This is a genomic window from Anoxybacillus eryuanensis (assembly GCF_051200995.1).
Taxonomy (GTDB): Bacteria; Bacillota; Bacilli; order Bacillales; family Anoxybacillaceae; genus Anoxybacillus; species Anoxybacillus tengchongensis.
In genome coordinates, this window is record NZ_JBPODS010000006.1 from 56,649 (window position 1) to 113,558 (window position 56,910).

General features: G+C 43.9%; 65 protein-coding genes (2 of these 65 running past the window's edge). 64 read left to right on the plus strand and 1 reads right to left on the minus strand.

Annotation, left to right across the window (positions count from 1 at the left end; translation table 11 throughout):
* The 7 genes from HNQ84_RS08125 to pyrG form a co-directional block, all read left to right on the plus strand.
* A protein-coding gene (locus HNQ84_RS08125) for a 3-hydroxybutyryl-CoA dehydrogenase (protein WP_055440799.1) crosses the window boundary here: on the plus strand, positions 1-839 show its 3' portion. The gene continues 7 nt to the left of window position 1, outside the view; 839 of the gene's 846 nt are visible here — the last part of the coding sequence; its start codon lies off the left edge, out of view; its stop codon occupies positions 837-839.
* 13 nt (positions 840-852) lie between these two features.
* Positions 853-2,004: an acyl-CoA dehydrogenase gene (locus HNQ84_RS08130; protein WP_055440798.1), complete on the plus strand. Its 1,152-nt coding sequence runs from the start codon at positions 853-855 to the stop codon at positions 2,002-2,004.
* A complete protein-coding gene (locus HNQ84_RS08135; protein ID WP_183242520.1) occupies positions 2,001-3,140 on the plus strand; it encodes an acyl-CoA dehydrogenase in 1,140 nt (379 codons plus the stop codon). The genes HNQ84_RS08130 and HNQ84_RS08135 overlap by 4 nt, the downstream gene beginning before the upstream one ends.
* A gap of 10 nt (positions 3,141-3,150) precedes the next feature.
* Positions 3,151-3,774, plus strand: a complete 624-nt coding sequence (locus HNQ84_RS08140; RefSeq protein WP_435621780.1) for a TetR/AcrR family transcriptional regulator — start codon at positions 3,151-3,153, stop codon at positions 3,772-3,774.
* 20 nt (positions 3,775-3,794) lie between these two features.
* Positions 3,795-7,049, plus strand: a complete 3,255-nt coding sequence (icmF, locus tag HNQ84_RS08145) for a fused isobutyryl-CoA mutase/GTPase IcmF (protein ID WP_435621781.1) — start codon at positions 3,795-3,797, stop codon at positions 7,047-7,049.
* 71 nt (positions 7,050-7,120) lie between these two features.
* A complete protein-coding gene (rpoE, locus tag HNQ84_RS08150; protein WP_221248220.1) occupies positions 7,121-7,720 on the plus strand; it encodes a DNA-directed RNA polymerase subunit delta in 600 nt (199 codons plus the stop codon).
* A gap of 157 nt (positions 7,721-7,877) precedes the next feature.
* A complete protein-coding gene (gene pyrG, locus HNQ84_RS08155; RefSeq protein ID WP_183242512.1) occupies positions 7,878-9,473 on the plus strand; it encodes a CTP synthase in 1,596 nt (531 codons plus the stop codon).
* Positions 9,474-9,500: 27 nt separating this feature from the next.
* Here pyrG and HNQ84_RS08160 read toward each other — a convergent pair whose 3' ends face one another.
* Positions 9,501-10,019 carry a DUF2529 domain-containing protein gene (locus HNQ84_RS08160; RefSeq protein ID WP_435621782.1) on the minus strand — a complete coding sequence of 173 codons (519 nt, stop codon included), beginning with the start codon at positions 10,017-10,019 and terminating at the stop codon, positions 9,501-9,503.
* Between the two features lie 174 nt (positions 10,020-10,193).
* On the opposite strand from HNQ84_RS08160, the gene HNQ84_RS08165 reads away from it, so the two are divergent.
* From HNQ84_RS08165 to HNQ84_RS08445, 57 genes are all read left to right on the plus strand, one after another.
* Positions 10,194-10,553, plus strand: coding sequence for a response regulator (locus tag HNQ84_RS08165; protein WP_032101337.1), 360 nt, complete (start codon positions 10,194-10,196; stop codon positions 10,551-10,553).
* Positions 10,554-10,757: 204 nt separating this feature from the next.
* Positions 10,758-11,618 (plus strand): class II fructose-bisphosphate aldolase, encoded by an 861-nt coding sequence (locus HNQ84_RS08170; protein ID WP_009360981.1) that lies wholly within the window; start codon positions 10,758-10,760, stop codon positions 11,616-11,618.
* 82 nt (positions 11,619-11,700) lie between these two features.
* On the plus strand, positions 11,701-12,348 hold the full coding sequence (gene fsa, locus HNQ84_RS08175; protein WP_003397044.1) for a fructose-6-phosphate aldolase: 648 nt from the start codon (positions 11,701-11,703) through the stop codon (positions 12,346-12,348).
* A 57-nt stretch (positions 12,349-12,405) separates the two neighbouring features.
* Positions 12,406-13,692 (plus strand): UDP-N-acetylglucosamine 1-carboxyvinyltransferase, encoded by a 1,287-nt coding sequence (gene murA / locus HNQ84_RS08180; RefSeq protein WP_183242508.1) that lies wholly within the window; start codon positions 12,406-12,408, stop codon positions 13,690-13,692.
* A gap of 26 nt (positions 13,693-13,718) precedes the next feature.
* The gene (glpX, locus tag HNQ84_RS08185) at positions 13,719-14,681 is read left to right on the plus strand and encodes a class II fructose-bisphosphatase (protein WP_183247605.1); all 963 of its coding nucleotides are present in this window, start codon (positions 13,719-13,721) and stop codon (positions 14,679-14,681) included.
* 168 nt (positions 14,682-14,849) lie between these two features.
* Positions 14,850-16,136, plus strand: a complete 1,287-nt coding sequence (gene rho / locus HNQ84_RS08190; protein ID WP_183242505.1) for a transcription termination factor Rho — start codon at positions 14,850-14,852, stop codon at positions 16,134-16,136.
* Positions 16,137-16,246: 110 nt separating this feature from the next.
* Positions 16,247-16,447 (plus strand): 50S ribosomal protein L31, encoded by a 201-nt coding sequence (gene rpmE, locus HNQ84_RS08195; protein WP_003397039.1) that lies wholly within the window; start codon positions 16,247-16,249, stop codon positions 16,445-16,447.
* An 84-nt stretch (positions 16,448-16,531) separates the two neighbouring features.
* A complete protein-coding gene (locus HNQ84_RS08200) occupies positions 16,532-17,152 on the plus strand; it encodes a thymidine kinase (protein WP_435621783.1) in 621 nt (206 codons plus the stop codon).
* 56 nt (positions 17,153-17,208) lie between these two features.
* On the plus strand, positions 17,209-18,285 hold the full coding sequence (gene prfA / locus HNQ84_RS08205) for a peptide chain release factor 1 (RefSeq protein ID WP_435621784.1): 1,077 nt from the start codon (positions 17,209-17,211) through the stop codon (positions 18,283-18,285).
* The gene (gene prmC / locus HNQ84_RS08210) at positions 18,275-19,126 is read left to right on the plus strand and encodes a peptide chain release factor N(5)-glutamine methyltransferase (RefSeq protein WP_435621785.1); all 852 of its coding nucleotides are present in this window, start codon (positions 18,275-18,277) and stop codon (positions 19,124-19,126) included. The genes prfA and prmC overlap by 11 nt, the downstream gene beginning before the upstream one ends.
* A 90-nt stretch (positions 19,127-19,216) precedes the next feature.
* Positions 19,217-19,849 (plus strand): stage II sporulation protein R, encoded by a 633-nt coding sequence (spoIIR, locus tag HNQ84_RS08215; RefSeq protein ID WP_435621786.1) that lies wholly within the window; start codon positions 19,217-19,219, stop codon positions 19,847-19,849.
* Positions 19,850-19,998: 149 nt separating this feature from the next.
* The gene (locus tag HNQ84_RS08220; RefSeq protein WP_183242696.1) at positions 19,999-21,060 is read left to right on the plus strand and encodes an L-threonylcarbamoyladenylate synthase; all 1,062 of its coding nucleotides are present in this window, start codon (positions 19,999-20,001) and stop codon (positions 21,058-21,060) included.
* Between the two features lie 61 nt (positions 21,061-21,121).
* Positions 21,122-21,667 carry a manganese efflux pump MntP gene (locus HNQ84_RS08225; protein WP_183242494.1) on the plus strand — a complete coding sequence of 182 codons (546 nt, stop codon included), beginning with the start codon at positions 21,122-21,124 and terminating at the stop codon, positions 21,665-21,667.
* Between the two features lie 104 nt (positions 21,668-21,771).
* Complete coding sequence (locus HNQ84_RS08230) at positions 21,772-22,206, plus strand: low molecular weight protein arginine phosphatase (protein WP_435621787.1); 435 nt, start codon at positions 21,772-21,774, stop codon at positions 22,204-22,206.
* Positions 22,207-22,223: 17 nt separating this feature from the next.
* Complete coding sequence (locus HNQ84_RS08235) at positions 22,224-23,513, plus strand: methyl-accepting chemotaxis protein (protein ID WP_183242490.1); 1,290 nt, start codon at positions 22,224-22,226, stop codon at positions 23,511-23,513.
* 88 nt (positions 23,514-23,601) lie between these two features.
* Positions 23,602-24,045 (plus strand): ribose 5-phosphate isomerase B, encoded by a 444-nt coding sequence (gene rpiB, locus HNQ84_RS08240; RefSeq protein ID WP_435621788.1) that lies wholly within the window; start codon positions 23,602-23,604, stop codon positions 24,043-24,045.
* Positions 24,046-24,067: 22 nt separating this feature from the next.
* Complete coding sequence (locus HNQ84_RS08245) at positions 24,068-24,637, plus strand: TIGR01440 family protein (protein WP_435621812.1); 570 nt, start codon at positions 24,068-24,070, stop codon at positions 24,635-24,637.
* Between the two features lie 72 nt (positions 24,638-24,709).
* Positions 24,710-25,945, plus strand: a complete 1,236-nt coding sequence (gene glyA, locus HNQ84_RS08250; RefSeq protein WP_435621789.1) for a serine hydroxymethyltransferase — start codon at positions 24,710-24,712, stop codon at positions 25,943-25,945.
* A gap of 101 nt (positions 25,946-26,046) precedes the next feature.
* Positions 26,047-26,676 carry a uracil phosphoribosyltransferase gene (gene upp / locus HNQ84_RS08255; protein ID WP_009360966.1) on the plus strand — a complete coding sequence of 210 codons (630 nt, stop codon included), beginning with the start codon at positions 26,047-26,049 and terminating at the stop codon, positions 26,674-26,676.
* A gap of 10 nt (positions 26,677-26,686) precedes the next feature.
* Positions 26,687-27,841, plus strand: coding sequence for a non-hydrolyzing UDP-N-acetylglucosamine 2-epimerase (wecB, locus tag HNQ84_RS08260; RefSeq protein WP_435621790.1), 1,155 nt, complete (start codon positions 26,687-26,689; stop codon positions 27,839-27,841).
* Positions 27,842-27,989: 148 nt separating this feature from the next.
* Positions 27,990-28,217: an AtpZ/AtpI family protein gene (locus HNQ84_RS08265; RefSeq protein ID WP_435621791.1), complete on the plus strand. Its 228-nt coding sequence runs from the start codon at positions 27,990-27,992 to the stop codon at positions 28,215-28,217.
* Positions 28,214-28,591 carry an ATP synthase subunit I gene (locus HNQ84_RS08270; protein ID WP_435621792.1) on the plus strand — a complete coding sequence of 126 codons (378 nt, stop codon included), beginning with the start codon at positions 28,214-28,216 and terminating at the stop codon, positions 28,589-28,591. The genes HNQ84_RS08265 and HNQ84_RS08270 overlap by 4 nt, the downstream gene beginning before the upstream one ends.
* A 6-nt stretch (positions 28,592-28,597) precedes the next feature.
* The gene (gene atpB / locus HNQ84_RS08275) at positions 28,598-29,308 is read left to right on the plus strand and encodes a F0F1 ATP synthase subunit A (RefSeq protein WP_006319877.1); all 711 of its coding nucleotides are present in this window, start codon (positions 28,598-28,600) and stop codon (positions 29,306-29,308) included.
* A gap of 50 nt (positions 29,309-29,358) precedes the next feature.
* Positions 29,359-29,571, plus strand: a complete 213-nt coding sequence (gene atpE / locus HNQ84_RS08280) for a F0F1 ATP synthase subunit C (RefSeq protein WP_003253662.1) — start codon at positions 29,359-29,361, stop codon at positions 29,569-29,571.
* A 171-nt stretch (positions 29,572-29,742) separates the two neighbouring features.
* A complete protein-coding gene (gene atpF / locus HNQ84_RS08285; protein WP_055440889.1) occupies positions 29,743-30,252 on the plus strand; it encodes a F0F1 ATP synthase subunit B in 510 nt (169 codons plus the stop codon).
* Entirely contained in the window at positions 30,249-30,785 is a 537-nt protein-coding gene (locus HNQ84_RS08290; protein ID WP_435621793.1) for a F0F1 ATP synthase subunit delta, read from the plus strand. The genes atpF and HNQ84_RS08290 overlap by 4 nt, the downstream gene beginning before the upstream one ends.
* Positions 30,786-30,809: 24 nt before the next feature.
* Positions 30,810-32,324, plus strand: a complete 1,515-nt coding sequence (gene atpA, locus HNQ84_RS08295; RefSeq protein ID WP_009360961.1) for a F0F1 ATP synthase subunit alpha — start codon at positions 30,810-30,812, stop codon at positions 32,322-32,324.
* Between the two features lie 70 nt (positions 32,325-32,394).
* The gene (locus HNQ84_RS08300) at positions 32,395-33,255 is read left to right on the plus strand and encodes a F0F1 ATP synthase subunit gamma (protein WP_183242476.1); all 861 of its coding nucleotides are present in this window, start codon (positions 32,395-32,397) and stop codon (positions 33,253-33,255) included.
* Between the two features lie 28 nt (positions 33,256-33,283).
* Positions 33,284-34,705 (plus strand): F0F1 ATP synthase subunit beta, encoded by a 1,422-nt coding sequence (gene atpD / locus HNQ84_RS08305; RefSeq protein ID WP_183242474.1) that lies wholly within the window; start codon positions 33,284-33,286, stop codon positions 34,703-34,705.
* A gap of 24 nt (positions 34,706-34,729) precedes the next feature.
* Positions 34,730-35,134 carry a F0F1 ATP synthase subunit epsilon gene (locus tag HNQ84_RS08310; protein ID WP_032101314.1) on the plus strand — a complete coding sequence of 135 codons (405 nt, stop codon included), beginning with the start codon at positions 34,730-34,732 and terminating at the stop codon, positions 35,132-35,134.
* 122 nt (positions 35,135-35,256) lie between these two features.
* Positions 35,257-35,655, plus strand: a complete 399-nt coding sequence (locus HNQ84_RS08315; protein ID WP_012576182.1) for an NADH-quinone oxidoreductase subunit A — start codon at positions 35,257-35,259, stop codon at positions 35,653-35,655.
* Positions 35,646-36,158, plus strand: a complete 513-nt coding sequence (locus HNQ84_RS08320) for a NuoB/complex I 20 kDa subunit family protein (protein ID WP_006319894.1) — start codon at positions 35,646-35,648, stop codon at positions 36,156-36,158. Before HNQ84_RS08315 ends, HNQ84_RS08320 begins: the two co-directional genes overlap by 10 nt.
* Positions 36,159-37,163: an NADH-quinone oxidoreductase subunit C gene (locus tag HNQ84_RS08325; protein WP_435621794.1), complete on the plus strand. Its 1,005-nt coding sequence runs from the start codon at positions 36,159-36,161 to the stop codon at positions 37,161-37,163. It begins immediately after the preceding gene.
* Positions 37,164-37,167: 4 nt separating this feature from the next.
* Entirely contained in the window at positions 37,168-38,268 is a 1,101-nt protein-coding gene (locus HNQ84_RS08330; RefSeq protein ID WP_435621795.1) for an NADH-quinone oxidoreductase subunit D, read from the plus strand.
* Entirely contained in the window at positions 38,268-39,269 is a 1,002-nt protein-coding gene (gene nuoH, locus HNQ84_RS08335) for an NADH-quinone oxidoreductase subunit NuoH (protein WP_075039205.1), read from the plus strand. Before HNQ84_RS08330 ends, nuoH begins: the two co-directional genes overlap by 1 nt.
* 22 nt (positions 39,270-39,291) lie before the next feature.
* Positions 39,292-39,711 carry an NADH-quinone oxidoreductase subunit NuoI gene (gene nuoI, locus HNQ84_RS08340; protein ID WP_003396988.1) on the plus strand — a complete coding sequence of 140 codons (420 nt, stop codon included), beginning with the start codon at positions 39,292-39,294 and terminating at the stop codon, positions 39,709-39,711.
* Entirely contained in the window at positions 39,708-40,217 is a 510-nt protein-coding gene (locus HNQ84_RS08345) for an NADH-quinone oxidoreductase subunit J (RefSeq protein WP_055440770.1), read from the plus strand. The genes nuoI and HNQ84_RS08345 overlap by 4 nt, the downstream gene beginning before the upstream one ends.
* Positions 40,214-40,525: an NADH-quinone oxidoreductase subunit NuoK gene (gene nuoK / locus HNQ84_RS08350; RefSeq protein ID WP_004892986.1), complete on the plus strand. Its 312-nt coding sequence runs from the start codon at positions 40,214-40,216 to the stop codon at positions 40,523-40,525. The genes HNQ84_RS08345 and nuoK overlap by 4 nt, the downstream gene beginning before the upstream one ends.
* A 59-nt stretch (positions 40,526-40,584) precedes the next feature.
* Positions 40,585-42,441, plus strand: coding sequence for an NADH-quinone oxidoreductase subunit L (nuoL, locus tag HNQ84_RS08355; RefSeq protein ID WP_435621796.1), 1,857 nt, complete (start codon positions 40,585-40,587; stop codon positions 42,439-42,441).
* The gene (locus HNQ84_RS08360) at positions 42,441-43,952 is read left to right on the plus strand and encodes an NADH-quinone oxidoreductase subunit M (protein ID WP_435621797.1); all 1,512 of its coding nucleotides are present in this window, start codon (positions 42,441-42,443) and stop codon (positions 43,950-43,952) included. The genes nuoL and HNQ84_RS08360 overlap by 1 nt, the downstream gene beginning before the upstream one ends.
* A 4-nt stretch (positions 43,953-43,956) precedes the next feature.
* Positions 43,957-45,459, plus strand: a complete 1,503-nt coding sequence (nuoN, locus tag HNQ84_RS08365) for an NADH-quinone oxidoreductase subunit NuoN (RefSeq protein ID WP_435621798.1) — start codon at positions 43,957-43,959, stop codon at positions 45,457-45,459.
* Between the two features lie 56 nt (positions 45,460-45,515).
* Complete coding sequence (locus HNQ84_RS08370) at positions 45,516-45,746, plus strand: DUF1146 family protein (protein ID WP_183242461.1); 231 nt, start codon at positions 45,516-45,518, stop codon at positions 45,744-45,746.
* An 82-nt stretch (positions 45,747-45,828) separates the two neighbouring features.
* A complete protein-coding gene (locus tag HNQ84_RS08375) occupies positions 45,829-46,524 on the plus strand; it encodes a YwmB family TATA-box binding protein (RefSeq protein WP_435621799.1) in 696 nt (231 codons plus the stop codon).
* A 31-nt stretch (positions 46,525-46,555) separates the two neighbouring features.
* Positions 46,556-47,854: a UDP-N-acetylglucosamine 1-carboxyvinyltransferase gene (gene murA, locus HNQ84_RS08380; protein WP_032101304.1), complete on the plus strand. Its 1,299-nt coding sequence runs from the start codon at positions 46,556-46,558 to the stop codon at positions 47,852-47,854.
* A 98-nt stretch (positions 47,855-47,952) separates the two neighbouring features.
* A complete protein-coding gene (gene spoIID / locus HNQ84_RS08385; RefSeq protein WP_435621800.1) occupies positions 47,953-48,939 on the plus strand; it encodes a stage II sporulation protein D in 987 nt (328 codons plus the stop codon).
* A 74-nt stretch (positions 48,940-49,013) separates the two neighbouring features.
* Positions 49,014-49,790 (plus strand): stage II sporulation protein SpoIIQ, encoded by a 777-nt coding sequence (gene spoIIQ, locus HNQ84_RS08390; RefSeq protein WP_435621801.1) that lies wholly within the window; start codon positions 49,014-49,016, stop codon positions 49,788-49,790.
* Between the two features lie 222 nt (positions 49,791-50,012).
* The gene (gene spoIIID, locus HNQ84_RS08395; protein ID WP_003396966.1) at positions 50,013-50,276 is read left to right on the plus strand and encodes a sporulation transcriptional regulator SpoIIID; all 264 of its coding nucleotides are present in this window, start codon (positions 50,013-50,015) and stop codon (positions 50,274-50,276) included.
* Positions 50,277-50,356: 80 nt separating this feature from the next.
* Positions 50,357-51,361, plus strand: a complete 1,005-nt coding sequence (locus tag HNQ84_RS08400; RefSeq protein WP_183242450.1) for a rod shape-determining protein — start codon at positions 50,357-50,359, stop codon at positions 51,359-51,361.
* A gap of 88 nt (positions 51,362-51,449) precedes the next feature.
* A complete protein-coding gene (flgF, locus tag HNQ84_RS08405) occupies positions 51,450-52,238 on the plus strand; it encodes a flagellar basal-body rod protein FlgF (protein ID WP_183242448.1) in 789 nt (262 codons plus the stop codon).
* Between the two features lie 10 nt (positions 52,239-52,248).
* On the plus strand, positions 52,249-53,073 hold the full coding sequence (locus HNQ84_RS08410; protein WP_435621802.1) for a flagellar hook-basal body protein: 825 nt from the start codon (positions 52,249-52,251) through the stop codon (positions 53,071-53,073).
* A gap of 12 nt (positions 53,074-53,085) precedes the next feature.
* Positions 53,086-53,298, plus strand: coding sequence for a DNA-directed RNA polymerase subunit beta (locus HNQ84_RS08415; RefSeq protein WP_032101298.1), 213 nt, complete (start codon positions 53,086-53,088; stop codon positions 53,296-53,298).
* Positions 53,299-53,382: 84 nt separating this feature from the next.
* Positions 53,383-53,811, plus strand: a complete 429-nt coding sequence (fabZ, locus tag HNQ84_RS08420; protein ID WP_183247546.1) for a 3-hydroxyacyl-ACP dehydratase FabZ — start codon at positions 53,383-53,385, stop codon at positions 53,809-53,811.
* Between the two features lie 66 nt (positions 53,812-53,877).
* The gene (locus HNQ84_RS08425) at positions 53,878-54,108 is read left to right on the plus strand and encodes a hypothetical protein (protein WP_435621803.1); all 231 of its coding nucleotides are present in this window, start codon (positions 53,878-53,880) and stop codon (positions 54,106-54,108) included.
* Positions 54,109-54,246: 138 nt separating this feature from the next.
* Positions 54,247-54,645: a hypothetical protein gene (locus HNQ84_RS08430; RefSeq protein ID WP_435621804.1), complete on the plus strand. Its 399-nt coding sequence runs from the start codon at positions 54,247-54,249 to the stop codon at positions 54,643-54,645.
* A 310-nt stretch (positions 54,646-54,955) separates the two neighbouring features.
* Complete coding sequence (locus tag HNQ84_RS08435) at positions 54,956-55,696, plus strand: YveK family protein (RefSeq protein WP_435621805.1); 741 nt, start codon at positions 54,956-54,958, stop codon at positions 55,694-55,696.
* A gap of 28 nt (positions 55,697-55,724) precedes the next feature.
* On the plus strand, positions 55,725-56,387 hold the full coding sequence (locus HNQ84_RS08440) for a CpsD/CapB family tyrosine-protein kinase (RefSeq protein ID WP_435621813.1): 663 nt from the start codon (positions 55,725-55,727) through the stop codon (positions 56,385-56,387).
* Between the two features lie 134 nt (positions 56,388-56,521).
* On the plus strand, positions 56,522-56,910 hold the 5' portion of the coding sequence (locus tag HNQ84_RS08445; protein ID WP_435621806.1) for a tyrosine-protein phosphatase. Its footprint extends 376 nt past the window's final position; the window shows 389 of its 765 coding nt (coding positions 1-389); the start codon lies at positions 56,522-56,524; its stop codon lies off the right edge, out of view.

Below are 56,910 nucleotides of genomic sequence, written 5' to 3' on the forward strand. Positions count from 1 at the left end.
AAGTGATGGTTGTTGGTGCTGGTCAAATGGGATCAGGGATTGCTCAAGTGTGTGCCACAGCAGGATATGACGTCATTTTAAACGATGTCAATGAAGAGCGCGTACAATGGGGGCTGAACAATATTGCAAAAAGCATCAATAAGTTTGTTGAAAAAGGAACATTCAGCGCACAACAGCGCGATGAAGTGATCGGTCGCATTCGTCCATCGACAACTTTGCAAGATGGAAGCGATGTCGATGTCGTCATCGAAGCGGTTGTTGAAAATATGGATGTGAAAACAGCATTGTTTGCACAGCTAGATGAAATCACTCCTCCGCATGCCATTTTAGCGACAAATACGTCCTCACTACCGATTACAGAAATTGCCGCAGCAACGAAGCGACCAGAGAAAGTCATTGGCATGCATTTTATGAATCCAGTACCGATTATGAAACTTGTTGAAATTATTCGCGGTCTCGCGACGGCTGACGAAGTATATGAAGCGATCGAACAAATGACAAAAACGTTAGGAAAAGTACCGGTTGAAGTAAACGATTTCCCGGGATTTGTTTCCAATCGTGTATTAATGCCGATGATTAATGAAGCGATTTATTGTTTATACGAAGGTGTGGCGACGAAAGAAGCGATTGACGAAGTGATGAAACTTGGCATGAATCATCCAATGGGACCGCTCACCTTAGCGGATTTTATCGGCTTAGATACGTGTCTATACATTATGGAAGTGCTTCATGATGGACTTGGTGACGATAAATATCGTCCGTGTCCGCTTTTACGTAAATATGTGAAAGCGGGTTGGCTCGGACGAAAAACAGGGCGAGGATTTTACACGTACGAATAAAGGGGTTGTCAGCATGAATTTACATTTTACAGAAGAACAGCAAATGATGCGTCAAATGGTGCGCGAGTTTGCTGAAAATGAAATTGCACCGTTCGTTGAACGGATGGAGCGCGGAGAGTTTCCGCGCCCGATTCTTGAAAAAATGGCGGAGCTCGGCTTAATGGGTATTACTGTACCTGAGCAATATGGCGGTGCGGGGATGGATTTTACGTCATATATCATTGCGATACACGAAATTTCAAAAGTGAGCGCTGTCGTAGGGGTCATTTTATCTGTCCATACGTCTGTCGGCACAAATCCGATTTTATATTTCGGAACGGAGGAGCAAAAGCGAAAATATGTGCCGAAGCTCGCGCGCGGTGAATATTTAGGAGCGTTTTGCTTAACAGAACCAGGATCAGGATCGGATGCAGCAAGCTTAAAAACGACAGCCATTCGCGATGGTGACCATTATGTATTAAATGGCTCGAAAGTATTTATTACAAACGGTGGGGAAGCGGATACGTATATCGTATTTGCTCGTACAAATCCAGAAGAAAAAGGAAGTAAAGGAGTAAGCGCATTTATCGTTGAAAAACATACGCCAGGTCTTATCATCGGAAAAGACGAGAAAAAAATGGGGCTTCACGGGTCGCGAACCGTTCAATTATCGTTTGAAGATATGCGCGTGCCTGCGGAAAACTTACTCGGTCAAGAAGGGGACGGATTTAAAATCGCGATGGCTAACTTAGATAGCGGTCGCATCGGGATTGCGGCTCAATCGCTCGGTATTGCCGAAGCCGCGCTTGAACATGCAACGAATTATGCGAAAGAACGCATTCAATTCGGTAAGCCGATCGCCGAACAACAAGGCATTGCGTTTAAACTAGCCGATATGGCAACGAACGTCGAAGCGGCCAAACTGCTCGTTTATCATGCTGCTTTTTTACGTTCAAACGGCATGCCGTGTGGAAAAGAAGCGTCGATGGCGAAGCTGTTTGCATCAAAAACAGCGATGGAAAACGCCATTGAAGCGGTACAAATTTTCGGAGGCAACGGCTACACAGAAGACTATCCGGTTGAACGGCTATTCCGCGATGCGAAAGTGTGCGAAATTTATGAAGGAACGAGTGAAATTCAACGGCTTGTCATTAGTAAACATTTGTTGAGGGGGATGGGAAAATGAATTTTCAACTTAGTGAAGAGCATGAAATGATACGAAAAATGGTGCGCGATTTTGCGAAAAACGAAGTGGCACCGACAGCAGCAGAACGCGATGAAGAAGAACGTTTTGATCGCGACATTTTTAATAAAATGGCGGAGCTCGGTTTGACGGGCATCCCGTGGCCAGAGGAATACGGTGGTATCGGTAGCGATTATTTAGCATACGTCATCGCTGTGGAGGAGCTTTCAAAGGTGTGCGCATCGACAGGGGTGACGCTTTCCGCTCACATTTCGTTAGCAAGTTGGCCGATTTATAAATTTGGAACAGAACAACAAAAACAAACGTATTTACGAGCATTAGCGACAGGAGAAAAGCTTGGGGCGTACGGTTTGTCTGAACCAGGAGCAGGTTCTGACGTTTCAGCAATGAAAACGCGTGCTGTAAAGGATGGCGATCATTACGTATTAAACGGCTCAAAAGTATGGATTACAAACGGTGGGGAAGCAGACATTTATGTTGTTTTTGCGGTGACAGACCCAGAGAAAAAACATCGTGGCATTAGCGCATTTATTGTTGAAAAAGGAACGCCTGGATTTTCGATCGGGAAAAAAGAGAAAAAGCTTGGCATTCGTTCATCACCAACGACGGAGCTTATTTTTGAAGATTGTCGCATTCCGAAAGAAAATTTGCTCGGTGAAGAAGGAGAAGGATTTAAAATTGCGATGATGACGCTTGATGGTGGTCGAAATGGCATCGCTGCGCAAGCGGTCGGCATCGCTCAAGGGGCGTTAGATGCAGCGGTAGAATATGCGAAAGGACGTATTCAATTCGGTAAGCCAATTGCAGAACAACAAGGCATTGCCTTTAAGCTAGCCGATATGGCAACAGCAATCGAAGCTGCTCGTTTACTAACATATCAAGCGGCATGGCTTGAATCAAACGGTTTACCGTATGGAAAAGAATCAGCGATGGCGAAATTGTTTGCAGGGGACACGGCGATGAAAGTGACCGTTGAAGCGGTACAAATTTTTGGTGGCTACGGTTACACGAAAGACTATCCAGTGGAGCGGTTTATGCGCGATGCAAAAATTACGCAAATTTATGAAGGGACGCAAGAAATTCAACGCATCGTCATTTCAAGAATGTTAACGAAATAGGAGGGGTGTGATGAAAAAGCGTGAAGTACCAGCGTCTGTCAAAGATGAGCGGCTTGTGAAAAAAAGGCGCAACCAAATGATTAAAGGGGCGATTTCGCTATTTAAACAAAAAGGGTTCCATCAAACGACGACGCGCGAAATTGCCCGCGCTTCTGGCTTTAGCATCGGAACGCTATACGAATACATTCGCAAAAAAGAAGACGTCCTTTATTTAGTGTGCGATCGCATTTACGATGAAGTGCGCGACCGCATGGAACAAGCTATTGATACGACACAAGGGGATTTAGACGGGTTAAAATTAGCGATTGCTTACTATTTTCGTGTCGTTGATGAACTGCAAGATGAAGTGCTCGTCATGTATCAAGAGGCAAAGTCACTTGGTAAAGAATCGCTTCCGTATGTGCTTAATAAAGAATTACAAATGGTTGCAATGTTTGAACATATTTTACGACGCTGTGTAGACAATAGGGTATTTTCTTTAACGGAACAAGAAATTCAATTATTTGCACATAACATTTTCGTGCTCGGTCAAATGTGGGGGTTCCGTCGTTGGGCGTTGAAAAAAATGTATACGCTCGATGAATATATTCAATTGCAAACAAAGCTATTGCTTGAAGGGCTTATGAAGCGGTAGCGAAAGGGGATGGGAGAAACATGGCGCACATTTATCGTCCAAAACATCACGTTCGCTTTGTGACGGCGTCTAGTTTATTCGATGGACATGACGCGGCAATCAACATTATGCGTCGCATTTTGCAAGTGAGCGGAGCTGAGGTCATTCATCTTGGACATAACCGCTCGGTTGAAGAAATTGTGAACGCTGCGATTCAAGAAGATGTGCAGGGCATTGCGGTATCTTCGTATCAAGGCGGTCATATGGAGTTTTTTAAATATATGTACGACTTATTACAACAGCGTGGTGCGGGACACATTCGCATCTATGGTGGTGGTGGTGGTGTCATTATTCCAAGGGAAATAAAAGAATTGCACGAATATGGTATCGCGCGTATTTTCTCGCCAGAAGACGGTCGACGTTACGGATTGCAAGGAATGATTAACATCATGATGGAAGAATGTGATTTTCCGACTGTCAAAGAAATTACCGATGAAGTAGAGCGATTAGCAACCGGGGACGTTCAAGCCGTAGCTCGCTTAATTACAGTGTGTGAGAACGGCGTAAACGCTCATAGCGAAATCGCTGCCACAGCCGAAGCCGTTTTACGACAAGTGAAAGCGATGGCGAAACGCGTACCAGTTCTCGGCATTACCGGAACAGGTGGTGCGGGAAAAAGCTCGCTCACCGATGAACTTGTCCGCCGCTTTTTAAACGAAATTCCAGACAAAAAAGTGGCCATTTTATCGGTTGACCCGACAAAACAAAAAACGGGCGGTGCGTTGCTTGGGGATCGCATTCGTATGAATGCCATTTCTTCTCCGCGGGTGTATATGCGGAGCTTAGCGACACGTAGCTCGCGTTCGGAATTGTCACTTGCGATTCAAGATGCGATTGAAGTGGTGAAAGCAGCAGGTTTTGATTTAGTGATCGTAGAAACGAGCGGGATCGGGCAAGGCGATGCAGCTATTAAAGATATTTGTGATATTGCGATGTATGTGATGACGAGCGAGTTCGGTGCTCCGTCACAGCTTGAGAAAATTGATATGATCGACTATGCCGATCTCATCGTTATTAATAAATTTGAGCGACAAGGTTCAGAAGATGCAAAACGCCAAGTGCAAAAACAATACCAACGAAGCCATCAATTATTTGATCGAGATGTAAGCGAAATGCCTGTATTCGGCACGATCGCCAGCCAATTTAACGATCCAGGAACGAATACGCTGTTTGTTGCCTTAATCGACTTGATTAATGAACGAATGGGCACGAATTGGACGACGACGTTGCAAAAAGTCGATCATGTCGAAAAACAAAACGTCATCATCCCGAACGAACGTCGCCATTATTTGCGCGAAATTGCCGATACGATCCGTCAATATCATAAGCGCGTCAATGAACAATGTGACATTGCTCGCCGCGTATTTCAGCTTGAAGGCGCCATCGAAACGATGAATGAGTACCATCATGAACAAGCATTGGAAGCTTTACAAGATGCAAAACGATCATATGAGGAAAAATTAACACCGGAGTCAAGAAAACTATTAGCTTCATGGGAAGATGTCAAAAAGAAATATGCCGCTAAAGAGTTTGTGACGAAAGTGCGTGATAAAGAAATCGTTACACCGCTAACAACGAAAAGTTTAGCCGGTTTAGACATTCCGAAAGTCGCATTGCCGAAGTTTAAAGATTACGGAGAAATTTTACGATGGCTTTATAAAGAAAACGTTCCAGGTGTATTTCCATTTACTGCAGGTGTATTCCCGTTTAAACGGCAAGAAGAAGATCCGAAGCGACAATTTGCAGGAGAAGGTACGCCAGAGCGAACGAATCGGCGCTTCCATTACTTATGTAAAGACGATCCAGCGAAACGGTTAAGTACAGCGTTTGATTCCGTTACGTTATATGGGGAAGATCCGAATGAACGTCCAGACATTTTCGGAAAAATCGGTGAAAGCGGTGTAAGCGTTTGTACGTTAGATGATATGAAAAAGTTATACAAAGGTTTTGATTTATGCCATCCGCTTACATCTGTATCGATGACAATTAACGGCCCTGCGCCAATCATTTTAGCGATGTTTCTAAATACAGCGATTGATCAACAAGTAGAGAAGAAAGAAGCAGAGCTTGGACGAAAGTTAACGAAAGAAGAATACGAACAAGTCAAAGCATGGACTTTGCAAACGGTTCGGGGGACAGTCCAAGCGGACATTTTAAAAGAAGATCAAGGGCAAAATACGTGTATTTTTTCGACTGAGTTTGCTTTGCGCATGATGGGGGACATTCAACAATACTTTATCGACAATCGCGTTCGTAACTATTATTCTGTTTCCATCTCAGGCTATCATATTGCTGAAGCAGGGGCGAATCCGATTACGCAATTGGCGTTTACGCTAGCAAACGGTTTTACGTACGTGGAATATTATTTAAGCCGAGGCATGCACATTGATGATTTTGCGCCAAACTTATCGTTTTTCTTCAGCAACGGTCTCGATCCGGAATATACCGTTATCGGTCGGGTGGCCCGACGCATTTGGGCGGTTGCGATGCGCGAAAAATACGGAGCAAATGAGCGAAGCCAAAAGTTGAAATATCACGTACAAACATCAGGACGTTCGCTTCACGCTCAAGAAATTGACTTTAATGATATTCGAACAACACTACAGGCTCTCATGGCTCTTCATGATAACTGCAACTCGCTTCATACGAACGCCTATGATGAAGCGATCACTACGCCGACTGAAGAATCTGTTCGTCGCGCCATGGCCATTCAGCTTATCATTACAAAAGAGCATGGATTAACGAAAAATGAAAATCCGCTACAAGGATCATTCATTATTGAAGAACTAACGGACTTAGTTGAAGAAGCAGTATTAAAAGAATTTGAACGTCTTGATGAGCGTGGCGGTGTACTTGGTGCGATGGAAATGCAATATCAACGCGGTAAAATTCAAGATGAATCGATGTATTACGAAATGAAAAAACATAGTGGAGAACTGCCGATTATTGGAGTAAACACATATTTAAACCCGAACGCAGCGGTTGAGGAAGAAATTGAAAGCCTGCAGCTTGCACGTGCATCATATGAAGAAAAGCAATTACAACTTGAAAACTTGCGCAAATTCCACGAAGAACATAAAGACGAAGTGGAAGAAGCGCTGGCGCGGTTAAAACATGTCGCGGTAAGCGGAGGAAACATTTTCGCTGAGCTCATGGAAACGGTCAGAGTTGCAAGCTTAGGACAAATTACGAAAGCGTTGTATGAAGTCGGTGGGCAATATCGCCGCAATATGTAATGTCGGGGCATGTCCCGACATTTTTTTTGGGCAACCGTCTAGCATAAAGTAAATGAATTTGTTTATAATGAATGGTATGGATTTTTGTTGTTTTCATACGTTGGAGAAAGGGAGTGCGGAAAGTGAGTTTGGAGCAATACTCTCAAGAACAATTGCGAGAGATGTCTTTCGTCGAACTTGCGTATTTGCTATTGTCTGAGAAAAAGCAGACGGTGTCATTTCAAGAGATGGTCGAACAGCTAGTCGCGATGAAAGGGTTATCTGAAAGTGAAGTAAGCGCGCGATTAGCGCAATTTTATACAGATTTAAACGTCGACGGCCGATTTATTTGTGTTGGGGAAACGGCTTGGGGCTTGCGTTCGTGGTATCCGTATGATCAAACAGAAGATGAAGCAGTGCCTGTAGAACGCGTGAAGAAGAAGAAAAAAGTAGCCGATGACTTTGACGATTTCGATGAACTCATCGATGAAGACGAATTAGTATATGACGATTTAGATGAGGAATTATTAGATGATGAAGAGTTGTTAGACGATGATTTTGTATTAGATGAAGACGAAGAAGTCATTGATGATTTATTAGATGAAGAACTCGATTTAGACGACGCTCCAATTGATGAAGAGCTAGACGTCGTCGATGAGGAATTAGAGTTAGAAGAAGATGAGGAATTATAACCTTGACTTTTTACATCGATATATGTAGAATTCTGTTTGGGCTCTTTTCATAGAGATACGTTCGCTCCCTTACATATTTGTAAGCGGAGCGTTTTTATTTTTCCCCGAATTCGCACACACTGTAACTATTCTAAATGAGTTGAGGGGGAAGGTTTTCATGACAAAATATATTTTTGTAACAGGTGGCGTCGTATCATCGCTTGGAAAAGGAATTACGGCTGCGTCACTTGGCCGATTATTAAAAAATCGTGGCTTAAAAGTGACGATTCAAAAGTTTGATCCGTACATTAACGTTGACCCGGGAACGATGAGTCCGTATCAACATGGAGAAGTGTTCGTTACAGATGACGGAGCAGAAACGGACTTAGACTTAGGACATTATGAGCGCTTTATTGACATTAATTTAAACAAATACAGCAACGTAACAACAGGAAAAATATATTCGACCGTACTGAAAAAAGAACGTCGCGGTGATTACTTAGGCGGCACGGTACAAGTTATACCTCATATTACAAACGAAATTAAAGAGCGCGTGTTTCGTGCAGGACGTGAAACGAATGCGGACGTAGTTATTACTGAAATTGGAGGAACGGTTGGCGACATTGAATCTCTTCCTTTTTTGGAAGCGATTCGTCAAATTAAAAGCGATGTCGGCCGTGACAACGTCATGTACATTCATTGTACGCTTGTACCGTATATTAAAGCAGCAGGTGAAATGAAAACGAAACCGACGCAACATAGTGTCAAAGAGTTGCGCAGCTTGGGCATTCAGCCAAACGTCATCGTCGTGCGTACAGAAATGCCAATGTCTCAAGATATGAAAGATAAAATCGCTTTGTTCTGTGACATCGATCCGAAAGCGGTCATTGAAGCGCGCGATGCCGATACGTTATACGCTGTACCGCTTATGCTTCAAGAACAAAAGCTCGATCAAATCGTTTGCGAACATTTAAAACTAAATTGTAATGAAGCGGATATGACCGAATGGGTTGCGCTCGTCGAAAAAGTGCGCAACTTATCAAATAAAACAACGATTGCGCTCGTTGGAAAGTACGTTGAACTGCAAGATGCGTACATTTCTGTCGTCGAAGCGTTGCGTCATGCTGGATACGCATTTGATGCGGATATCGATATTCGTTGGATTAACTCTGAACATGTTGATCGAGACAACGTTGCCCAGTTGCTTCAAGGGGTAAATGGCATTCTCGTTCCGGGTGGATTTGGCGATCGTGGTATTGAAGGAAAAATTGAAGCGATCCGTTATGCCCGTGAACAACGTATCCCATTCCTCGGTATTTGTTTAGGTATGCAGTTAGCATCTGTCGAATTTGCTCGTCATGTCGTCGGATTAAAAGGCGCTCATTCGGCGGAAATCGATCCGAACACACCACATCCAATTATTGATTTATTGCCAGAACAAAAAGATATTGAAGATTTAGGAGGAACGCTTCGCCTTGGCTTGTATCCGTGCAAGCTCGTTGAAGGAACGAAAGCGTACGAAGCATATCAAGATGAAGTCATTTATGAACGCCATCGCCATCGTTATGAATTTAACAACGAGTATCGTACAATGATGGAGGAAAATGGTTTTGTCTTTTCCGGTACAAGCCCAGATGGTCGTCTTGTAGAAATTATTGAGTTGAAAGATCATCCTTGGTTCGTTGCGGCGCAGTTTCATCCGGAATTTACATCCCGCCCGACGCGTCCACAGCCACTTTTCCGCGAATTTATTCGCGCATCGTTAGAAAAATAAAAGAGGATGTCCGATATGGGCATCCTCTTACTCGTATTCGGCAACGATTTCTTGCGTCATGAACGCTAAGCTATGATAGGCGAATAAAGCGGCAATCGCAGAAGGAAAGCCAACACGCGTGCCATTTTCTGTTGGAACGAGCGGCTGTTTTAAACATAAATCAATATGTACATCGACATAGTCAACAAGCGACGGTTTCGTGCTCTCCACGATAGATGACATACCGATCGTCCATATGTTTTGTTCTTGAAGTTGTTTAGCGATGCGAATCGCTTCTTCATTTGCACAAAAGCGTGAAACGATGAGCACGCGGTCAGCAGTTGTTACTTCGGTTATGTTGAACCGTTTTACGTTTGGCAGCCTTTCAGCTCCATGTAGCGCTTCCGCAACAACCGCTTCCATTTCATCGATACCGTAAATAAAAATCGTACCGTTACCAATGACCGCCTGCGCAAGTAAACGGGCAGCATCTTCAAACTGCTCCTCTTCTTGTGCGCTTATTCGTTGAAACACTCCAGCAAGCTGTGTCGATAATATTTTTAACATGATAAATCTCCTTTTCATGCGACTTTATCTTTGTTGCTCATTATATTAAAAAATAAAAAAATGATCAAAATTAGAGCATGAAGCAGGATAAATGGTAAAAATTTCGAAATAATGATACGATAATAAAAATAGGAGCTTTACATATGAAAAAAAGGGAAAAATAGAGGTGTTTATATGGCGGGGAAGATTTTGATTGTGGACGATCAGTTTGGCATTCGTATTTTATTAAATGAAGTATTTCAAAAAGAAGGGTACGAAACGTATCAAGCGGCAAACGGTGTTCAAGCGCTTGATTTGTTTGCGAAGCACTCCCCAGATTTAGTGTTGTTAGATATGAAAATTCCGGGCATGGACGGAGTAGAAATTTTAAAGAAAATGAAAGAGATGAATGAAAATGTAAAAGTCATTGTAATGACGGCTTACGGAGAGCTTGATATGATTCATGAAACGAAGAAACTCGGTGCGCTGACACATTTTGCGAAACCTTTTGATATAGACGATATGCGTGATGCAGTGAAACAATATATCGGATAACCATTGACATCTTTTTGAACTTTTTTCACAAAGTTTTGTTCGTTTCGGTGAATAAGGTTGATGTGTGGAAACAAAGTTTGTTATTCTTATAATGTACATACTATTCGATGTCGTCTTGTATAAATTTGTCGTATTTTGGTCATTGTACATGTGAGAGGCGCTTTCGGATAGTGAATCATGGCTACATTTAAGGAGGATTTAACGATGCCTTTAGTTTCAATGACGGAAATGCTTAAACAAGCATTGGCAGGCAAGTATGCGGTCGGTCAATTCAATATTAACAACTTAGAATGGACGCAAGCGATTTTAGCAGCAGCGGAAGAAGAAAAGTCCCCTGTGATCCTCGGTGTGTCTGAAGGAGCAGCTCGCTATATGGGCGGCTTTAAAACAGTTGTGAATATGGTCAAAGGGTTAATGGAAGACATGAACATTACGGTTCCTGTTGCGATTCACCTTGACCACGGTTCAAGCTTTGAAAAGTGTAAAGCAGCAATTGACGCCGGATTTACATCTGTTATGATCGATGCATCACATCATCCGTTTGAAGAAAACGTCGAAATTACATCAAAAGTTGTAGAGTACGCTCATGCACGTGGCGTATCTGTTGAAGCCGAGCTCGGAACAGTCGGCGGACAAGAAGATGATGTTGTTGCAGAAGGAATCATTTATGCAAATCCAGATGAGTGCGAAGAGCTTGTCAAGCGTACAGGCATCGACTGTTTAGCACCAGCGCTTGGATCGGTACATGGTCCATACAAAGGTGAGCCAAAATTAGGCTTCAAAGAGATGGAAGAAATTCGTGATCGTACAGGTGTACCACTCGTATTACATGGTGGAACAGGTATTCCGACTGAACAAATTCAACGTGCCATTTCGCTCGGTACATCAAAAATTAATGTAAACACAGAAAATCAAATGGCGTTTACAAAAGTGGTGCGTGAAGTGTTAGCAAAAGATGAAAAAGTGTACGATCCACGCAAGTTCCTCGGCCCTGGCCGCGATGCGATTAAAGAAACAGTGATTGGCAAAATGCGTGAATTCGGTTCTTCCGGCAAAGCGTTGTAATAAAAGCCGCACCGTTTCAGCCTTGCTGAAGCGGGCGGTTTTGTTTCATTCCACTTTGAAAGCGTTTAGGAGGTTGAAAATTATGAAATTTTTTATTGACACAGCAAATATTGATGAAATTCGCCATGCGCATGAGCTTGGTATTTTAGCGGGAGTAACAACAAACCCAAGCCTCGTCGCAAAAGAAAACGTGTCGTTCCACGATCGTCTTCGTGAAATTACTTCTCTCGTTTCGGGCTCGGTTAGTGCGGAAGTTATCGCTACAGATGCAGAAGGAATGATTGCGGAAGGGGAAGAATTAGCGAAAATTGCCCCAAACATTACAATTAAAGTACCGATGACGCCAGAAGGACTAAAGGCAGTAAAAGTATTTAGCGAAAAAGGCATTAAAACAAACGTAACACTTATTTTCAGCGCAAATCAAGCATTGTTGGCGGCACGCGCTGGGGCAACATATGTATCGCCATTTTTAGGTCGCTTAGACGATATCGGTCATAACGGATTAGACTTAATTGAAACGATCGCAAACATTTTTGCCATTCATGACATTGAGACAGAAATTATCGCGGCATCCATTCGTCATCCACAACATGTGACAGAAGCGGCATTAAAAGGTGCGCATATTGCGACGGTTCCTTACAACGTGCTTATGCAACTATTTAAACATCCACTTACTGATCAAGGCATCGAAAAATTTTTAGCAGACTGGAATAAAGCAAACCAAAAATAACAATTAAGCAGTTTTCCGTCGCGTTCTAGTACTTGCTTTGCGAGAAGGGAGACACATATGGAAAAGTTAAAAATCGTTGGCGGTGACCTCCTTCAAGGCTCCGTGCGCGTTAGTGGCGCGAAAAATAGCGCAGTTGCCCTCATTCCAGCCGCTATTTTAGCCAACTCACCTGTAGTCATTGAAGGGTTGCCGAACATTTCAGACGTTCATGTGCTCGGACAATTAATTGAAGAAATTGGCGGTACCTTTCATTTCGATGAACACGAAGTCGTCATCGACCCGACACATATCGTTTCCATGCCTTTGCCAAACGGAAAAGTGAAAAAGTTGCGCGCTTCTTATTATTTGATGGGTGCGATGCTCGGACGATTTAAAAAAGCAGTTATTGGATTGCCGGGCGGTTGTCATTTAGGACCGCGTCCGATTGATCAGCATATTAAAGGATTTGAGGCGCTTGGTGCAAAAGTGACAAATGAACAAGGTGCCATTTATTTACGGGCTGAAGAACTTCACGGTGCGCGCATTTACTTGGACGTCGTCAGCGTAGGCGCAACGATCAACATTATGTTAGCTGCCGTCTTAGCGAAAGGACGAACCATTATTGAAAACGCGGCAAAAGAACCGGAAATTATTGATGTTGCGACGCTGTTGACAAATATGGGTGCGCGCATTAAAGGAGCAGGAACAGACGTCATTCGTATTGACGGGGTAGAGCAGTTGCACGGTTGCCGCCATTCCATTATTCCGGATCGCATTGAAGCAGGAACGTATATGATTATCGGTGCAGCCATGGGAAAAGGGGTGATCATCGACAACGTCATTCCACAACATTTAGAAGCGGTCATTGCGAAAATGCGAGAAATGGGCGTCATCGTAGAAACGAGCGATGACCAAATTTTTGTTGCGACGAAAGATCATCTTCGTGCTGTCGATATTAAAACGCTCGTTTACCCTGGTTTTCCGACCGATCTACAACAGCCATTCACTTCACTATTAACGAAAGCGTCTGGGACGAGCATTGTGACAGATACAATTTATAGCGCGCGATTTAAGCATATTGATGAATTGCGGCGCATGAACGCTAACGTAAAAGTTGAAGGGCGTTCAGCGATCATTACAGGTCCATCTCGACTACAAGGGGCAAAAGTACGTGCGACCGATTTGCGTGCAGGAGCTGCGCTTGTCGTTGCTGGATTGATGGCCGAAGGGGTTACAGAAATTACAGGATTGGAACATATTGATCGTGGCTATAGCAACTTAGTTGACAAACTTGCTAATCTCGGCGCAACGATTTGGCGCGAAAAAATGACAGAACAAGAAATCGAACAGCTGAAGAACACATAATGCAACAAAGGGGAGAGGGAGAAACGATGGAAAGAAGTTTATCGATGGAGCTTGTCCGTGTAACAGAAGCTGCTGCATTAGCTGCAGCACGCTGGATGGGGCGCGGTAAAAAAGATGAAGCAGATGAGGCGGCTACGTCCGCGATGCGTGATGTATTTGATACAGTTCCGATGAAAGGAACGGTTGTCATCGGTGAAGGGGAAATGGATGAAGCACCGATGTTGTACATTGGGGAAAAGCTTGGCAACGGTTACGGTCCGCGCGTTGATGTCGCAGTTGACCCACTTGAAGGAACAAATATTGTCGCTTCTGGCGGTTGGAACGCTTTAGCGGTTGTTGCTGTAGCGGATCATGGCAACTTGCTTCATGCGCCAGATATGTACATGGATAAAATTGCTGTTGGACCTGAAGCGGTCGGCATGATCGACATTAACGCACCGATTATTGATAATTTAAAAGCGGTAGCAAAAGCGAAAAACAAAGATATTGAAGACGTTGTGGCGATTATTTTAAATCGTCCACGCCACGAGCGCATCATTGCGGAGTTGCGTGAAGCGGGTGCGCGTATTAAGCTCATTAATGATGGTGACGTCGCTGCTGCAATTAATACAGCGTTTGATCATACAGGTGTAGATATTTTATTTGGTTCAGGAGGCGCACCAGAAGGGGTATTAGCGGCTGTTGCGCTGAAATGTCTCGGTGGAGAAATACAAGGAAAACTATTGCCACAAAACGATGCGGAATTAGATCGTTGTAAAAGAATGGGTATTGACGTAAACCGTGTGTTGCGTATGGAAGATCTCGTCAAAGGGGACGATGCCATTTTTGCAGCAACGGGTGTAACGGACGGAGAGTTGTTGCGGGGGGTACAATTTAAAGGTACATATGGCGAAACACACTCCGTTGTTATGCGTGCGAAATCTGGCACGGTTCGTTTTATCGAAGGACGCCACAGCTTAAAGAAAAAGCCGAACCTAGTCATCAAATAATTGCGGGATGCGCGAACTTTTCGCGCTCTCGCTCTTTTTCTATTGATTGACAATATAAAAAAAGGGTAAAATAGTCATGTTACGTCTCTTCTCGTAATCATCTTTTCATCTTCGCTGTTTCCAACCCAAAGAGCAATTCATGAAAATAAACAAAAGAGTGGTGTAAGTATGGAGTTAGGAGATTTAACGATTGCAACGCTAGAAAATATGACGATTAAAGAGCTATACGAATTAGCTCGTCAATACAAAATATCATATTACAGTAAACTGACAAAAAAAGAATTAATTTTTGCCATTTTAAAAGCGCGCGCGGAACAAGACGGTCTTTTCTTCATGGAAGGCGTGCTTGAAATTATTCAATCAGAAGGGTTTGGTTTTTTACGTCCAATTAACTATTCCCCTAGTTCAGAAGATATTTATATTTCCGCATCGCAAATTCGTCGCTTCGATCTGCGCAACGGTGATAAAGTATCAGGAAAAGTGCGTCCACCGAAAGAAAACGAGCGGTATTTTGGGTTGTTGCACGTCGAAGCTGTAAATGGTGAAGATCCAGAAATTGCAAAAGAGCGCGTACACTTCCCAGCGCTTACGCCGCTTTATCCAAACCGACAGATGAAGCTAGAAACGACACCGGAAAAACTATCTACTCGTCTCATCGATTTGATTGCTCCGATCGGATTCGGTCAGCGCGGTTTAATCGTCGCGCCCCCAAAAGCAGGGAAAACGATGTTGTTAAAAGAAATTGCCAACAGCATCACAACGAATCATCCCGATGTTGAGTTGATCGTTTTGCTTATTGACGAGCGTCCAGAGGAAGTGACCGACATTGAACGTTCCGTATCTGCCGATGTCGTGAGCTCGACGTTTGATGAAGTGCCAGAAAATCATATTAAAGTGGCGGAGCTTGTGCTTGAACGTGCGATGCGTCTTGTTGAACATAAACGTGACGTTGTCATTTTAATGGACAGTATTACTCGTTTAGCACGTGCATACAACCTCGTCATTCCTCCAAGCGGACGTACGCTTTCAGGAGGAATTGACCCGGCCGCATTCCACCGTCCAAAACGGTTTTTTGGAGCTGCGCGCAACATTGAAGAAGGCGGTAGTTTAACGATTTTAGCGACTGCTCTTGTTGATACAGGTTCGCGCATGGACGATGTCATTTATGAAGAATTTAAAGGAACAGGAAATATGGAGCTTCATCTTGACCGTTCATTAGCCGAAAAACGTATTTTCCCTGCGATTGACATTCGTCGCTCAGGTACACGAAAAGAAGAGTTATTAATCCCGAGAGAACATTTAGAAAAATTATGGGCGATTCGCAAAACGATGTCGGATACGCCAGACTTTATTGAACGATTTATTCACCGATTAAAACAGACAAAGACGAACGAAGAGTTTTTTGCGATGTTGGATGAAGAGTGGAAAACAGCCGGAAATTTAAAACGGTTATAAATGGATAGTTGCAAAACAGCGGGACGGTTGTTATAATTTTATCATGTGTGTTTTTGATTGCATATAAACTCTGTTTCGAAAAGATTCAGGGCGGAAGGAGATGAAATGGAATGAAAGCAGGAATCCATCCAAACTATAAAAAAGTGATGGTTAAATGCGCGTGTGGAAACGAGTTTGAGAGCGGTTCTGTTAAAGACGAAGTGCGCGTAGAAATTTGCTCAGCGTGCCATCCATTCTACACAGGACGTCAAAAATTCGCTTCTGCTGCAGGACGTGTTGATAAATTTAACAAAAAATACGGCCTTAAGTAATCCGTATGTCATGAAAACAGGCAAGCGAACATTTTTCACTTGCCTGTTTTTTTCGTGAAAGCTTGAAAGGAAGGGGACGCCCTGATGTATGTCATGAAGCAATCCGGCTGGCTCGAAGTCATTTGCGGTAGCATGTTTTCAGGAAAATCGGAAGAGCTCATTCGCCGCGTACGTCGCGCCCAATTTGCGAAACAAGAAGTGAAAGTGTTTAAGCCAGCGATCGATAATCGATATAGCGAAGAGGCAGTTGTTTCTCATAATGGAACATCTGTTATCGCCATCCCTGTTTCTTGTGCGCTAGACATTCGAAAGCACATCTCCGCAAATACGGACGTTGTGGCAATTGATGAAGTGCAATTTTTTGACGAACATGTCGTTGATGTTGTGCAACAGCTTGCTGATGAAGGGTATCGTGTCATTGTAGCTGGTTTAGACCAAGATTTTCGCGGTGAACCGTTCGGACCTGTTCCAACGTTAATGTCTATCGCTGAATCGGTGACAAAGCTACAAGCTGTTTGTACCGTCTGTGGCTCTCCCGCATCGCGCACGCAGCGGCTCATTAACGGTCGTCCTGCATCGTACAACGACCCTGTCATTTTAATCGGTGCCAGCGAATCGTACGAACCACGTTGTCGCCATCATCACGAAGTGCCTGATCACCCAGCGAAAAATAAAACAAGTACAGAAACAGCGACTCGTCCATAAGGGCGAGTTTTTCCGTATGATCGTTTATGATATAATGAAAAGTCGAGGTGAGAAAAATGTTCGATCGTTTACAGGCAGTAGAAGCCCGTTATGAAAAATTAAATGAACTATTAATGGATCCAGAAGTATTAAATGACCCGAAAAAGTTACGTGATTATTCGAAAGAGCAATCCGATTTAGCGGAAACGGTACAAACGTATCGCGAATATAAATCGGTGCGTGAGCAGTTAGTAGATGCGAAAGCGATGCTGGAAGAAAAGCTCGACCCAGATATGCGCGACATGGTGAAAGAAGAAATTAACGAGCTAGAAGAGCGTGAAGAACAGCTTGTGGAAAAGCTAAAAGTATTGTTGCTTCCGAAAGATCCGAACGACGATAAGAACGTCATTATGGAAATTCGTGGGGCAGCAGGTGGAGAGGAAGCCGCGCTTTTTGCAGGCGATTTATATCGCATGTATACGCGCTACGCGGAGTCGCAAGGATGGAAAACAGAAGTGATTGAGGCACATCCAACAGGACTTGGCGGCTACAAAGAAATCATCTTTATGATTCAAGGAAAAGGGGCATATTCAAAATTAAAATTTGAAAACGGTGCCCATCGCGTTCAGCGCGTACCAGAGACGGAATCGGGTGGACGCATTCATACGTCAACAGCGACAGTTGCGTGTTTGCCAGAGATGGAAGAAATCGAAATTGAAATTAACGAAAAAGATATTCGCGTTGATACGTTCGCATCGAGCGGTCCGGGAGGGCAAAGTGTCAATACGACGATGTCAGCTGTTCGTTTAACGCACATTCCAACAGGAATTGTCGTATCGTGCCAAGACGAAAAATCGCAAATTAAAAATAAAGAAAAAGCGATGAAAGTATTGCGCGCACGCATTTACGATAAATACCAACAAGAAGCGCGTGCCGAATATGACCAAACGCGCAAACAAGCGGTCGGAACAGGCGATCGTTCTGAACGTATTCGCACGTACAACTTCCCGCAAAATCGCGTGACAGATCATCGCATTGGATTGACGATCCAAAAACTTGATCAAGTGTTAGAAGGAAAGTTAGATGAAATTATTGATGCGCTCATTTTAGATGATCAATCCAAAAAATTGGAGCAAGCGAACAATGAGCAGTAAAATATATGAAGTCCTTCAATGGGCTTCTTCTTTTTTCCGAGAGCATGGAAAGGAAGAAACGGCTGCGGAATGGTTATTGCGTCATCATTTACAAATGACGCGTGCGCAACTATTTGCTAATTTGCGCGAGCCGATCGATGAAACGTGTAAACAAATATTTATGGCGGATGTAAAAAAACACGCGCTAGAGCATATCCCCATTCAATATTTGATCGGATATGAACAGTTTTACGGACGGACGTTTATCGTCAATGAGCATGTATTAATTCCACGTCCAGAAACTGAAGAGCTCGTTTCACATGTGCTGGCGCGCGCACAAAAACAGCCGCTTTCCGTCGTTGATGTCGGAACAGGAAGTGGAGCGATTGCGATTACGTTGTCGTTAGAACGACCAATGTGGCGTGTGTATGGCATTGATATTGCCGCTTCATCGCTTGAAGTCGCGAAAAAAAATGCCGCTCAGCTTGGCGCGAACGTGCATTGGTTGGAGGGGGATTTATTACAGCCGATGATCGAACGAGGCATACAAGTCGATGTCGTTGTTTCTAATCCGCCATACATTCCAGCCTGTGACATTCCGGCATTATCGCCTGTCGTGCAAAAAGAACCGCTTCGTGCGCTTGTCGGCGGTGAAGACGGCTTATTATTTTATCGTCGTCTCACCGAACAATTGCCACAAGTTGTCTCAGCAAAAGCACTAATTGCATTTGAAATCGGTCACGGACAAGGACAAGCGGTACAAACGATGTTACAACAAACATTTCCTTCCGCGTATGTCGACGTCCTTTTTGACATAAACAACAAAGAGCGCATCGTCATTGCCGATCTCGCTTCCGAGTAACATCGGAAGCTTTTTATATTTTTTTCATTTTCATAGTTTATCAAACTCCTTTTCTGGTTACACTGCATAACAAGAAAGGGGAGATAAACGATGAATAAATACGTGATTATTTTATATATAACAATGATTATGATCGGTGCGATTATTACAATATACGGTCAACAAACCGAAGCGCAAGGAGATGTCGTCATTCCAAATGAAGCGGTACGGTTGCGCATTTTAGCGAATAGCGATTCGCCAGATGACCAAGCGTTAAAGCGCGCCGTTCGCGATGCGGTCAATGAACAAATTACGACATGGGTAAGCGACCTAACATCATTTGAAGAAGCAAAGCAGGTTATTGCCCAACATGTGCCAGACATTGAACAAACGGTCGCTCGCGTTCTTCATGAGAAGAAGAGCGATCAGTCTTACAAAGTGACGTTTGGACGTGTATCATTTCCAACGAAAATATACGGCTCATACGTATATCCAGCAGGTGAGTACGATGCCGTATTAATTACGCTCGGCAAAGGTGAAGGAGCGAATTGGTGGTGCGTTTTATTCCCACCGCTCTGTTTTCTCGACTTTTCCACAGGTGAAGCCGTTCGTTCTGTAGAAAAACAAGTTGAACAAGGGAAACAAGTCGATCAAATAAGTGAACAACCGCTTGTTGTCGAGGATGAACAGCAAATAGAAGTGAAATTTTTCGTTGCGGAAGTATGGAAAAAGCTCATGCAATAAATATATCCACAAAATTATCAACAAAAAAGAAAAACATATCCACAATTTGTGGACAATTATTGAGTATTTTGTATGAATCTTTTATACTCATGGAAGAAATGGCTGTAAAATGCTTGTCAGATGTCGATAAACAAACAAGCAACTTGAATATGTATGAGGTGAAAACGTTGAAAACACATGTGTTTTTTGTGGATAAAAATGTGGATGACTTAAACAGTTGTCCACAAATTATACAGGCAGCGTCGTATTTACAGCGAGGTGAGCTTGTCGCATTTCCGACAGAAACGGTGTATGGTCTTGGTGCGAACGCGATGTCCACAGCAGCTGTGGAAAACATTTTTGTAGCGAAAGGAAGACCGAGTGATAATCCACTCATTGTCCACATTGCAACGACAGAACAATTGCACGATATTGCTTGCGACATTCCTCCTGTTGCATCCACATTGATAGAGCATTTTTGGCCTGGTCCGTTGACACTCGTCCTTCCAAAAAAAGAAGCGGTCTCCTCGCGCGTTACTGCAGGGTTAAATACGGTGGCGGTGCGCATGCCGAATCATCCGATCGCTCTTGCGCTCATTCAGGCAAGCGGCCTGCCTATTGCTGCACCAAGTGCGAATCGTTCCGGAAGACCAAGTCCGACAACGGCTAAACATGTGCTTGATGATTTAGATGGACGCATTGCGGCCATTGTCGATGGAGGGGCGACAGGAGTTGGGGTTGAATCGACGGTTATTGACTGCACGACAGCGATCCCAACGATTTTACGACCGGGTGGCGTAACAAAAGAGGACATTGAACAAGTGATCGGTGTTGTGGATATCGATCGTGCGCTTGTGGAAAAAGAAGCGGTGCCGAAATCTCCGGGGATGAAATATACGCATTATGCTCCGAAAGCGCCGTTAATTGTCGTGAACGGTTCTTCGGCCTTTTTGCAACAACTTGTGAATGAAAAGCGTGCCAACGGCTTAAGAGTAGGGGTGTTGACGACGGAAGAACGACGTCACACATATGAATCTGACGTTGTCATTCCTTGTGGACGACGGAACGATTTACGGACCGTTGCTCAACAACTATATGATGTACTGCGAGCGTTTGATGAAACAAATGTTGATATCATTTATAGCGAATCGTTTCCGTATGAAGGAATCGGTGTAGCCATTATGAATCGTTTATTAAAAGCGGCAGGTCATGAACAAATCATGGAAAAATGATGTCTAAACTCCTTAGGGTGTGCATATGTTAACGTGAAGGCACGTCCTAAGGAGGCTTTGTATGATTGGGGAAATGATCACATTAGCGATGATGGCATTTGCGTTGGGGATGGATGCATTTTCAGTCAGCCTTGGTATGGGTTTGCTTCAGCTTCGTTTGAAGCAAATTGCCTACATTGGATTAACGGTAGGTTTTTTTCATATTGTCATGCCTTTAGCTGGGATAGTGATCGGTCGATTGTTATCTGTTCAGCTTGGTCATATGGCGACATATATCGGGGGAGTATTATTGTTTATTCTTGGTGTGCAAATGGTTGTCGCTTCTTTTCGTCATGAACAAGAACGTTGGTTGAGGCCTGTTGGCATCGGTTTGTTTTTATTTGCATTTAGCGTTAGCCTCGACAGTTTTTCTGTTGGATTAAGTTTAGGCATTTACGGAGTAGAAGTCGTATTTGCGGTGATTGCATTCGGATTGACGAGCATGGTGTTAACATGGATGGGATTGCTTCTTGGACGCCGTTTTCAACGTTGGTTAGGTACATATAGCGAGGCGTTAGGTGGTACTATTTTACTTTTATTTGCATGTAAACTATTATTTCCTTTGTGAGCTGGGGGATTCCAGTTCTTTTTCTTTTGTTTAGTCTATATTTTGTCCTACGGTTTGCTTTATAATAATAGTAAACATGTGGGAAATGATGAGAGGTGTGAATAGTGAGTCAAACGAACGTTTTGTTTGTATGCACAGGAAATACGTGTCGAAGTCCGATGGCGGAGGCACTACTCAAGCATAAACAACTCCCGCACGTGCAAGTGAGGTCGGCTGGAGTTTTTGCGTTTGATGGGAGCGAAGCATCACAACATGCGAAAGCAGTGCTTGCTGAAAAAGGAATCGACATCGATCATCGCGCTTCGTTGTTAACGAAAGAACATATTGACTGGGCGACATACGTATTAACGATGACCGAAAGTCATAAGCAACATGTGTTAGCGCGTTTTCCAGAGGCAGAAGGAAAAACGTATACGTTAAACGAATTTCTTGGTGACGATAAAGATGTTATTGATCCATTTGGTGGCTCGATTGATGTGTATCGCCAAACGCGCGATGAGCTCGAACAAGCAATCGAAAAGCTACATGAAAAGCTATAAAGCAGGGGGGATATACGATGGGGGGAAAATATACATTTAGCTTACAAAAGAAGTTAGCCATTTTTACAACTGTATTAGCAATCATTACGTATTCAACAAGCGCCTTTTACATTTATGTGCTTTACGACTATGTCAAACCGTGGCTTCCGTTTAGTGAAAATACGTTTACCATTTTGACGCTGTTGCTCGGTATTTTTTGGTCTGGTGTATTGGCATATTATGCGGCACGTTTCATTACGAAACCGCTTTCTCAACTTGAACAAGCTGCATTAAAAGCAGCAAAAGGTGAAATCGGACAAGATGTACCTGTACCAAAGTCAGATGATGAAATTCGTTCGCTTGCGCTTGCGTTTAACGATATGTTGCGCAGTTTGCGGGAAATGGTACAAAGTATTCAACAAAATTTTGCACATACGAATGAAAAAGTAGTAGAGATGACAAATGTGTCCCGCATCGCTGCAGAACAAGCGGAAAACATTGCGCGCACGATTGATGAAATTTCAAAAGGGGCGGATAATTCCGCTGTTGCGATGCAAACGACAGCCGAAGCGGTAGAAGATGTATTAGCGATCGCAGGAAATGTACAACAAAAAGCGATGCAGTCTGAAAAGCTATCGACTGAGATGGTAGCGAAGCTCGAAGAAAGCCGTCGCGTCATCGGCTCGCTTATCGCTGGTATTCAACAATTAGCGAAAAACAACGAGGCATCGCTACATGTGGTGCGACGTTTAGAAGATCATGCGAAAGAAGTTGGACAAATTATTTCGCTTGTTGGGGATATTGCAGGGCAGACGAATTTATTAGCGTTAAATGCTTCAATCGAGGCAGCGCGTGCTGGTGAGCATGGCAAAGGTTTTGCTGTCGTTGCAGAAGAAGTAAGAAAGCTAGCGGATGAAAGTGCCAAGGCGGTACAAGGCATTTCAGAGCTCGTTCAAAACATTCAACATGAAGTAGCCAACGTCGTTAACCAAATTACAGAACAAGTGAACAAAGCAAATGACGAAGCGAAAAAAGGAAACGAAACAAATGAAGCCATTTCCCATATGAGCGCATCCATTCATGAAGTAGCAGATGCCGTGAAACAAATTGCTCAACTTGTTGATGAACAAACGAAATACATTCAACAAACATCTGTTCAATCGCAAGAGGTGGCTGCTATTGCCGAGCAAACATCCGCTGGGGCGGAAGAAGTGACAGCAGCGACACAAGAGCAAACAGCCGTTATCGAGAGCGTGCGTGAACTAGCAATGGAACTTGGAGAACAAGCAGAAAAATTAAAACAAACGATTGCTCGTTTTCGTTTATAAGCATAATAAATGATGAAAAGACCGTCTCGACCCGTTAAAATGAAAAGAGACGGTTTTTTCTTTACAACGATTGAGGAGGGGTTCAAACGTGAAAGTAGCAATTGCATCAGACCATGGTGGTATTCGTATTCGTGAGGAAATAAAACAGCTAATGGATGAAATGGGGATTGAATATACAGATTTTGGATGTGAATGTGAAGCGTCGGTCGATTATCCAGATTACGCGTTGCCGGTCGCAGAGAAAGTAGCGAGCGGTGAGTTTGACCGCGGCATTTTAATTTGTGGGACAGGCATTGGAATGAGCATTGCTGCAAATAAAGTGAAAGGTATTCGTTGTGCGCTCGTTCATGACGTATTTAGTGCGAAAGCAACGCGCGAGCATAACGACAGCAATATATTAGCAATGGGCGAGCGCGTCATCGGACCAGGACTGGCGCGCGAAATTGTAAAAGTATGGCTGACAACCTCATTTGAAGGAGGCCGTCACGAAAAACGCATTCAAAAAATTTCGGCTTATGAAAACGAGCAATAAAGGTGGGATTGTCGTGACGGACATGGAACAATGGCGTAGTCAATGGCAAAAGGCGCTTGCTGAGTTTCGTGCCCAAGTATTACTGACGGAAAAAGATGTTATCGTCGTTGGATGTAGTACAAGTGAAGTCATTGGGGAAAAAATTGGGACGGCAGGCACGATGGACGTGGCGGCGATGTTGTTTCAAGAGCTAAAACGGTGGCACGATGAGACGGGTGTGCAACTTGCATTTCAATGTTGTGAACATTTAAACCGAGCATTAGTTGTCGAGCGAAAAACAGCAATGACAAAGCAGCTTGAAATCGTGAGCGTTATTCCCGTTCGCAACGCAGGAGGAGCGATGGCAGCATATGCATATACGCAGCTAGATGACCCTGTCGTCGTTGAACATATTCGTGCAGATGCGGGGATTGATATTGGCGCTACATTAATCGGTATGCATTTGAAACATGTTGCGGTTCCTGTTCGCACATCGATTAAGCAAATTGGGCATGCGACCATTACATTTGCGAAAACGAGACCGAAACTGATCGGGGGCGAGCGTGCCGTCTATTCACAAGAAAAGGCGAACAAATCATGTTCACTCGGTTAATTTTGTTCACTTTTTCATTTGAAAATGTGTTAAGATAAAAAAGAATATTCACAATTTAGGGGAGGATTGTCAATGAGTCGCTTGTCACAGCAAGATCCACAAGTATTTCAAGCTATTCAAGATGAATTGAAACGACAACAAACGAAAATTGAGTTAATTGCATCGGAAAACTTCGTTAGTGAAGCCGTGATGGAAGCACAAGGATCCGTATTAACAAACAAGTATGCGGAAGGATACCCGGGACGTCGATATTACGGTGGTTGTGAACATGTTGACGTCGTTGAGGAGCTTGCGCGCGAACGTGCAAAACAATTGTTCGGAGCGGAGCATGTAAATGTTCAGCCGCATTCTGGGGCACAAGCGAACATGGCGGTATATTTTACGATTTTGGAGCATGGGGATACTGTACTTGGCATGAATTTATCACACGGGGGACATTTAACACATGGAAGCCCGGTGAACTTCAGTGGTATTCAATACAATTTCATCGAGTACGGCGTTGATCCAGAGACGCACCGCATCAATTACGACGATGTTCGCGAAAAAGCATTAAAACATAAACCGAAATTGATCGTTGCTGGGGCAAGTGCATATCCTCGCACGATTGACTTTGCGAAGTTTCGTGAAATCGCTGATGAAGTAGGCGCTTATTTCATGGTTGATATGGCGCATATCGCAGGGCTTGTGGCGGCAGGTTTGCATCCGAATCCTGTTCCGTATGCACATTTTGTCACGACAACGACGCATAAAACGCTGCGCGGTCCGCGCGGGGGCATGATTTTATGCCAAGAGCAGTTCGCCAAACAAATTGATAAAGCGATTTTCCCAGGTATTCAAGGCGGCCCGCTCATGCATGTCATCGCTGCAAAAGCCGTTGCGCTCGGTGAGGCGTTACAAGACGATTTCAAAACATATGCGCAAAACATTGTGAACAATGCGAAACGTCTAGCGGAAGCGCTAGTGGCAGAAGGTTTTACACTTATTTCAGGTGGAACAGACAATCATTTATTATTAATTGACCTTCGTTCAATCGGATTAACAGGAAAAGTGGCTGAAAAAGTGCTTGATGAAATCGGTATTACAGTCAATAAAAATACGATTCCATATGACCCGGAAAGCCCGTTTGTCACAAGCGGTATTCGCATCGGTACAGCAGCAGTAACGAGCCGTGGCTTTGGACTCGAAGAAATGGATGAAATTGCGCGCATCATTTCGCTTGCGCTCAAACATAAAGATGACGAGCAAAAATTAGACGAAGCGCGCCGTCGTGTGGCTGCGTTAACTGAAAAATTCCCATTGTATGCATAATGATAGGTGTCCCGGACTGGGGCACCTTTTCTTCAGTTGAATCATCCGTTGTTTTTATGTAAAATTTACAAGAATGCATATTACAAAAAGGGGCGACTGACATGAGTAAAGTGTACGTATTTGATCATCCGTTAATTCAACATAAGCTTACATACATTCGCGACAAACATACAGGAACAAAAGAGTTTCGCGAGCTTGTTGAAGAAGTGGCGACGCTCATGGCATTTGAAATTACACGCGACTTGCCACTTCAAGAAGTTGAAATTGAAACACCTGTCAGCAAAGCGAAAGCGAAAGTGATCGCAGGCAAAAAACTAGGGATCATCCCGATTTTACGAGCAGGGATCGGAATGGTGGACGGCATTTTAAAGCTCATTCCAGCGGCAAAGGTCGGACATATCGGTTTATATCGCGACCCAGAGACGTTAAAACCTGTTGAATATTATGTAAAGCTTCCGACTGATGTCGAAGAGCGCGACTTCATTGTCGTCGATCCGATGCTTGCGACAGGTGGTTCAGCTGTTGAGGCGATTCATGCGCTGAAAAAACGCGGCGCGAAAAACATTAAGTTTATGTGTTTAATCGCTGCACCAGAAGGGGTAGAGGCCGTGCAACAGGCCCATCCAGATGTTGATATTTACATTGCCGCATTAGACGAAAAATTGAACGATCACGGCTATATTGTACCGGGTCTTGGTGATGCTGGAGATCGTCTATTTGGAACGAAGTAAGGTGGGCACGATGAATAGACGAAAAGTCATGACCATTTTCGGTACGAGACCGGAAGCGATTAAAATGGCACCGCTCGTGTTAGAATTGCAAAAATATGAAGATATTGAGTCAATTGTGACTGTCACAGCACAACATCGTCAAATGCTTGATCAAGTACTTGATATTTTTGGTATTCAGCCACATTACGATTTAAACATTATGAAAGAGCGTCAAACGCTTGTTGATATTACGACAAGGGCGCTTGCTGGCTTAGACGAGGTCATGAAAAAAGTAAAACCAGACATCGTTCTTGTCCATGGCGACACAACAACGACATTTGTCGCTAGTCTGGCAGCGTTTTATAACCAAATTGCCGTCGGGCATGTGGAAGCAGGACTTCGAACGTGGAATAAGTACTCGCCGTTTCCAGAAGAAATGAATCGACAATTGACGGGGGTATTAGCTGACTTGCATTTTGCTCCAACCGCGAAAGCAGCGGAAAATTTACGTGCAGAAAATAAGCCAGAGCACGCCATTTTCATTACAGGTAACACGGCGATTGATGCGTTAAAAACGACGGTGCGTGAAGCGTATACGCATCCGATTTTAGAAAAGATAGCGGGAAGCCGTATGATTTTATTGACAGCACACCGCCGTGAAAACCTTGGCGATCCGATGCGAAATATGTTCCGTGCGGTCAAAAGGCTTGTGGAAGATTATGATGATGTGCAAGTCGTTTATCCTGTCCATTTAAATCCTGTCGTGCGCGAGTTAGCGAACGACATATTAGGAAATGATGGACGCATTCATTTAATTGAGCCGTTAGATGTTATTGATTTCCACAATTTCGCAGCGAGAGCGCACATCATTCTAACAGATTCAGGCGGTGTACAAGAGGAAGCCCCTTCACTTGGTGTGCCTGTTCTCGTATTGCGCGATACGACGGAGCGCCCTGAAGGCATCGAAGCAGGAACGCTCAAGTTAGCTGGAACGGATGAACAAACGATTTACACGCTAGCAAGTGAACTATTAACAGATGAAAAAGCATATGACCAAATGGCAAAAGCGTCAAATCCGTACGGTGATGGATGGGCATCGAAGCGGATTGTCGAAGCGATTCGCTACTATTTCAAACAAAGCGATGTTCCGCCAACGCCATTTCAACATGAAAAAGGGATGTCATGACGCATCCCTTTTCTTTGCCAAAAATTTTCCCACTTTTTGTGACCGAACGCATTGACATCACGTTTTCACTATTGTATGCTTACAAAGGGATAAGGATAACCTTTTTAAAAATACAGTAAATTCTGAAAATGAAAAGTGAGGCTTTCGTATGCGACAACATGAGCGCCATCCGTTTCGAGCGATCGGTTTGATGACGGCGATATCTTCCCAACTTGTCGGCTCTGTTTTAGTTGGGATTTTCGGAGGGCGTTTTGTCGATGAACGATTTGGCACCGAACCGCTTTTTTTAGTCATTGGTTTGCTTCTTGGCTTGTCGGCCGGTGTTTATGCAACGATTCGCCTCATTCGCTCATTTTTTTCAGGAGAGGAAAAATGAACGAGCTACAGCAACATTGGCGGCGTCACAAGTCATACATACTATATTTGCTGGCGGTTTACGTGCTTGGTTGGTCATTTACACCTTATTCGCAAGCGTTTTCAAGTTTGTTTCTCGGAACGGTCATCAGCCTATATAATGGTTGGACAATGGTGCGGAAAGTTGAACGATTTGGACAAGCGGTTGCGTCTGGCCAAAAAGCGCGCTCGCTTGGCATGATGTCACGTATGGCTGCGGCTGCCTTGGCTGTTTTCATTGCTTTTCGCTGGCCAGATCAATTTTCTGTTGGATGGATCGTATTGGGATTAATGACATCTTATATTGTCATTATAATAGATTTCTTTTTCCAAAAACCAAAAGGGGAAGAGAGGTGAGTACAGATGCATCACGAAGCTCCTTTATACACGTTGTTTGGCTTAACATTTAACTTGGCCAACGTATTAATGATTACGGTTACATCCGTCATTGTGTTTGTCATTGCCGTATTAGCAACACGCAACTTAGCGATGAAGCCAACGGGAATGCAAAACTTCCTTGAATGGGTCATGGATTTTGTCAAAGGCATTATTAAAAGCAATATGGATTGGAAAACAGGTGGACGCTTTCATATGCTTGGGATGACGCTCATCATGTACATTTTTGTAGCGAATATGCTCGGTCTACCATTTTCAGTCGTCATTGATAACAAGTTATGGTGGAAATCCCCAACAGCTGACCCGGTTGTGACGTTAACGTTGGCAACGATGGTTGTGGCGTTATCGCATTACTACGGCATCAAACTTAACGGTTTCAAAGAATATGCAAAAGGGTTCGTTAGCCCGATGCCAATTTTATTCCCGCTAAAAATTATTGAAGAGTTTGCAAACACATTAACGCTCGGTCTCCGTCTATACGGAAACATTTTTGCGGGTGAAATTTTGTTAGCGCTCTTGGCGGGAAGTTTAGCGACAGGAGTCGGCGGAACGATTGCGGCGATCATTCCAACGATCGCATGGCAAGGATTTAGTATTTTCGTCGGCGCGATCCAAGCGTTCATCTTCACGATGTTAACAATGGTTTATATGGCGCACAAAGTGAGTCATGACCATTAATTTTCATACACATTCATTTCAACATAAAAAATTGAAGGAGGACTTTTCAAATGGGTGTATTAGCAGCTGCAATTGCAATTGGTTTAGCGGCACTTGGTGCTGGTATTGGTAACGGTTTAATCGTATCTCGTACAGTGGAAGGAATTGCACGTCAACCAGAGGCGCGCGGTATGTTACAAACAACAATGTTCATCGGGGTAGCGTTAGTCGAAGCGATCCCAATCATCGCGGTCGTTATCGCGTTCATGGTTCAAGGTCGCTAGAACTGAGCGCTCGTTCGAAACGAGCTATAACTGCATACGGAAACGAAACTCGTTCAACAATGGCGAAGATCATTCCATGAGAACCTTCGCCATTCCTTTATGTTCGTACGCACACGTTCCGATCGATAATTCGGGCGATTTTTGAAGGGAGTGAAACGCGCGGTGGTAAACATGTTTGTATTAGGTGCTGGTGGACATGGGTTCAACGGCGGCGACATCTTATTTCAATTAATCATGTTCCTCTTGCTCATGTTCTTGCTTCGTAAATATGCGTTCGGTCCGTTAATGGGCGTCATGAAACAACGCGAAGAGCATATTGCGAACGAAATTGAGCAAGCAGAAAAGCATCATCAAGAAGCGAAAAAGCTTGCAGAAGAGCAACGCGAATTAATGAAAAAATCACGCCAAGAAGCGCAAGCACTGATTGAAGAAGCTCGCAAGCTTGGTGAAGAACAAAAAGAACAAATCATTCAAGCCGCTCGCCAGGAAGCAGAGCGCCTAAAAGAAGCAGCGAAAAAAGAAATCGCACAAGAAAAAGAACAAGCGATGGCAGCGTTGCGCCAACAAGTTGCTTCGTTATCCGTACTTATTGCATCAAAGGTTATTGAGAAAGAGTTGAGCGAACAAGATCAAGCGAAGCTGATTAACGAGTACATTCAAGAGGTAGGAGAAAGCCGATGAACAAACAAGTCGTAGCGAAACGATATGCGTCGGCACTTTTTGAAATTGCGAAAGAACAACAGCTTCTTGATCAGCTCGAACAAGAACTTCGCGTCGTCAAACAAGTGTTTGCACAAAATGAAGCGCTTCTTTCTGTGTTAAATCATCCGAAAATTGCACTAGCGAAAAAGAAAGCGCTCGTTCAAGAAGCATTTGCAAACATTTCGACGGTATTGCAACATACGCTCATGTTGCTTTTAGATCGCCATCGCATCGATATCGTCAACGATTTAGCTGATGCGTTTATTGCGCTAGCGAATGAGGCGCGCGGTGTAGCCGAGGCGATCGTTTATTCCGCTCGTCCGTTAACGGAACATGAAACGAATGCGCTTGCAGATGTGTTTGCGAAAAAAGTCGGCGTCGATACGCTTCGCATCACGAACATCATCGATAAAGATGTGATCGGTGGCGTCAAAGTGCGCATCGGAAACCGCATTTTCGACGGAAGCGTCAGCGGAAAATTAGCAAGATTACAGCGACAGTTAACTCGCTAACATTTATAGATAGGGGTGAAATGCATGAGCATCAAAGCGGAAGAAATTAGCGCGCTGATAAAAAAGCAAATTGAAAACTATCAGTCTGAAATCGAAGTGAGCGATGTCGGTACAGTCATTCAAGTCGGTGACGGAATCGCTCGTGCTCATGGCCTCGACAACGTTATGTCAGGAGAGCTTGTTGAGTTTGCCAACGGCGTCATGGGATTGGCGCTAAACTTAGAAGAAAACAACGTCGGTATCGTTATTTTAGGGCCGTACACAGGTATTAAAGAAGGCGATGAAGTACGTCGCACAGGTCGCATTATGGAAGTGCCAGTCGGTGAAGCGTTAATCGGTCGTGTCGTCAATCCACTAGGACAACCGGTAGACGGACTTGGTCCAATTGAAACGACAGAAACTCGTCCGATTGAAAGTCCAGCCCCTGGTGTTATGGATCGTAAATCTGTTCATGAGCCATTACAAACGGGAATTAAGGCGATTGACGCGCTTGTTCCAATCGGTCGCGGTCAACGTGAGTTAATTATCGGGGACCGTCAAACAGGTAAAACGTCCGTTGCGGTAGATACAATCATCAACCAAAAAGGTAAAAACATGATTTGTATTTATGTCGCAATCGGACAAAAAGAATCAACCGTTCGTAACGTCGTTGAAACGTTGCGTAAATATGGTGCATTAGATTACACAATCGTCGTTACAGCATCTGCGTCACAACCAGCTCCGCTTTTATTCCTAGCGCCATATGCGGGCGTAACGATGGGCGAATACTTCATGTACAAAGGACAACACGTCCTTGTTGTATACGATGATTTATCCAAACAAGCGGCAGCGTATCGTGAGCTTTCGTTATTATTACGCCGTCCACCAGGTCGTGAAGCGTATCCGGGTGACGTATTCTACTTGCATTCTCGCTTGCTTGAGCGCGCAGCAAAATTAAGCGATGCGAAAGGTGCAGGTTCATTAACAGCGTTGCCGTTCGTTGAAACACAAGCGGGCGACATTTCAGCATACATCCCAACAAACGTCATTTCTATTACGGACGGACAAATTTTCTTGCAGTCTGATTTGTTCTTCTCAGGCGTGCGTCCAGCGATTAACGCCGGTCTTTCTGTATCGCGCGTCGGTGGTGCAGCGCAAATTAAAGCGATGAAAAAAGTATCAGGTACGTTGCGTCTTGACTTAGCGGCATATCGCGAATTAGAGGCGTTTGCACAATTCGGTTCAGACCTTGACAAAGCGACACAAGCAAAACTTGCTCGCGGTGCGCGCACAGTTGAAGTATTGAAACAAGGTTTACATGAGCCGCTACCAGTTGAAAAACAAGTAGCGATTATTTACGCATTAACACGCGGCTTTTTAGACGACATTCCAGTAGAAGACATTCGCCGCTTTGAAAAAGAGTTCCATGCGTGGTTAGATAAAGACGAAAACGGTCAGAAACTAATGGAACATATTCGCACAACAGGCGATCTTCCAAACGAAGAAGACTTCAACAAAGCGATTGAAGCGTTCAAAAAGACGTTTGTTGTATCCGAGTAAGAAAAGTGAGCGGAACAGCATAGCTGTTCCGTCCCCTTTCAACAATTGAGCGAAAAAGGTGGTGAAACCTTTGGGAGCATCGTTACGCGATATAAAAGCACGCATTAACACGACAAAAAAGACGAGCCAAATTACAAAAGCGATGGAAATGGTCTCGGCATCGAAATTAAACCGTGCTGAGCATAACGCAAGATCGTTTACACCGTATATGGAAAAAATTCAAGAAGTTGTGGCGAGCGTTGCGCTCGGTAGCAATGACGCTTCTCATCCAATGCTCGTAAAGCGCCCGGTAAGAAAGACGGGATATTTAGTAATTACATCGGATCGTGGCTTAGCTGGCGCCTACAATAGCAACGTGCTTCGTACCGTTTTTCAAACAATTCAAGAGCGTCACCGTTCGGCAGAAGAGTATGCGATTATTGCAATCGGTCGCGTCGGTTTAAATTTCTTTAAACGCCGCAATATCCCGGTAGCTCTACATATTACCGGTTTGCCGGACCAGCCGACATTTGCGGACATTAAAGAAATTGCGAACAAAACAGTAAACATGTTTGCAGATGGTACGTTCGACGAGCTGTACATGTTTTACAACCATTTCGTAAGCGCCATTCAACAAGATGTGACGGAGAAAAAGCTATTGCCTTTAACGGATTTAGCTTCTGATAAAAAGTTGACAACTTACGAATTTGAACCGTCACAAGAAGAAATTTTAGAAGTATTGTTGCCACAATACGCTGAAAGCTTAATTTATGGTGCGTTGCTTGATGCGAAAGCGAGCGAGCATGCGGCGCGGATGACAGCGATGAAAAACGCAACAGACAACGCAAAAGAATTGATTCGGACACTTACGCTTTCTTACAACCGTGCCCGCCAAGCAGCGATTACGCAAGAAATTACAGAGATTGTGGCCGGAGCGAACGCATTGCAATAAGGTTGATTAGCAGTTAGGAGGGAAAACGATGGCAAAAGGACGCGTTATTCAAGTTATGGGTCCTGTTGTAGACGTCAAGTTCGAAGACGGACACTTACCTGCGATTTACAACGCCCTAAAAATTAAACATAAAGCGCGTAGCGAAAAAGAAGTCGACATCGACTTAACGTTAGAAGTAGCCCTTCACCTTGGGGACGACACAGTGCGCACAATTGCGATGTCAACGACAGACGGATTAGTGCGTGGTATGGAGGTCATCGATACAGGAGCACCGATTTCAGTTCCTGTTGGTGAAGTTACACTCGGACGCGTATTTAACGTATTAGGAGAACCAATTGACTTAGGCGAAGACATTCCAGAAGATGCTCGTCGCGACTCCATTCACCGTCCAGCACCAAAATTTGAACAACTTTCAACACAAGTTGAAATTCTTGAAACAGGAATTAAAGTTGTTGACCTTCTTGCCCCTTATATTAAAGGTGGAAAAATTGGTTTGTTCGGTGGTGCAGGTGTAGGGAAAACGGTTTTAATCCAAGAATTAATTAACAACATCGCGCAAGAGCACGGTGGTATTTCTGTATTCGCTGGCGTTGGTGAGCGCACGCGTGAAGGAAACGACTTGTATCATGAAATGAAAGACTCTGGCGTTATTAACAAAACAGCGATGGTATTCGGTCAGATGAACGAGCCACCTGGAGCACGTATGCGCGTAGCATTAACAGGATTAACAATGGCGGAATATTTCCGTGATGAGCAAGGACAAGACGTATTGTTCTTCATCGATAACATTTTCCGTTTCACGCAAGCCGGTTCAGAGGTGTCTGCGTTATTAGGACGCATGCCTTCGGCGGTAGGTTACCAACCGACACTTGCGACAGAAATGGGTCAATTACAAGAGCGGATTACATCAACAGCTGTCGGTTCGGTTACGTCGATCCAAGCGATTTACGTACCAGCGGACGACTACACAGACCCAGCACCAGCGACGACGTTCGCACACTTAGACGCAACAACAAACTTAGAGCGTAAATTATCAGAGATGGGTATTTACCCAGCGGTAGACCCGCTCGCATCGACATCTCGTGCGCTTTCACCTGACATCGTTGGGGAAGAGCATTACCAAGTTGCACGTAAAGTACAACAAACGTTGCAACGCTATAAAGAATTGCAAGATATTATTGCCATCCTTGGTATGGATGAGCTTTCTGAAGAAGATAAACTTGTCGTTCATCGCGCTCGTCGCATTCAGTTCTTCTTATCACAAAACTTCCACGTCGCTGAACAGTTTACAGGACAACCAGGTTCATATGTTCCTGTAAAAGAAACAGTTCGTGGCTTTAAAGAAATTTTGGAAGGAAAATATGACCATCTTCCAGAAGATGCGTTCCGCTTAGTCGGCCGTATTGAAGAAGTTGTTGAAAAAGCGAGAAAAATGGGCGTAGAAGTTTAATAAGGGACCGAGGAGGATTTTTTCATGAAGACGATTAAAGTCAGTGTCGTAACTCCGGACGGCCCAGTATATGAAGCGGATGTGGAAATGGTGAGCGCTAAAGCGCAAAGCGGCGAACTCGGCGTGTTGCCAGGGCACATTCCGATGGTCGCACCGCTAGAGATTGGCGCAGTTCGCTTAAAAAAGGGAAATGCGACTGAACTTGTAGCGGTGAGCGGTGGCTTTTTAGAAGTTCGCCCTGATCGTGTAACGATTTTGGCGCAAGCTGCAGAACGAGCAGAAGATATTGACGTTGCGCGGGCAAAAGCGGCGAAAGAACGGGCTGAACGCCGTTTGCAAGCGAAACAAGATGAAATTGATCATAAACGGGCAGAATTAGCTTTACGTCGTGCAATTAACCGTTTAAATGTGGCAAATCGTCACTTTTAACCCTAAGAGCATCGTCTCTTAGGGTTTTTTGTTTATTTTTGGAACAAGTTTTATCGACACATATGTGAAGAAGTGATATAATGTTATCGGTTACAGTCGTAATAGTGTGATGTTTTTGAAAAATGTGTATAAAGTCACAAAGGGGTGGGACATCGTTGAACGTTTATGTAAACAGTTATGTAGTCGTCTTTGTGTTTCTTTGTTTAGGTATTTTACTTCCAATCGTTGCGCTTACAGCGGGACGTTTTCTTCGCCCACATGCGCCAAATGCAGCGAAACAAACGACATACGAAAGCGGATTAGATCCGTTTCACGATTCGCGAGTGCAATTTAATGTGCGGTATTACATTTTTGCATTACTGTTCGTTATTTTTGATGTAGAGACTGTATTTTTATATCCGTGGGCGGTCGCGTTTGAAAAACTCGGTGCATTTGCGCTCATTGAAATGCTTATTTTCGTCGTCATGTTGTTAATTGGACTTGTGTATGCTTGGAAGAAGAAGGTGTTAAAATGGATGTAAAATTATTGAACGTATCAGATCAAGAAATGGAAGAAATGCGTCGCAACGTTTTTTTAACGACATTAGAACAGTTAAAAGCATGGGCGCGTAGCAATTCCTTATGGCCGCTCACGTTTGGTCTTGCCTGTTGTGCCATTGAAATGATGGGAGTCGGTTCTTCGCATTACGATTTAGACCGCTTCGGCTCTTTCTTTCGTACATCGCCTCGTCAATCAGACGTCATGATCGTTTCAGGAACGGTGACGAAAAAAATGGCTCCCATTGTTCGCCGTTTATATGATCAAATGCCTGAGCCGAAATGGGTCATTGCGATGGGTTCATGTGCGACAGCAGGTGGGCCATATGTGAAATCGTATTGCGTCGTGAAGGGTGTCGATCAAATTGTACCTGTTGACGTATACATTCCAGGCTGTCCACCAAATCCAGCTGCATTAATTTATGGCATTAACAAACTAAAAGAGAAAATTCGCTACGAAGCGAAAACAGGAAAGAAGGTGCTGTAAATGAGCGAGGAAAAAGATTTACAGCAACTAAAAAAAGAAGCAGCGGAACGCGCAAAACAATTAGCGAAAGAGCGACTGGCAGCGAAGCAAGCAGCGGAACAAACTGAGCCTCCGCTCGAAAGCGAAGATGACCTTGCGCTTGCGAAGAAAAAAGCGGCCGCAGCGGCGAAAGCGAAAGCCGCGGCGTTAGCAAAACAAAAAGCCGCAGAGTCTGGAGAATTAAGCGAAGAAGAACTAGCGAAGAAAAAAGCAGCGGCAGCAGCGAAAGCAAAAGCCGCAGCGTTAGCGAAACAAAAAGCGGCAGAGGCCGGAGAATTAAGCGAAGAAGAACTAGCGAAGAAAAAAGCGGCCGCGGCAGCGAAAGCAAAAGCCGCAGCGTTAGCGAAACAAAAAGCAGCGGAGATAGGAGACTTAAGCGAAGAAGAATTGGCGAAGAAAAAAGCGGCCGCAGCAGCGAAAGCGAAAGCCGCGGCGTTAGCAAAAGCCAAAAGTGCAGATGGCGGCGAAGAAAAAGAGGAAAAGCCGTCACTAAATCAGCCATATCTCGACAAATACGTCAAAGTCATTGAAGAGCATCTCGGAAAAGATGTGTTAGAAAACGCTTACATTAATCGTTTGTCGAAAGATGTACCAACGCTTGTTGCTAAAAAAGATACATATTATAAAGTGGCTGAGTTTTTAAAATATAATGAGCAACTAAGTTTTGATTATTTATCTGAGTTGCACGGAACAGATTTTCAAACGCATATGGAAGTGTACGTCCACTTGTATTCTTATAAAAATCGTCAGTCCGTTGCGCTAAAAGTAAAAATTGATCGTGACCATCCGGTTATTGACTCGCTTGTTCCGCTTTGGCCAGGGGCGAATTGGCCGGAGTGCGAAGCGTACGATTTACTTGGCATTCGTTTTGAAGGCCATCCACAACTCATTCGCATTTTCTTAGGGGAAAACTGGGTCGGCTATCCGCTCCGGAAAGATTACGAGCCATACGATATGGAGGGGTAAGGACGTGCTGAGAACAGAAGAGATGCTTTTAAACGTCGGACCACAACATCCGAGCACGCATGGGGTATTTCGCCTCGTGTTAAAAATTGACGGGGAAATTATTAAAGAAGCGACTCCCGTCATCGGTTATCTTCATCGCGGGACAGAAAAAATCGCAGAAAATTTGCAGTATACACAAATCATCCCGTATACAGACCGAATGGACTATTTATCCGCGATGACGAACAACTACGTCATTTGTCATGCAGTAGAAACGATGATGGGCATTGAAGTGCCAGAGCGGGCGGAATATTTGCGTGTGCTTGCGATGGAACTCGGTCGCATTGCGAGCCACCTCGTTTGGTGGGGTACGTATTTGCTTGATATTGGCGCAGTCAGTCCGTTTTTATATGCGTTTCGTGAACGAGAGATGATTATTAATCTATTAAACGAACTATCAGGCGCGCGGCTCACATTTAACTACATGCGTGTTGGTGGGGTAAAATGGGATGCCCCGGATGGATGGATCGAAAAAGTCAAACAGTTCGTTCCATATATGCGTAAGCAGCTCGAAGGCTATCATGAACTTGTGACAGGAAACGAAATTTTCCGCAATCGCGTCATCGGGGTCGGCAAATACACGAAAGAAGAAGCGTTAGCCTATTCGTTAAGCGGCGTTAATTTACGTTGTACAGGGGTGAAATGGGATTTAAGAAAAGACGAACCGTATTCGATTTATGATCGGTTTGACTTTGATGTACCTGTACGCACAGAAGGTGACTGTTTCGCCCGTTATGAATGCCGTCTCGCTGAAATTGAGCAATCGCTTCGCATTATCGAGCAAGCGTGCGAACAGTTTCCGGATGGCGGCGAAATTATGGCGAAAGTGCCAAAAATCATTAAAGCGCCACCGGGTGAAGCGTATGTACGCATCGAATCGCCGCGGGGAGAAATTGGTTGTTATATTGCGAGCGACGGGAAAAAAGAGCCGTATCGCTTAAAATTCCGTCGACCGTCATTTTATAATTTGCAAATCCTTCCGAAACTACTAAAAGGGGAAAATATCGCGAATTTAATTGCGATACTTGGTGCGATTGATATCGTGCTTGGGGAGGTCGATGGATGATGATGGAACAACTTTTGCAGTCGACGCCGAGCTGGACGAATGTCGCCATTTTCTTTGCGATTGGCGTAGGGCTGTTGCTCGTTGTGTTAGGGTTTGTCACGTACGGCATTTTAGCCGAACGAAAAGTGATGGGATTTATGCAAGGACGCATCGGGCCGAACCAAGTTGGAGGTCGCTGGGGATTACTCCAAACAGTTGCTGACGTGTTAAAGCTACTGTTGAAAGAAGATACGATTCCAAAAGCTGCAGATCGTCCGTTGTTCATTTTAGCACCGGTCATTGCGTTTGCTCCTGCTTTTATGGTACTTGCAGCGTTGCCGTTTACGGATGCATTGCAATTTGCTGATATTGGTGTAGGGTTGTTGTATTACATTGCCGTTTCTGGATTAACGACCATCGGGGTTGTGACAGGTGCATGGGCGTCAAACAACAAATATGCATTGCTGGGAGGCATGCGTGCAGCTGCACAAATGATTTCATACGAAGTGCCGCTTGTCATGTCTGTCATTGGTGTCATTTTGTTATCAGGAAGCTTAAACTTAAACGACATTGTTGAAGCGCAAAAAGATGTTTGGTTTATCGTTGTACAGCCGATTGGGTTTCTCGTTTTTCTTGTCGCAGCTGTGGCAGAGTTAAATCGGACGCCGTTTGACTTACCAGAAGCTGAATCGGAACTTGTCGCGGGATTCCATGTTGAATATTCTGGCTTCCGCTGGGCGTTTTTCATGCTTGCAGAGTACGTGTACTTTTTTGCGATGGCGGCATTAACGACCGTGCTCTTTTTAGGGGGATGGCATCCGCTTCCGTTTCTCGGTTTTATTCCAGGAGCTGTTTGGTTTGCATTAAAATTTAGCGTTGTCGTCTTTTTATTCATTTGGTTTCGCATTACGTTTCCGCGTGTGCGTGCCGATCAATTGATGGAATTTGGTTGGAAAGTGTTATTGCCTGTGGCGCTCGTGAATATTTTTGTGACAGCTCTTGTAAAACAACTATTTTTTTAAATAAAAAGGTGGGTGGGCAGAAATGCTCGGTTTAATGAAAGGATTAGCGTATACGCTGAAAAACTTAACAAAAGAAAAAGTGACGTACGATTATCCGAATGAACCGCTTCCGCTGCCGGATCGCTTTCGCGGCATTCAAAAGTTTTATCCGGAAAAATGCATCGTTTGTAATCAGTGCGCAAATATTTGCCCGACCGACTGTATTCAGTTAACGGGTAAAAAACATCCGGATCCGACGAAAAAAGGAAAAATTATTGATACGTACGACATTAACTTTGAAATTTGTATTTTATGCGATTTGTGCACCGAAGTATGTCCGACAGAGGCGATTGTCATGACGAACAACTTTGAATTAGCGGAATATAGTCGCGACGAGTTATTTAAAGATTTAACGTGGCTTGATGAAAACGATACGAACGTGCGGAAGGTGAATAAGCCATGAGTGGACAATATATTGCTTTTTTCGTTCTTGCGCTCATTGCGCTTGGCGGCGGCATCTTTATGTTAAATTTAAACAAAGTCGTCCATATGGTCGTGGCACTCGTCTTTACGTTCGTCAGCATCGCCGGCATTTATGTGCTTTTATCGGCTGAATTTGTCGCGGCTGTTCAAGTGCTTATTTATTCGGGGGCGATTACGATCATTATGTTGTTTGGCATTATGCTTACGCGTCATCAAGATGACGGGCAATCGACAGGTAGTCCGCTTCGAAAAGCGTTCGCTTTGCTCGGTACAGTTGCTTTTGGCGCCGTGATGTATATTGGCATTCGTACGCTCGACTTTGGCAGTGAAGCAGTTGGGCTTCATGATAAAAATACGGAACAAATCGGAATTGCAATATATTCGAAGTACGTCATTCCGTTTGAACTTGCGTCTGTTTTGTTGCTTGTCGCATTAATTGGCGCGGTCATTTTAGCGAAAAAAGATGATAAGGAGGCGGGAGAATGAGCGTACCGTTATCCGCCTATCTCGTATTTGCGCTTCTGTTATTTTGCATCGGATTGTACGGGGCGTTAACAAAACGGAATACAGTAATCGTACTTATTTGTATTGAACTGATGTTAAATGCTGTAAACGTTAATTTAGTCGCATTTAGCAAGTACGGGGTTAATCCAGGCATTACAGGGCAAGTATTTTCGCTCTTTACGATTACTGTTGCCGCAGCAGAAGCAGCGGTTGGATTAGCCATTTTAATTGCACTATACCGCAATCGCAAAACGATTCATATTGATGAAGTTGATTCGATGAAACGATAAAGGATGGGAAACAAAGGGGTTATATATAAAATGCACCTGAAAAAGGGGATGATTGAACGATGATGGAAAACGCATGGCTCATACCGCTTTTTCCGTTCGTATCGTTTGTTGTGCTGCTTGTCGTTGGCAAGCAGTTAAAAGAACGAAGCGCGTATGTCGGAATGTTGTTGACCCTTCTTTCGCTCGTCTTCGCCCTCGGAGCGTTGTATGAGCGATGGACGTCACCAACATATAAACAAGCATATACATGGCTAACAATCGGGGATGTGGATATAACGGTCGGCTTTGAAGTCAATGCATTAAATGCATTGATGCTCGTTGTCGTATCGCTTGTTAGTTTTCTCGTACATACGTATGCGAAAGGATATATGCACGGTGATGAGCGTTTCCCGATATTTTACGCATATTTAGGCTTGTTTACATTTGCGATGCTTGGGCTTGTCGTATCACCAAACTTGCTGCAAACGTATATCTTTTGGGAACTTGTCGGCCTCGGCTCGTTCTTATTGATCGGGTTTTATTTTTACAAAGAAGAAGCAAAAGCTGCAGCGAAAAAAGCGTTCATTATGACGCGCATCGGGGATGTCGGCTTGCTGATCGGTATGATTTTATTGTTCTTAGAAGTGAAAAGTTTCGAATATGAAGCCATTTTTGCAGCGTTACAACAAGGGGATGTTTCAACGACAATCATGACGTTAAGCGCCATTCTCATTTTTATCGGTGCGATCGGGAAATCAGGTCAATTTCCGCTTCATACGTGGCTTCCAGATGCGATGGAAGGACCGACACCTGTATCAGCATTAATTCATGCCGCAACGATGGTCGCTGCTGGAGTATATTTAGTGGCAACATTGTTCCCGCTTTACGAAGCGAGTGAAACAGCGATGATGACTGTCGCTTATGTTGGAGGATTTACTGCTATTTTTGCCGCATCAATCGGTCTTGTGCAAACGGACATTAAACGTGTGCTTGCATATTCTACCGTCAGCCAGCTTGGCTACATGATGTTAGCGCTCGGCTCTGCTGGGTACGTGGCAGGCGTCTTTCACTTAATGACACACGCCTTTTTTAAAGCGCTTCTTTTCTTAGCGGCAGGTAGTGTCATTCATGCGGTGCATACGCAAAATATTGAACAAATGGGCGGATTATGGAAAAAAATGAAATGGACCGCTCCACTCTTTTTAATCGGAACGTTAGCAATTAGCGGATTCCCATTTTTCTCAGGATTTTTCAGCAAAGATGAGATTTTAATTGCCGCGTGGACGCACGGGCATGTCGGTTTATTTGTTGTCGCTATTATTGCTGCCTTTTTCACAGCGTTTTATATGTTCCGCTTATTTTTCCTTGTGTTTACAGGTGAAGCGCGGACAAATGCTCAAGATGTGCATGAGTCACCAACGGTTATGGTGTTGCCGATGATCGTGCTCGGTGTGCTCGCAGTCGTTTCTGGTTACGTGCAAACACCATGGGGAGCGTTTTTAGGTGAGTGGTTGACAGAAGGAACGAACTGGCACGCCCATACAGAAGGTCCAAGCTGGATTATGATTGTGGCGACAATTGTTTCATTATGCGGAATCGCATTAGCATGGCTTATATATGGAAAACGTGCGATTGCGCGCGACTGGTTATCGTCACGCTTCCCACTCACGTACAACGTGCTTATGAACAAATATTACATCGACGAGTTTTACGGACTTACCGTCATTCGAGCTGCATCGTTTATTAGCTTGTTGTTTGAGTATATCGATCGGTTCCTTGTGGAGGGATTGGCACAATTATTTGCAGCAACAGCGCGCGGTGTTGGGCGAATCGGCTCACGTTTACAAAACGGGCAAGTGCAAATGTACAGTACGGTAACGATTGTCGCTTTAGCGATTCTCGTCGTTATTTTTGCGGTGACAGGGGGGTATTTATAATGCAGCCATACTTTTTATCGCTCTTAATTTTCTCCCCGCTTTTAGGTATACTCGTTCTTTCGCTTCTTTCGAAAGAGCAAGAAAAAGCGATTAAATGGCTTGGTGTGTTGGCAACGTTGCCATCGTTATGCTTATCGTTGTTTGCGTTTTGGCAATATCAAAACGGTTATGATATAAGCAAGTTAACGGAAAAACGATCATGGATTCAATTTGGTGAGTTCCCGTTTTTAAAGGAGACGGATTTTACTGTCGCATATGAACTTCATGTGGACGGTTTCGCGCTTGTCATGATCGTTTTAACGACCATTTTAGCAACGCTTGCGGCGATCGCTTCTACATCCATCCAAAAAGAGTGGAAAGGGTATTTTCAACTGTTTTTATTGCTTGAAATCGGTATGCTTGGCGTATTTGCTGCTAGCAACCTTGTACTCTTTTTTATCTTTTTTGAGTTGACGCTCATCCCGATGTTTTTCTTAATTGGAAAATGGGGATATTTCGAAAAAGAAAAAGCAGCCTACAGTTATTTAATTTATAACGGTCTCGGTTCCGCTGTCTTATTGATCGTTATTGCGGTATTGTTTGCGCGCACCGGCACATCAAACATTGCGGAGTTACGCTACATATTAACTAACCCAGCGGCACAAACCATTTCGCCAATTTCCGACGATCTTCGTTACGGTTTATTTATTGCATTGCTTGTTGCATTTGGAGTAAAATTGCCGATCGTGCCGCTTCATCGTTGGATGTTGCGCGTGCACGTTCAAGCGCCACCATCAGTCGTCATGCTGCATGCAGGGGTTTTGTTAAAAATTGGTGCTTTTGGTCTTGTTCGATTCGCATTTGGATTATTTCCCGGGCAATTCCAACAATTTTCGACATCGCTTATTGTTTTCGGTATTGTCAATTTGTTGTACGGTGCGTTTTTAGCGCTTAGACAAACCGACTTTAAAATGGTGCTCGCTTATTCGAGTGTATCGCATATGGGCATTGTATTAATTGGGCTCGGCTCGCTCAACGAGGCAGGAATACAAGGGGCAATCTTTCAAGCAGTGTCACACGGATTTATCGCAGCGTTTTTATTCTTCTTCGTTGGCGTCATGTACGAAAGAACGCGTACAACGACGCTTGCTCGTTTAGGTGGTTTGGCGAAGACGATGCCGTACGTTTCAGGTTTTGTTCTCGCCGGTGCGATGGCTTCACTCGGTTTGCCAGGAACGTCCGGATTTATTAGCGAGTTTATGGCGTTCGTTGGTGCATTTCAGGCGGCACCTTGGTTAGCTGCCATCGGTACGCTCGGTATTATTATGACCGCTGTGTATTTATTACGCGCTGTACTTGGCATGACGTTCGGACAAACAACGGTGTCAAACGTGTCCGATTTACGGGGCATCGAATGGGTGCCGGCAATTAGTTTACTGCTTCTTATTGTCATCATCGGGGTATATCCGAACGTATTGGCGATGCCACTACAAACGACGATTGAAACGATGATGAACGGGTTAGGGGGTTGATGAGATGGATTTCGAAACATTACTTAGCTATGAATGGGGCGTCATGATGCCGGAATTTATCATTCTTGGTGTGGCGGTTGCGCTCTCACTCATCGACCTATTTATGCCGGAAAATCGTAGTCGGCGTCTCCTTGGTTTATTCGCTTTCGTTGGCGTCGCCGTTTCATTCGTATCGCTCCTCGGTTTGTGGACGAGTGATGTCACGTCCATTTTAGGTGATACGTTCCGTCTCGATTCGTTCGCCAAATCATTTAAAGCGTTATTGCTCATTGGTAGTGCGCTCGTTTTGTTGCTTGCTCTTCATTATGAACCGAAAGAGCGCATTGCGTATCGCGGCGAGTTTTACTACTTGTTCCTAACTGCGCTTCTTGGTGCAATGATGATGACATCAAGCGGTGATCTCATTACGTTGTTTATCGGCCTTGAATTATTGTCGCTTTCTTCCTATATTCTCGTCGCGATTCGGAAAAAACATACATTAGCCAATGAAGCAGCATTAAAATATGTCATTACTGGAAGCGTCGCAACAGCTATCACGTTGTTCGGGATGAGCTACATATTTGGCTTCACCGGATCGACGAATATAAAAGAAATTGCTGGGCAACTTGCAAGCACGTATGATGAAAATCATCAATACATTTTATCGCTCGCCTTTTTGCTTACGTTTGTTGGGCTATCGTTTAAATTAGCAGCTGCTCCGTTTCATATGTGGGCGCCAGATGTGTATCAAGGCGCGACAACTCCAGTCGTTTCTTTCTTAAGCGTTGTCTCTAAAACAGCTGGATTTGTTATCGTGTTGCGTGTCATCGTTTCCGTATTTGCTCAAACGCCATCAGGAAGTTCGGCTTCGATGCTTATGACGCTTGCGCCATACATTGCTTTTTTGGCAGGCGCAACGATGATTATTGGCAATACAATTGCGCTTCGGCAACGGAACGTAAAGCGTATGCTCGCATATTCAAGCGTGGCACATGCAGGTTATGTACTAGTCGCTTTGGCGAGCTTATCGATGTTTATGTTTGAAGCGATTTGGTTCTACTTGTTGGCGTACTTGTTTATGACTATTGGGGCGTTTGCGATTTTACAAGTCCTCTCTCAGCATCACGATGATGAAGACGTGAGCATATTTGCGGGCTTGTACCGTCGCTCACCGCTCATGGCGATAGCGATGACAATCTTTTTACTATCGCTTGCGGGCATTCCGGGGACGGCTGGATTTATCGGGAAAATGAACATTTTCCTCGGTGCATTCGTCGTTGAGCCAGCCCATTACGTGCTCGCATCCATTATGGTGATCACGACAGTTGTATCGTACGTATATTATTTCGGTATTTTCGTTCAAATGTTTTTCCGACCGGTCGAACATACCCATCGATTAGAGTGGCCACCTGGGGTCATTGCCGTTGTCGTTATTTGTGTCATCGGCACTGTTTTATTAGGGGTGTTTCCAAACATCGCCTACGATTTCCTTGCACCGTTTGAACATTTTAGCGATTTTCTTCAATAAGACGTATAATGGGAGGGGTGTACCCTTCCATTTTTTATGTTAAAGGAGGAGTGAACATGGAAACGTTTGGACAAGAAGCGTTAATTAGTTTATTGTCGCACGTATTTTTCATTACAGTGACGTGGTGGACGTTACAAGCGGTGCGACTTGAAGTTATTTTTAAACCGAATCGCATCATTCAAGCGCGTGTATTTTATATTCTTTTGACGATTGCGATCGGCTCATTAGTAAGCAACTTCTTTTTAGATTATTTACGTTGGTCGCGCCAGTTGCCATTTTTACTTTAGACGCGAGCATTGTCGATTTTTTTTACGTATCTTCCCTTCCGATCTGGCAACAATAAAAGCTAAGGAGAGGAAGGGAAAAGAGATGAAAAAAAGATGGTTGGCCCTCGTTATTTTTTGTTTGTTATTAAGTGGTTATCGGATGTATGATGGTAAACGTGTCAATGAAGAAATAACGAAAATGAACGACATGCTTGGCGTATTTGAATCCCATCATATTCACCTCAAACGATGGAACGTCTATGCCAAAGAGCAAGTGCTTACGAATGATCCTCACAACTGGATCCAACAATACGTGAGAACATGGTCCTCTTTTCGTTGGACGGCTGAACCGCACAAGATGATTGGCAAACGTGAAACCTCCGCTTACGTTGAAACAATTCAACTCATCACGGTCGCTCATCATCAAACGATTGTTGTTTTATATGAAGCAACCGGTTCAACGTGGAATAAACAACTCGAACGCACACTCGTCCGACAAACGACGAAATTATTCGTAAAACCTACATTTTTCACTTGTATTACAGGGGAATTCGATGGTAAGATGAAAGGTGTTTTGTTTGACAAGGCGGTTCGCTTGCTTGCTTCGTTTCAAGCGCAACCGATTGAATCATTGCGTGAAGAGGCATTTGTCTCTGTCTCAGCATATACTGAGCAGTGGAAGACATCACTTTCTGTCGGACAACAACAAATGAATCTTCAACTGGCGTTACGACAAGACGGATTGGGCGCGCGAACGACCGTTGTCATTGGCACCCCAATCATAACAGCTGAATATTAATATAGAGACTTTGGACGCGGAGGGGAATGCCTTGGAAAAAATCATCGTCCGCGGCGGGAAGCGGTTAAGTGGCACAGTGAAAGTGGAAGGTGCGAAAAACGCTGTGTTACCTGTCATCGCCGCAACATTATTAGCAAGTGAAGGAAAAAGCGTCATTTACGATGTACCCGAACTCTCCGATGTATATACGATTGGCGAAGTGTTACGTCACTTACAAGCGGACGTAACGGTTGGCAACAACAAAATTGTCGTTGATGCATCTGGAGAGCTGAGTGTTGAAGCTCCATTTGAATATGTACGAAAAATGCGAGCATCTGTATTAGTGATGGGTCCATTGCTTGCGCGCAAAGGTCGCGCACGCGTCGCATTACCAGGTGGTTGTGCGATCGGGTCAAGACCAATTGATCAACATTTAAAAGGATTTGAAGCGATGGGTGCGACGGTGAAAATCGGTAACGGTTTCATCGACGCCGAAGTAAATGGAAAATTGCGCGGTGCAAAAATTTATTTAGACTTCCCGAGTGTCGGTGCGACTGAAAACATTATGATGGCTGCTGTATTAGCAGAAGGGACGACCGTCATTGAAAACTGCGCAAAAGAGCCGGAAATCGTCGACTTAGCTAATTTTTTAAACGCGATGGGTGCGAAAGTGCGCGGTGCAGGAACAGGCACGATTCGCATTGACGGGGTTACTACATTATATGGTGCCGAACATACAGTTATTCCTGATCGTATTGAAGCTGGAACATTTATGATTGCAGCTGCCATTACAGGCGGAAACGTTCTTGTGCAAGGTGCGGTGCCAGAACATTTAACATCGTTAATCGCAAAGCTGGAAGAAATGGGTGTCACCATTATAGAAGAAGACAGCGGCTTGCGCGTCATTGCTCCCGACAAATTGAAAGCCGTTGACGTAAAAACGATGCCACATCCGGGCTTTCCGACTGATATGCAGTCGCAAATGATGGCGCTTCTTATGAAAGCAGAAGGCACAAGCATGGTGACAGAAACGGTATTTGAAAATCGCTTTATGCACGTCGAAGAATTTCGGCGTATGAATGCTGATATGAAAATTGAAGGGCGTTCCGTCATTATTAACGGCCCGTGCCAACTGCAAGGGGCAGAAGTGGCTGCGACGGATTTACGTGCGGCTGCAGCACTTATTTTAGCCGGGCTCGCTGCAGAAGGATATACGCGCGTGACCGAACTGAAACATTTAGATCGCGGTTACGTTCGCTTCCATGAAAAATTAGCTGCGTTAGGTGCTGATATTGAACGTGTACGTGAAGATATCGATACAGTACAAAGACAAATGACAGATGTTGGATGAATGTAAGAAACGACCGTTTGCAGAAGGCGAATGGTCGTTTTTTGCATATATGCTTGTCCCCGGGCATAAAGTGTAACAATGACAAAGGGGGGATTCGATTGCGACAATGGATGATCGCGACAATTGCGTTATTTACACTTATTTTACTCATTCCTGCATTAGTTGTTTTAGCATTTGGGGAAAAGCAAGAGGCACCCCTTCCTGCCCAACCGATGCAAATTCAAGCGCGCGATGAGCCGACAGTAGAAGTAGCTGTATATCGAAGCAAGGAAAAAAAAGTGGAGCGACTTCCGCTAGAACAATATGTCATTGGTGTGGTAGCGGCGGAAATGCCAGCGGAATTTGAAATGGAAGCATTAAAGGCGCAAGCATTGACCGCAAGAACGTACATCGTCAAACAGCTTATATATAATCAGCCCATTCAACTGCCGGAAGGGGCAAACGTCACTGATACGGTCATGCATCAAGTGTATTATAATGACGAACAATTAAAAGACATGTGGGGCATCAGTTACGAATGGAAAATAAAAAAAATTAAAGAAGCGGTCGAGGCGACGCGTGGACAAATTTTAACGTACAACAATGAGCCAATTGAAGCAGCCTTTTTCTCAACAAGCAACGGCTATACGGAAAATTCAGAAGCGTACTGGCAAAACGCGTTCCCTTATTTAACGAGCGTTGAGAGCCCATGGGATACACAGTCACCAAAGTTTTACGAACAAGTCACGTTCCCTGTTCGCGAATTTGAACAACGGCTCGGTGTGAAATTACCGAAAGACGGTTCCGTCGGGAAAATACTTGCGCGCACGCCAGGCAAGCGCGTTGCCCTTGTCGATATTAATGGTAAACAGCTTACCGGTCGAGAAGTGCGTGAAAAGTTGCAATTAAAATCGACGGATTTTACATGGACAAGGCAAGGAAATCATATTGTTATTACGACGAAAGGATACGGCCACGGCGTTGGCATGAGTCAATACGGAGCGAATTTTTTAGCCAAACAAGGAAAAACATATAAAGAAATTGTGCGATATTATTACCAAGGGGTACAAATTCACGATCTCTCACTTGTCGCTTCGAAATTTTGAAGCGACAAATTTTTTTGTTTTCATGTGTATAAATGTTCTTCTTTCTGTTCACAATGGTTGCTGAGGTGATGAACATGAAAGAAGAAAACAAAAAAGTTTCAAAGTTGTTCCGTAAACGCTGGGTTGTTCCTTCCATTTATTTGTTAAGTGCAGCGCTCATTTTAACAGGTGTGCTTTGGTTCCAAAGCAAAACAAACGACATCGTGCAACCGCCTGTTGATGAAGCGAAACAAGGTACAGCCGTGAACGAACCAGAGTCTGTACCGGTTCAACAAACAGTTGAACAAATTGCGATGCCTGTCCTTGATCCGAATGCTGTTGAAATCGCTAAACCATTTTACGACTTTAGTGCACCAGCCGAAGAACAAGAAGCTGCTCTCGTCTCTTATAATGATGAATATTATCCGAACAAAGGCGTCGACATCGCGATGAAAAACGGCGAAAGCTTTGATGTAACGGCATCATTAAGTGGAACTGTTGTCAAAGCAGAAAAAGATCCGCTCTTTGGCTACGTCGTCCATATTCAACATGATCGTGGCGTTGTGACGGTATATCAATCATTACAAGACGTACAAGTAAAAACAGGCGATACAGTCAAACAAGGACAAGTCATCGCAAAGGCAGGTACAAGCGAATTTAATAAAGAAGCAGGCGTCCACGTTCACTTTGAAATTCGGAAAGACGGACAAGCAGTAAACCCTGTCGCTTACTTCGATCAACCGCTTAGCGCATTAGAAAACAAAGAACAGCAAACGGAACAACAAGAAACAAATCAAGACAAAACAAATGAACAACAAAGCGATCCGTCAAGCACTGTTCCAGATGCTTCGATCGGAATGGCAAGAACATGAACAGATGGGCAAAATGCTCATCTGTTCGCTTTTTTATGGAATATATTTTCTTCTTCCCTAATACACTATTACAAACTTGAACAACGAGGGTGTTTGAGGTGAGATGAACGATTAATAGATGACATTGACGATTTTGTTATAAACGAGTAAACGCCACTGCGACAAACGCCTTATGCGTCTCATTTCACACTTCTCACATCCAACTTAGGGAGGGCGAGCAGTGTGCACGATTACATCAAAGAGCGTACAATCAAGATTGGCAAGTACATCGTGGAGACGAGAAAAACCGTTCGCGTCATCGCGAAAGAGTTCGGTGTGTCCAAAAGCACCGTGCATAAAGACTTAACGGAACGGCTCCCGGAAATTAATCCCGAATTAGCGAATGAAGTGAAAGAAATTTTAGATTACCATAAATCCATTCGCCATTTGCGTGGAGGAGAAGCAACGAAGAAAAAATATAAAAAAGAAACGGAGCAAGCGACGTAAATTTCTTGTTCCTCTTGCTCTTTTTTCGGCATCGTTGTGGTAAAATATTTTATTAGGAGAAATGGCAAGGAGGAACATACATGTTTTTAGCAAGGGATATTGGCATCGATCTCGGCACGGCGAACGTGTTGATTTATGTGAAAGGAAAAGGCATTGTATTAAACGAGCCTTCTGTCGTTGCGATTGATCAACATACAAAGCGAGTGTTGGCAGTCGGAGAGGAAGCGCGGCGCATGGTCGGGCGCACGCCTGGGCATATTGTCGCCATCCGTCCATTAAAAGATGGGGTGATTGCGGACTTTGAAATTACGGAAGCGATGCTGAAACATTTTTTAAGCAAACTCAACTTAAAAGGATGGTTTGCGAAACCGCGCATTTTAATTTGTTGTCCAACGAACATTACGTCAGTCGAACGTAAAGCGATTAAAGAAGCAGCCGAAAAAAGCGGCGGCAAAAAAGTATACTTAGAAGAAGAACCGAAAGTAGCAGCCATTGGCGCTGGAATGGATATTTTTCAACCATCTGGAAATATGGTTATTGACATCGGTGGAGGTACAACGGATGTTGCAGTATTATCGATGGGTGACATCGTCACATCTGCATCGATTAAAGTAGCTGGTGATAAATTTGATCAAGAAATTTTAAACTATATTAAACGAGAATATAAGTTATTAATTGGTGAGCGAACTGCAGAAGAAATTAAAATAAACATCGCTACCGTGTTTCCGAACGCTCGCGATGAAGCGATGGATATTCGCGGTCGCGATTTAGTAACGGGCTTACCAAGAACGATTACCATTCGTTCCGGTGAAATTGAAAAAGCGCTACGCGAAACGGTATATACGATCGTCCAAACAGCTAAAAGCGTGCTTGAGCGCACACCGCCAGAGCTGTCAGCCGACATTATTGACCGCGGTATTTTCTTAACAGGAGGCGGAGCGTTGCTTCATGGCATCGACCAACTGCTTGCGCAAGAATTAAAAGTACCTGTTTTTATTGCGGAAAATCCGATGGATTGCGTCGCGATCGGCACAGGGTTAATGCTCGATAATATCGACAAAGCTCCATATCGTCAACTTGTGTAGGTGCCATTGGGAAATGGTACCTATTCGCTTTTTTCCCCTTTTTCTTTTATAATGAAAGTAGTGTGAAAACGATGGAGGGGAACGTTCTATGTTTCGCGGATTATATACAGCTGCTTCAGGCATGCTTTCCCAACAACGCCGTATCGAAATGATGACGAACAATATCGCAAACGCCAATACGCCAGGCTACAAAGCCGATCAAGCATCGTTACGGGCTTTTCCTGAGATGTTGATGCATCGCATTCAACAAACGACGATTCCGACAGAAAAAAAACTGACATGGCGTGACCGGACATATATTGGCCCGCTATCGACGGGTGTGTACGTGCAAGAACTTGTGCCAAACTTTGCTCAAGGCGATATACGCGAAACAGGCAACAATACCGACCTAGCTATTGTTGATGGCACAGGCACGTCATTTTTTACGGTACAAAACGAAACAGGGGACGTTCGTTATACGCGCAACGGTCATTTTACGATCGATGCAGACGGATTTTTAACGACGACAGACGGCTTGTACGTGCTCGATGAAAACAACAACCGTATTTTCGTCGGGGACGAGCAGTTTACTGTATTAACGGACGGAACGATTACAAAAAATGGCGAACAAATTGCCCGCCTTCGTATCGCCTATGCTGAAAATGTCCAAACGCTTGCGAAAGAAGGAAACGGTTTATTTCGGGCAGAACAACAACTCCCGACTGCTGAGACGTATACGATTCGTCAACAATATATTGAACGTTCAAACGTCGATTTGTCTCGCGCGATGACTGACATGCTTTCGGCTTATCGAGCGTTTGAAGCGAACCAAAAAATTTTACAAGCATACGATAAAAGTATGGACAAAGCGGCGAACGAAATTGGCCGCTTAAAGTAGGAGGACCGTCATGCTTCGTTCAATGATTACTGCCGCCAATACAATGAACCAACTACAACAACAACTAGACGTCATTAGCCATAATATCGCAAACGTCAATACAACCGGGTTTAAAAAGCGCGATGCGGTGTTCGGCGAATTGCTTGCCCAACAGTTTACAAACTTGCCAAAAACAGATGAAGCGCCGCGCCTCACCCCGGCTGGCGTCCGCCTTGGTGTCGGCGCAAAAGTAGCGTCAACACATATGCAAATGAAACAAGGTCCGATTGTAAAGACCGACCGTCCACTTGATCTTGCATTGACGAAAGAAGGGCAATTTTTCCGCATTCTTGTCGATGGTGCGATCCAATATACGCGCGACGGTGCGTTTTACCTTAGTCCGTCGGCGAACAATCCGAATGAATTGATGCTTGTGACCGCAGATGGCTATGCAGTCGTAGATGAAAACAACGAACCGATTACGGTACCGGACGGATTTAAAGATATTCAAGTCACTCAAGACGGTACGATGCAATTTATTGCGCCAAACGGAAACATTATGAAGACCGCAAACATCGGAGTATCATATGTGACGCGTCCCCAACTGATGCAGGCGCTCGGCGACAATCGTTTTGCTTTTCCAGCTGATGTGAATAATGAAGACGTAACGGTTAATTTAGCTGGCAACAATCGCAACAACATTTCACTACAACAATATGCCCTAGAACAATCGAACGTGGAACTAGCGACCGAAATGAGCGAACTTATGATTACGCAACGGTCATACCAACTTAATGCTCGTGCGATTACATTATCGGATCAAATGATGGGGCTCATTAACGGCATTCGTTCATAGAGGGGAATGTATATGGAGGAAAAACAACAGAAACGCTCGCTTCGCCGTCCGCGTCGCCGTCTTATTCCGATTTGGCTTCGTTTGCTTATCGTCCTTTGTTTGATTACGATTAGCACATTAGCAGGAGCGATGGTTGGCTACGGTATGCTTGGCGGAGGAAACCCGTTCGATGCATTAAAGCCAGCAACGTGGCAACATATTATTGATTTAGTAGCGAAACAGTAGTGGACAGACCACTTCAAAACATGATACATTGAGAATAAAAGCGGAAGGGAGATCCTTCCGTTTTTTTATAAAGGAGGAATTTATATGCTTGATATTCAACAAATTCAACAAATTATCCCACATCGCTATCCGTTTTTACTCGTTGACCGCATTGTTGAAGTGGAAGAAGGAAAGCGTGCCGTTGGCATCAAAAACGTCAGTGCCAACGAACAATTTTTTGTCGGCCATTTTCCTGAATATCCTGTTATGCCGGGTGTATTAATTGTTGAAGCACTGGCGCAAGTCGGAGCTGTCGCGATGTTAATGAAAGAAGAAAACCGTGGTCGCCTCGCCTTTTTTACCGGCATTGACAACTGCCGATTTAAAAAGCAAGTGAAACCTGGCGATCAATTACGATTAGAAGTCGAAATGATTCGTTTTAAAGGTGCAATTGGCAAAGGAAAAGGCGTCGCCACCGTCGATGGCGAGCTCGTATGCGAAACAGAAATCATGTTTGCGCTCGGTGAAAAATAATGCATAACCGTCTCCTTTCTGGGCATGTTATAGATGATTACATATGTAAAAGAAAGGGGACAAACGATGAAAAAACTATGGTTGCTTAAGTTTATAAGCGCGTTGATCGCCATGATGGTTGTCGCAGGTTGCAATAACGACGATGCGGATAACGATATGAACAATCAAGAAGAAATGCAGCCGGGTGAAGACACAAATGAGGGTGTTGGCGACGATGAAAACGACGCCGTCCCAGATGAAGAAGATGCTGTCGAAGATGCCGAAGATATGAACGATGCTGACAATACGGACGAATAAACGTAAGAGGTTTCCTCTTGCGTTTTTTTATTCCCTTAATTCCTATAACCGTTAGTATAGTTATAAAAAAACTTTGTCAATACACGCTTCTTTATGATACAGTAACGGTTGACGATAATCATATGGAGGGTTTTATACATGTTAAAACAGCTTCCTCATCGCATGAAGATGAACATCACCTTATCGATTAAAAAAGTGTTTGAACGATATATGGCCAGCATCGGCTGGGACGAGACAAACTACAATGCCGCAACATTCATGGAACAATGGCGCCATTATTTATACAATGAAGCGACATGGTTTGCGGAAGTAGATGATGCGATTAAAACAAACCCACAATTTCATGAACAACTTGCAGCACGCATTAACGAAATTATCGACCAGCTCTTGAACGAACCTCCAACGGATGAACAAATCGCAGAAATTAACCGTCTCACCGAACGTCTTGGCATTGATGATTTCCCATACGGCTGTAAGTTAGAGGCAAAATATCATATTGAACGTCTACAACACGAGCTAAAAAAAAAGAAAAGCTAACGAAACGAGCGAGCGAAAAACAACGTAAGCTGGCAGAAATTTTATATTATCAAGCGTATGACCGTCCACTACCAGAGCGCGACTATACGGTCGCTGAAATGAATAATATCATTGCACAAGCAAAACAAATCATTGCGCAAGAAGAAAAAGAGGAAGAGATGATTCACTAACCGGTATTATTTAGAAACTACCGGTTTTCTTTTTTTGTGGAAATAAATTAACAAAAAGGGTAGAAAAACGGAAGTGTTTGTCGTTATAATGAATCTAGTGAATGTTTTTGTCGAAAATATATGTTTTATAGGAGGACGTCATGGAAGAGACGATTAGCTTACGAGAACTGTTTCAAACGTTGCGCAAACGCGCTTGGCTTATTGTGGCGATTACCGTCATCGCGACGATGACAAGCGGCATCGTTAGCTATTTTGTGTTGACGCCGATTTACCAAGCATCGACACAACTACTAGTGAACCAAGCGAAAAGTGAACAACCGATTTACAATATTAGCGAAATTCAAACGAACTTGCAGCTTATTAATACGTATAACGTCATTATGAAAAGCCCAGCGATTTTAGATATTGTGAAACAAGAGTTAGACTTAGATGTACCTGTAGAAGAGTTAAACAAGAAAATTAACGTCACAAGCGAAAAAGACTCGCAAGTAGTTAATGTGACAGTGGAAGACCCTGATCCATATATGGCTGCCGATATTGCCAATACGGTTGCGAGCGTATTTCAACGTGAAATCGTTAAAATTATGAACGTCGATAACGTCAACATTTTAGCGAAGGCAGAAGTAAAAGAACAGCCGGTTCCGGTCAAACCAAAACCGCTATTAAATATGGCGATTGCTTTCGTTGTTGGCATCATGACAGGCATCGGCTTAGCATTTTTACTTGAATATTTAGATAATACGATTAAAAACGAACAAGATGTCGAAAAACTGCTTGAGTTACCTGTGTTAGGAGCGGTCACAGTTATTGAGGATGATGGAACTGGTAAGCAGGAAATACATGTGCAGAAACAAATACGAGGTGAGACGATTGGTTCTTAAAAAGAAAAAACAAGTATTCGAGCGTACAATGCGTTCGCTCATTACAAAAACAAATCCAAGATCGCCGATTTCTGAACAATATCGGACGATTCGCACGAACATTCAATTTTCGGTCGCTGACCGTCCGTTGCGCTCGATTATGGTCACTTCCTCTGCCCCTGCAGAGGGAAAATCGACAACGATTGCCAATTTAGCGGTCGTCTTTGCGCAACAAGGAAAAAAAGTGCTTCTTATTGATGCAGACTTACGTAAACCAACAGTACATTATACGTTTCGAAAAGAAAACTATGTCGGTTTAACGAACGTATTAACGAAACAAGCTACACTTCAAACAGCAGTGAAAGGAACAGATGTGGAAAATTTATTCGTTTTAACGAGCGGTCCGATTCCGCCAAACCCAGCTGAATTGCTTGGTTCAGCTGCTATGGAACACTTTCTAGCGGAAGCATATAATCAGTTTGACGTTGTCCTTTTTGATACGCCACCTGTTTTAGCGGTTACAGATGCACAAATTTTAGCGAATCAATGCGACGGAACAATTCTCGTCGTTCAGAGCGGAAGGACTGAAATTGAAGCTGCACAAAAGGCGAAAGAACTACTTCTTGCGGCGAAAGGAAAGTTACTAGGTGTTGTTTTAAACCAAAAGAAGCAAAAAGAAAGTAGCTATTACTATTACTATGGTAACAAGTAGACAACATTCGACAAAAAATGTATATTGACTCCTTCTTTTTTCCTATGTTACTATAAATTGCGTGGATAAGATTGTCGAAAAACAAAGAAATTAGTTTATTTTCAGTAGATATAAAGAAGGAAAGAGGGGTTCGTGTGATTGATATCCATAGTCATATTTTACCGTCTATCGATGACGGGGCACAAACACTCGCTGATGCAATTGACATGGCGAAGGCAGCGGTTGCTGAGGGGATTACGACAATCATCGCAACCCCTCATCACCGCAATGGGACGTTCGAAAATGATAAACGATCGATTATTGAGCACGTTTATGCATTAAATGAAGCACTACAACATCACCGTATTCCTCTTTCCGTTTTACCGGGACAAGAAGTGCGCATTCATGGGGAATTGCTTGATTATTATCGCGATGGCGATATTTTGCCACTTGCGGAGACGAAATATGTGCTAATTGAACTTCCGAACAATCATGTCCCGCGTTACACCGAGCAGCTTATTTTTGACATGCAACTACAAGGACT

What these genes read in the sequence shown, in the direction of transcription:
- HNQ84_RS08400 (WP_183242450.1), top strand. Translation starts at nt 50,357, where the DNA reads ATGTTTTTAGCAAGGGATATTGGCATCGATCTCGGCACGGCGAACGTG.
- murA (WP_183242508.1), top strand. Translation starts at nt 12,406, where the DNA reads ATGGAAAAGTTAAAAATCGTTGGCGGTGACCTCCTTCAAGGCTCCGTG.
- HNQ84_RS08140 (WP_435621780.1), top strand. Translation starts at nt 3,151, where the DNA reads ATGAAAAAGCGTGAAGTACCAGCGTCTGTCAAAGATGAGCGGCTTGTG.
- HNQ84_RS08220 (WP_183242696.1), top strand. Translation starts at nt 19,999, where the DNA reads ATGTATGAGGTGAAAACGTTGAAAACACATGTGTTTTTTGTGGATAAA.
- rpmE (WP_003397039.1), top strand. Translation starts at nt 16,247, where the DNA reads ATGAAAGCAGGAATCCATCCAAACTATAAAAAAGTGATGGTTAAATGC.
- HNQ84_RS08360 (WP_435621797.1), top strand. Translation starts at nt 42,441, where the DNA reads ATGCAGCCATACTTTTTATCGCTCTTAATTTTCTCCCCGCTTTTAGGT.
- atpF (WP_055440889.1), top strand. Translation starts at nt 29,743, where the DNA reads ATGTTTGTATTAGGTGCTGGTGGACATGGGTTCAACGGCGGCGACATC.
- HNQ84_RS08235 (WP_183242490.1), top strand. Translation starts at nt 22,224, where the DNA reads ATGGGGGGAAAATATACATTTAGCTTACAAAAGAAGTTAGCCATTTTT.
- HNQ84_RS08130 (WP_055440798.1), top strand. Translation starts at nt 853, where the DNA reads ATGAATTTACATTTTACAGAAGAACAGCAAATGATGCGTCAAATGGTG.
- atpA (WP_009360961.1), top strand. Translation starts at nt 30,810, where the DNA reads ATGAGCATCAAAGCGGAAGAAATTAGCGCGCTGATAAAAAAGCAAATT.
- HNQ84_RS08265 (WP_435621791.1), top strand. Translation starts at nt 27,990, where the DNA reads ATGCGACAACATGAGCGCCATCCGTTTCGAGCGATCGGTTTGATGACG.
- HNQ84_RS08160 (WP_435621782.1), bottom strand. Translation starts at nt 10,019, where the DNA reads ATGTTAAAAATATTATCGACACAGCTTGCTGGAGTGTTTCAACGAATA.
- HNQ84_RS08290 (WP_435621793.1), top strand. Translation starts at nt 30,249, where the DNA reads ATGAACAAACAAGTCGTAGCGAAACGATATGCGTCGGCACTTTTTGAA.
- wecB (WP_435621790.1), top strand. Translation starts at nt 26,687, where the DNA reads ATGAATAGACGAAAAGTCATGACCATTTTCGGTACGAGACCGGAAGCG.
- HNQ84_RS08435 (WP_435621805.1), top strand. Translation starts at nt 54,956, where the DNA reads ATGGAAGAGACGATTAGCTTACGAGAACTGTTTCAAACGTTGCGCAAA.
- pyrG (WP_183242512.1), top strand. Translation starts at nt 7,878, where the DNA reads ATGACAAAATATATTTTTGTAACAGGTGGCGTCGTATCATCGCTTGGA.
- HNQ84_RS08170 (WP_009360981.1), top strand. Translation starts at nt 10,758, where the DNA reads ATGCCTTTAGTTTCAATGACGGAAATGCTTAAACAAGCATTGGCAGGC.
- nuoN (WP_435621798.1), top strand. Translation starts at nt 43,957, where the DNA reads ATGGATTTCGAAACATTACTTAGCTATGAATGGGGCGTCATGATGCCG.
- HNQ84_RS08410 (WP_435621802.1), top strand. Translation starts at nt 52,249, where the DNA reads ATGCTTCGTTCAATGATTACTGCCGCCAATACAATGAACCAACTACAA.
- rpoE (WP_221248220.1), top strand. Translation starts at nt 7,121, where the DNA reads ATGGTATGGATTTTTGTTGTTTTCATACGTTGGAGAAAGGGAGTGCGG.
- prfA (WP_435621784.1), top strand. Translation starts at nt 17,209, where the DNA reads ATGTTCGATCGTTTACAGGCAGTAGAAGCCCGTTATGAAAAATTAAAT.
- nuoH (WP_075039205.1), top strand. Translation starts at nt 38,268, where the DNA reads ATGATGGAACAACTTTTGCAGTCGACGCCGAGCTGGACGAATGTCGCC.
- atpE (WP_003253662.1), top strand. Translation starts at nt 29,359, where the DNA reads ATGGGTGTATTAGCAGCTGCAATTGCAATTGGTTTAGCGGCACTTGGT.
- rho (WP_183242505.1), top strand. Translation starts at nt 14,850, where the DNA reads ATGGAGTTAGGAGATTTAACGATTGCAACGCTAGAAAATATGACGATT.
- HNQ84_RS08325 (WP_435621794.1), top strand. Translation starts at nt 36,159, where the DNA reads ATGAGCGAGGAAAAAGATTTACAGCAACTAAAAAAAGAAGCAGCGGAA.
- nuoK (WP_004892986.1), top strand. Translation starts at nt 40,214, where the DNA reads ATGAGCGTACCGTTATCCGCCTATCTCGTATTTGCGCTTCTGTTATTT.
- glyA (WP_435621789.1), top strand. Translation starts at nt 24,710, where the DNA reads ATGAGTCGCTTGTCACAGCAAGATCCACAAGTATTTCAAGCTATTCAA.
- HNQ84_RS08430 (WP_435621804.1), top strand. Translation starts at nt 54,247, where the DNA reads ATGTTAAAACAGCTTCCTCATCGCATGAAGATGAACATCACCTTATCG.
- HNQ84_RS08320 (WP_006319894.1), top strand. Translation starts at nt 35,646, where the DNA reads ATGGATGTAAAATTATTGAACGTATCAGATCAAGAAATGGAAGAAATG.
- HNQ84_RS08440 (WP_435621813.1), top strand. Translation starts at nt 55,725, where the DNA reads ATGCGTTCGCTCATTACAAAAACAAATCCAAGATCGCCGATTTCTGAA.
- HNQ84_RS08165 (WP_032101337.1), top strand. Translation starts at nt 10,194, where the DNA reads ATGGCGGGGAAGATTTTGATTGTGGACGATCAGTTTGGCATTCGTATT.
- fabZ (WP_183247546.1), top strand. Translation starts at nt 53,383, where the DNA reads ATGCTTGATATTCAACAAATTCAACAAATTATCCCACATCGCTATCCG.
- HNQ84_RS08315 (WP_012576182.1), top strand. Translation starts at nt 35,257, where the DNA reads ATGTGTATAAAGTCACAAAGGGGTGGGACATCGTTGAACGTTTATGTA.
- upp (WP_009360966.1), top strand. Translation starts at nt 26,047, where the DNA reads ATGAGTAAAGTGTACGTATTTGATCATCCGTTAATTCAACATAAGCTT.
- HNQ84_RS08370 (WP_183242461.1), top strand. Translation starts at nt 45,516, where the DNA reads ATGGAAACGTTTGGACAAGAAGCGTTAATTAGTTTATTGTCGCACGTA.
- glpX (WP_183247605.1), top strand. Translation starts at nt 13,719, where the DNA reads ATGGAAAGAAGTTTATCGATGGAGCTTGTCCGTGTAACAGAAGCTGCT.
- spoIIQ (WP_435621801.1), top strand. Translation starts at nt 49,014, where the DNA reads ATGAAAGAAGAAAACAAAAAAGTTTCAAAGTTGTTCCGTAAACGCTGG.
- spoIIR (WP_435621786.1), top strand. Translation starts at nt 19,217, where the DNA reads ATGAATAAATACGTGATTATTTTATATATAACAATGATTATGATCGGT.
- atpB (WP_006319877.1), top strand. Translation starts at nt 28,598, where the DNA reads ATGCATCACGAAGCTCCTTTATACACGTTGTTTGGCTTAACATTTAAC.
- HNQ84_RS08375 (WP_435621799.1), top strand. Translation starts at nt 45,829, where the DNA reads ATGAAAAAAAGATGGTTGGCCCTCGTTATTTTTTGTTTGTTATTAAGT.
- HNQ84_RS08245 (WP_435621812.1), top strand. Translation starts at nt 24,068, where the DNA reads ATGGAACAATGGCGTAGTCAATGGCAAAAGGCGCTTGCTGAGTTTCGT.
- HNQ84_RS08345 (WP_055440770.1), top strand. Translation starts at nt 39,708, where the DNA reads ATGAGTGGACAATATATTGCTTTTTTCGTTCTTGCGCTCATTGCGCTT.
- atpD (WP_183242474.1), top strand. Translation starts at nt 33,284, where the DNA reads ATGGCAAAAGGACGCGTTATTCAAGTTATGGGTCCTGTTGTAGACGTC.
- fsa (WP_003397044.1), top strand. Translation starts at nt 11,701, where the DNA reads ATGAAATTTTTTATTGACACAGCAAATATTGATGAAATTCGCCATGCG.
- HNQ84_RS08225 (WP_183242494.1), top strand. Translation starts at nt 21,122, where the DNA reads ATGATTGGGGAAATGATCACATTAGCGATGATGGCATTTGCGTTGGGG.
- nuoL (WP_435621796.1), top strand. Translation starts at nt 40,585, where the DNA reads ATGATGGAAAACGCATGGCTCATACCGCTTTTTCCGTTCGTATCGTTT.
- prmC (WP_435621785.1), top strand. Translation starts at nt 18,275, where the DNA reads ATGAGCAGTAAAATATATGAAGTCCTTCAATGGGCTTCTTCTTTTTTC.
- nuoI (WP_003396988.1), top strand. Translation starts at nt 39,292, where the DNA reads ATGCTCGGTTTAATGAAAGGATTAGCGTATACGCTGAAAAACTTAACA.
- icmF (WP_435621781.1), top strand. Translation starts at nt 3,795, where the DNA reads ATGGCGCACATTTATCGTCCAAAACATCACGTTCGCTTTGTGACGGCG.
- HNQ84_RS08415 (WP_032101298.1), top strand. Translation starts at nt 53,086, where the DNA reads ATGGAGGAAAAACAACAGAAACGCTCGCTTCGCCGTCCGCGTCGCCGT.
- HNQ84_RS08200 (WP_435621783.1), top strand. Translation starts at nt 16,532, where the DNA reads ATGTATGTCATGAAGCAATCCGGCTGGCTCGAAGTCATTTGCGGTAGC.
- HNQ84_RS08310 (WP_032101314.1), top strand. Translation starts at nt 34,730, where the DNA reads ATGAAGACGATTAAAGTCAGTGTCGTAACTCCGGACGGCCCAGTATAT.
- HNQ84_RS08270 (WP_435621792.1), top strand. Translation starts at nt 28,214, where the DNA reads ATGAACGAGCTACAGCAACATTGGCGGCGTCACAAGTCATACATACTA.
- flgF (WP_183242448.1), top strand. Translation starts at nt 51,450, where the DNA reads ATGTTTCGCGGATTATATACAGCTGCTTCAGGCATGCTTTCCCAACAA.
- HNQ84_RS08135 (WP_183242520.1), top strand. Translation starts at nt 2,001, where the DNA reads ATGAATTTTCAACTTAGTGAAGAGCATGAAATGATACGAAAAATGGTG.
- HNQ84_RS08425 (WP_435621803.1), top strand. Translation starts at nt 53,878, where the DNA reads ATGAAAAAACTATGGTTGCTTAAGTTTATAAGCGCGTTGATCGCCATG.